The sequence below is a fragment of the Streptacidiphilus alkalitolerans genome (genome assembly GCF_042511045.1).
Taxonomy (GTDB): Bacteria; Actinomycetota; Actinomycetes; order Streptomycetales; family Streptomycetaceae; genus Streptacidiphilus; species Streptacidiphilus alkalitolerans.
On the sequence record NZ_JBHEZX010000003.1, the window covers coordinates 365452 to 422510 of the forward strand.

A 57059-nucleotide genomic window follows, 5' to 3' on the forward strand; every position below is an offset into this window, starting at 1 on the left:
CAGCGGAAGCCGCACCGCGCAGCGGGGCCTGCCGCGCAGCGGAAGCCGCACCGCGCAGCGGGGCCTGCCGCGCAGCGGAAGCCGCACCGCGCAGCGGGGCCTGCCGCGCAGCGGAAGCCGCACCGCGCAGCGGGGCCTGCCGCGCAGCGGGGGTTGCGGGCCGCCGACGCCCGGCGCGGGCTAGGGGCAGCGGACGACCTGGCCGGCGTAGGCCAGGCCGCCGCCGAAGCCGAGGAGGAGGACGGGGGCGCCGGAGCGCAGTTCCCCGCGTTCGACGAGCTTGGAGAGGGCCAGCGGGATGGACGCCGCCGAGGTGTTGCCGGAGTCGACGACGTCGCGGGCGACGACCGCGTTCGGGGCGCCGATCTTCGCGGCGATGGCGTCGATGATGCGCAGGTTGGCCTGGTGCGGGACGAAGCCCTCCAGCTCGGCCGGGGTGATCCCGGCCTTCTCGCAGGCCTGCAGTGCCAGCGGGGCGATCTGCGTGGTGGCCCAGCGGAACACGGACTGGCCCTGCTGGCTGATCGTCGGGTCCCAGCCGTCGATGCGGACGGCGTCGCTCTTGGACGTGTCGGTGCCCCAGACCACCGGGCCGACGCCGGCCTCCTCCGAGGCCTCGACCACGGCCGCGCCCGCGCCATCGCCGAAGATCACGCAGGTGGTGCGGTCGGTCCAGTCGAGGGTGTCGGACATCTTCTCCGCGCCGATGACCAGCGCCCGCGTCGCCGCGCCCGCCCGGATCGCGTGGTCGGCGGTGGCCAGCGCGTAGGAGAAGCCCGAGCAGACCGTGTTGATGTCGTACGCGGCCGGGGTGGCGATCCCCAGCCGGGCCGCGACCTGGGCTGCGGTGTAGGGGCTGCGGTCGATCGCGGAGCAGGTGGCGACGACGACCAGGTCGATCGTGGACGCGTCGAAGCCGCTGGTGGCGAGGGCCTTCTCGGCAGCGCGGAAGGCCAGGTCCGCGACGGTTTCGTCCTCGGCGATGTGCCGCGTGCGGATGCCGACGCGGCTGCGGATCCACTCGTCGTCGGTGTCCACCAGCTTGGCGAGGTCGTCGTTGGTGAGGACCTTCGGCGGCTGGTAGTGGCCGAGCGCGACGATACGGGAACCAGTCATGTCTCCACTCAAGCCGGTTACCAGTGAGTCACCGGAGGCTGCCAGGGACAGTATCCGAGCGGCCTTGCTGTAGGGCTCGGACAACTAACCTGTGGGGACTGGTCCCGGCAGGGCCGGAACCAGTATGGGGATTGCCGGGGCAGCGCAGCGTGCGAGCTGTGTTCCGGCAGGTCAGGCGCGCAGCGAGGCCGCGTCACCCATGACTATGACCGGGTGTTTGGCGGGGTCGAGGTCCTTGAGCAGCGTGGCCATGTTCGCCTTGGCGAGGCTGACGCAGCCGTGCGTCGGACCGCCGTGGTCGACGTGGATCCAGATGCCGCCGCCGCGCGAGGCGCCCATCGGGCGGTCGGTCGAGAGCGGGCTGGTACCGGGGTCGTGGTTGTAGTTGATGGCGATGACGTAGTCGAAGGCGTCGGCCAGCGACTCGCCCTCGAAGCCGGTTCCCGGCGCCTTGAACTCGGAGGAGTGCAGGTAGGGGAGCTTGGTGCCGGGGTTGGGGTCGAGCCCGCCGGCGTCGGTGAGGCTGAACACGCCGATCGGGCTGTGCAGGTCACCGGCCATGTGGTCGTCGGTCCAGCCGTCCTTGGCGTTGTGCGCGGCCCAGGCCGTGCCCGGCAGCCAACTGCCGTCGGCGGTACGGGTGTAGAGGACGGCGGTCGAGGTGTTGGCGTTCTTGCCGCTGCCGGTGACCAGGAACACCTGCTGGGCGTTGGCCGGGATCTTGGCCAGGAAGGACGTGCCCAGGCCCGGCAGCTGCTTCAGCGCGGTGGTCGGGGTGGGCCGGGTGACCGAGCGCGAGGCGTCGGCGGGGGCGCTGCTGCTGCGTCCGGTGTCGACGCTGGGGGCCGCGGCCGCGGTGGCGCCGGTCCTGGCCGCCTCCGGGTGCAGGAAGCCGGCCACGGCGATGACCGCGACGGCGGCGACCGAGCCGACGCCGAGGAAGCCGTTGCGCACCCGGCGCTTGCGGCGGGCACGGGCCTTGGCGGCAGCCCGGATCTGGGTCCTGGTGCCGGTACGGGACGCGGCGCGGGAGCCGGTACGGGGGGCCGCGCCACGGCCGGGCTCGGCGGACGCCGGGACCGGGGCGACGGCGTAGACGGACTCCGGGCGGACGGCTTCCGGCTCGTACGGGCGGTACTGCCCGTACTGGCCGTACTGCTCCGGCTGCCCCGGCTGCTCCTGCTGCGCGAATCCGGCCTGCTCGGCGTACCCGGGGTCGGGGACCGGGGCCGCGTAGCCGTAGCCGGTGCTGGTGCCGGTGTCGTAGCCGCCGACGGGGCCGCCGTACACCTGTTCCTCGGGGCCCTGGTACGCCTGGTGGTCCGGGTACGGCGCGCCGTACACCTCGCCGCTCGGGTAGCCGGACTGCGGGTAGCCGCCCCGGCCGTACTCCGCCTGCTGCCCGTACTCCGCCTGCCCGTAGTCCGCGCGCCCGTAGTCCCCCTGGTCGTACCCCGTCTGTCCGTAGCTCCCCCGCCCGTGCCCGTAGCCGCCCGCGCCGGAGTCGTATCCGTCGGTGGGGGCGGGTTGGTGGCCGGGGTGGGCGTGACTCGACATGTACGGTTCGATCCTCGCGGAGTGGGTGCGCGTCCGGGCGGGGCCCTGGGGGCCGGAAATCAGGGGCGGTGGCGTTCCGGTTACTCCTCGTCACAGGTCCGGTCACCCCAGTCGGCGCAACCGTTTCCCGCGTCACGGTACCCCCATCGGGTGACCCGACACAGGAACCGGAGCGCCGTCATCACCATGCCCTCACACTCCCGAGAAGCCCGTCCGCGCCGCCCCTCACCCCGTCCGACTGGCGATCATCAACGGTCAGCCGGGCGGAACACGGGTGCGGCGATCGGGGCGGACCCGTCCTCGCCTGCCGAAAGCCCTGTGGGCAAGGTCACATGCAACCTCATGCCCACACACAGCGTCAGCGGATCGCAGTCCACCACGGCCGTCATCATCCGGGGCCCCTCGGCGAGGTCGACCACCGCCGCGACGTAGGGCAGCCGGTCCCGGAACGGCGGCAGGTCATTGACGCGCACCACGGACCAGGTATAGAGGACGGCCTCCCCCGACGCCTGCTCCCAGCGCACGTCCTCGCTCCAGCAGTACGGGCAGAACTCGCGCGGGTAGTGGTGGGCCCGTCCGCAGGCGCCGCAGCGGCGCAGCAGCAGCCGGCCCTCGGCGGCGGCCTCCCAGTAGGGGCGGGTGAAGGCGTCCGGCTCGGGACGGTCGGCGACAGTCGGAGGAGGCTCAGCCCCAGACAGCGACGCGGGCCCAGGGCCGACCCCAGCCCCAGACACCGACTCAGCCCCAGCCCCAGCCCCAGCCCCAGGCACGTTCGTGGTCATGGCCGGCCCTCCCTCACGCGCCGAAGAGGTGGAAGGCCGCGTCCAGCGACCAGGACTGCCAGCTCATCGCCAGCAGCGCGACCAGCGAGATCAGCGCCATCATCAGGTTCTGCCCCTGCTCGGCCCAGTCGTGGATCATCAGCACCAGGTAGAGCAGGTTCAGCAGCAGCCCGGCCACCAGGGCGACCGGGGTGAGCAGTCCGACGGTCAGGCCGAGGCCGAGGGCGAGTTCGGCGAAGACGACCACGTACGCCATGGCCTTCGGCCGGGGGGCGACCACGCGGTCGAAGGAGCGGCCGACGAAGGGCCAGCGGTGGCCGGCCGCGACGCCCTTGGCCCAGTCGATGCCGGTGCCGCGCTGCAGCCAGCCCTTCTTGTCCTTGTGCCGCCAGCTCTCCAGCCACCACAGGCCGAGGCCGATGCGCAGCAGGGCGAGCCAGTGGGCGGCGCTGAGCCCGTAGGTGTGGACGACCTGCATGGACGGTCTCCCTGGTGGCGAGGGGTGTTTTGCTGACGCTCCGTCAGTTCATCGCATCCGCCGAGCCGCGCGCAAGGGGCGGGACCGACTCCGCCCTCTTCCAGCGCACGCTTCCGGACAGTAATCTGATGGAACGTCAGATTTGAATGAAGGAGGCTCGCCATGCTGGACGCGGGGGACGAGACCGATGTCAGCGGACGTCCGGTGCACGGCCGTCCGGTGGACCTCGATGCCTTCTTCCGCCCGGCGACCGTGGCGGTGATCGGTGCCTCCGACACCCCGGGGCGGCCGAACACCGGGATCACCCGCCAGCTGGCCGCCTGGGCGGCCAGGGTCGGGGCGCGGATGTATCCGGTGAACCCCGGCCGCGCCGAGGTGGACGGGGAGCCCTGCTACCCCGACCTGGCCTCGGTGCCGGTCCCCGGCGGGGAGCCGATCGACCTCGCGGTGATCCTGCTCGGCGACCCCGAGCCGGTGGTCCCGCAACTGATCGAGGCCAAGGTGAAGTTCGCCGTGGCCTTCGCCTCCGGCTTCGCCGAGACCGGCGCCGAGGGCGCGGCGGCGCAGCAGCGGCTGGCCCGGCTGATCGCCGAGGCGCCGACCGGGCTGCGGCTGCTCGGCCCCAATACCAACCTCAACGCCTTCGAGCGCTTCCGCGAGGACCTGACCGGCCCCGCCATCGCCCTGATCACCCAGAGCGGCCACCAGGGCCGCCCGCTGTTCTCGCTGCAGCAGATCGGCATCAGGCTCAGCCACTGGGCCCCCACCGGCAACGAGGCGGACCTGGAGGTCGCCGACTTCGTGCACTGGTTCGCCGACCAGCCCGAGGTGGGAGCCATCGCCGCCTACATCGAGGGCCTCAAGGACGGCCGGGCCTTTCTGCTGGCCGCCGACCACGCCGCCCGGCGCGGCGTCCCGGTGGTCGCGGTGAAGGTCGGCCGGACCCAGGCCGGGGCCCGGATGGCCGCCTCCCACACCGGCAAGCTGACCGGCGCGGACGACGTGGTGGACGCGGCCTTCCGGCAGTTCGGGGTGATCCGGGTGGACGGCCTGGACGAACTCCAGGACACCGCCGCCCTGCTGGCCCGGGCCAAGCCGCCGCAGGCGGACGGGGTGGCGGTCTACTCCATCTCCGGCGGCACCGGCGCCCACCTCGCCGACCTGGCCTCGGCGGCCGGTCTGACGATGCCTCAACTCTCGGAGTCCAAGCAGGCCGAGCTGCACCAGTGGATCCCCGACTACCTCAGCGTCGCCAACCCGATCGACAACGGCGGACACCCGGTCGGCGACTGGCGCGGCCGGAAGATCCTGGACGCGATCCTCGCCGACCCGTCCGTGGGTGTGCTGATCTGCCCGATCACCGGGCCCTTCCCGCCGATGAGCGACAAGCTGGCGCAGGACCTGGTGGAGGTCGCGGAGACCACCGACAAGCTGGTCTGCGTGGTCTGGGGCTCGCCGGTCGGCACCGAGGCCGCGTACCGGGAGACCCTGCTCGGGTCGTCCCGGGTGGCCACCTTCCGTACCTTCGGCAACTGCGTCGGGGCGGTGGCCGCGTACCTGGAGCACCACCGCTTCACCGCCTCCTACCGCAGCCCGTTCGAACAGGCGGCGCAGGTGCCCTGTGCGGGCAGGGCCAAGGCGCAGCGGGTGCTGCGCCCCGGGCAGCAGCTCAGCGAGGTGGCGGCGAAGCAGCTGCTGCGCGCCTACGGGCTGCGGGTGCCGCGCGAGCAGCTGGTGACCAGCGCGGCCGGCGCGGTGCGGGCGGCCGGGGTGGTCGGCTACCCGGTGGTGCTGAAGGGCTCGGCGCCGGAGGTGGCCCACAAGACCGACCTCGGCCTGGTCCAGGTCGGACTGACCTCGGCGAGCCAGGTCAGGGAGGCGTTCCGGCTGCTGACCGACAACGCCCGGGCGGCCGGGATCCCCCGGCTCGAAGGGGTGCTGGTGTGCCAGATGGTCGAGGCGGGCGTGGAGATGGTGCTGGGCGTGAACCAGGATCCGACCTTCGGCCCGACCGTGACGGTCGGCATGGGCGGGGTCTTCGTGGAGGTGCTGGCGGACACCGCCGTCCGGGTCCCGCCGTTCTCCTGTACGGACGTCAGGACCATGCTCAAGGAGCTGCGCTGCTGGCCGCTGCTGGAGGGCGTCAGGGGCGGGCCGCCGATGGATGTGGACGCGCTGGTGGAGGCGGTGATGCGGGTCCAGCGGATGGCGATGGAGCTGGGCGGCGACCTGGCCGAGCTGGACATCAACCCGCTGATGGTGCTGGAGCGGGGCAAGGGCGTGGTGGCCCTGGACGCCCTGGCGGTGTGCCGGTGAGCGCCCCGCTGCTGGTCGAACGGGACGGCGGCGGCGCGGTGCTGCGGCTGACCCTCAACCGGCCGGAGGCCCTGAACGCGGTGACCGGCGAGATGCGGGAGCAGCTCATCGGCGCGCTGGACAGCGCCTCCGCCGACCCCGGGATCCGGGCGGTGCTGCTGACCGGCGCGGGCCGGGGCTTCTGCTCCGGCGCGGACCTGCGCTCGCCCGGCGGGACGGCCCCCGGTCCGCGGATCCCCGGCGATGTGGCGCGGGTGCTGCGGCAGGGGGTGCAGCGGATGATCGCGGCGGTGCTGGACTGCGAGAAGCCGGTGCTGGCGGCGGTCAACGGCACCGCGGCCGGGGTGGGCGTGCACCTGGCGCTGGCCTGCGACCTGGTGCTGGCGGCCGAGGGCGCGAGCTTCATCGAGGCGTTCGTCCGCCGCGGCCTGGTCCCGGACGGCGGCGGAGCGTATCTGCTGCCGCGGCTGGTCGGGCCGCAGCGGGCCAAGCAGCTGCTGTTCTTCGGCGACGCGCTGCCGGCGGCGGAGGCGGAACGGCTGGGGCTGGTCAACCGGGTGGTCCCGGCCGAGGAGTTGCAGAAGACCGCGCTGGAGTGGGCCGAACGTCTGGCCGCCGGGCCGACCCGGGCCCTGGCCATGACGAAGCAGCTGGTCAACGCCTCGCTGGAATCCGATCGGGCCACGGCGTTCGCGGCCGAGGCGACCGCGCAGGAGATCAATATGACCACCGCGGACGCCCCCGAGGGGGTCCGCGCCTTCGTCGAACGCCGACCGCCGGCGTTCGAGGGCCGCTAGCTTTCCGGACCCGGGCGTGGCTCAGCCTTCGAGGATCTCGACGGCGCCGATGTAGCCGGCGTACTCGGGGGACCGCTCCAGCACCACTTCCGGGTCACGGCGGCGGTACTCGGCCGCGCCGGCCCGGAGCACCGCGCCGTAGGGGTTCGACTCCAGGTCCATCACGGTGGCCTGCCAGCCGTGGCCGAGCTCGGTGTCGGCGTCGACCCTGAGCACGATCTGCGGCCGGGTGCCCGGCAGCGGTTCCCACAGCCCGGCGGTGGTCGGCTCACCCGCCCTGGCCAGGGTGAAAACGCCGTCCGACGCGAACGCGATGACTCCGCCCGGTGCGTCCCAGTCGCCCAGGATCTCGGCGGAGATGCCGTCCCGTTCGGGCTTCGGCGCCCGGTCGCGCAGGATCCAGCCGCCCGCGGCCATGGCCAGGGCGGTCCGGTTGGCCAGGTCGAAGAAGCCGAAGATCAAGGCGGTGCTGCCCTCGATCGCGCCGTCGAAGTAGAACCAGTTGCCGAGGAACACCGCCAGGCTCAGCAGCAGCCCGGCGACGATGATCCGGAACCGTCCGCGCAGCAGAAGACGGCTGATCAGCAGGGTCAGCACCAGCAGGCCGAGGATCACCGCGGCCTGTATCGCGGGCCAGAGCAGGCTCTCGGCGAGACCCTCCCAGAGGCTCGGTCCCGACCGCCCGGAGCCGGAGAACAACCGGGTGATCTGCCAGTCCTGGTAGAGGGTCCAGAAGCTCGTCAGGACAAGGGTTCCCGCTACCGCGCCCGCCGCCTGGATCCAGCGCTTGACCTGCCGGTTCATAGTTCCCCATCCCCCGGCTCTCCCCAGAGCCGTCCGGTCAGGGTACGCAAGCAACGATCATCCGCGTCAAGGGGCATTTCATCCCACTTCCGATCTGACGACCCGTCAGCTTTAATGGACGTACCAGCCCCGAACCCCCTGCGAGGACACGATGGGACACGAAGGCATGGCGGTCGCCGCCGTCCGCTACCTGCGGACCGCGACCCCGGCCGCGCCCGAACCGGCCCCGGTCCCCGCCCCGCTGCGCGCGGTGGGGCCGGACGAGCGGCTGCCGGCCTCGGCGGACCAGCCGCTGCTGCTCAGGGCCGTGCTGGGGCATTTCTGCACCGGGGTCACCGTGATAACCGCCCTGGCCGAGGACGGCAGCCCGGTCGGCTTCGCCTGCCAGTCCTTCTCCTCGCTGTCGCTCGAACCGCCGCTGGTGAGCTTCAACGTCGCCCGGACCTCCGCCTCCTGGCCCCGGATCGCGCACGCCGGCAGCTTCTGCGTCAGCGTGCTGGCCGCCGACCAGGGCGGGCTGTGCCGGACCTTCGCGGTCAGCAGCGCGAGCGGGGCGGACAAGTTCGCCGAGGTGGACTGGACCCCCTCCCCCGGCACCGGCTCGCCCCGCATCGGCGGGGCGCTGGCCTGGATCGACTGCACCATCCACGCCGTCCACACCGGCGGCGACCACCTGATCGTGCTCGGCCGGATCTGCGACCTCGCGGTGCAGCGGGCCGACACCGGACCGCTGCTGTTCTACCGCGGCGCGTTCGGCGAGCTCATGCCGTAGTCGGGGCTCACGCCGTAGCGGTGGCGACTCGGACCGGGAGGTCCTTGGCCGGGGGCTTGGCTCGGAGCAGCAGGGCGCAGCTCGCGGCGATGACGCAGAGCACGCCCGCGCCGTACCAGGCGGCGTCGTAGCTGCCGAGCTGGTCCCGGACCAGGCCCGCGCCGAGGGCGACCACGGCGGCGCCGACCTGGTGGCCGCAGAAGACCCAGCCGAAGACGATCGGGGCGTCCTCGCCGAACCACTCGCGGCAGAGCGCGATGGTCGGCGGCACGGTGGCGACCCAGTCCAGGCCGTAGAAGATGATGAAGATGACCATGCTGGGGTGCACGGTCCTGGCGAACAGCGCGGGCAGGAACAGCAGCGAGGCGCCGCGCAGCAGGTAGTAGACGCCGAGCAGCTTGCGGGAGTCCAGCCGGTCGGTGAGCCAGCCCGAGAAGATGGTGCCGACCACGTCGAACACCCCGACCAGCGCCAGCAGTCCGGCCGCCGTGGTCTCCACCATGCCGTGGTCCCCGGCCGCCGGGATGAAGTGCGTCCCGACCAGGCCGTTGGTGGTGGCGCCGCAGATCGCGAAGGATCCGGCCAGCAGCCAGAACGGCCGGGTCCCGGCCGCGCCGCGGAGCACCCGCAGCGCCCGCAGGCCCTTGCCCCCGGCGGCGGAGGCGGGCGCCGCGGCCGGGACGTCCTGCTCGGTCGCCCCGTACGGGAGCAGGCCCAGGTCGGCGGGCTGCCCACGCATCAGCAGCAGCACGATCGGGACCACCGCGAGCGCGCACAGGCCGACCGTGATCGAGGCGCTGCGCCAGCCGTAGTCGCTGATCAGCCAGGCCAGCACCGGCAGGAAGACCAGGTTCCCGGCCGCGCTCGCGGCGGTGAGCACCCCGGTGACCAGACCGCGCCGGGCCAGGAACCAGCGTCCGGTGACGGTCGCGGTGAAGGCCAGCGCCATCGAGCCGCTGCCGACGCCGACCAGCACGCCCCAGCAGAGCACCATCTCCCAGGACTGGGTCATGAACACCGTGGCGCCGCTGCCGACGGACATCAGCAGCAGCGCCACCGCGGCCACCCGGCGGATGCCGAACCGGTCCATCAGCGCCGCCGCGAAGGGCGCGGTCAGTCCGTTGAGCAGCATGTTCAGCGAGACGGCGGCCGAGATGATGCCGTGCGACCAGCCGAACTCGGTGTTCAGCGGCTCCATCAGCAGGGCCGGGGTGGACCGGAATCCGGCCGCGCCGACCAGCACCAGCAGGCAGACCGCCGCGATGATCCAGGCGTAGTGCAGCCGAGGCCCGCGCGGGACCGCCGGGGCCAACGGCCGGGAGACGGACGCGGGGACGGAGGCGGACGGGCCGGGGCTTGGCGGGCCGGAGGCTGCTGCGGTCTGCTGTTCGGTCACCCCCTGATTCTTACGTCGGGCCTACATCCTGCCGAGTGGCCGGAAGGACAGCTTGCGCAAGGATCGGGCCACGGCGCACAGTGGAGGCATGTCCGAGCAGCCCCGTCCGCACCGTGTCGCGATCCTCGCCCTGCCCGATGTGATCGCCTTCGAACTGGCCACGCCGTCCCGGATCCTGGAGTCGGCCCAGCTCCCCGGCGGCCCTCCGCTCTACCAGGTGCGGACCTGCACCCTGGACGGCGGCCCGGTCCGGACCAGCACCGACTTCCGGATCAGCGTCGACCACGGCCCGGAGCTGCTGGCGGACGCGGACACCGTGGTCGTCCCGGCCAGCCGCAACCTGGTGCCGGCCCTGGCCGAGGGCCGGCTCCCGGCGGAGATCGCCGACGCGCTGGCGCTGGTCCGCCCCGGCACCCGGCTGGTCTCCATCTGCACCGGCGCCTTCGTGCTCGCCGCCGCCGGACTGCTGGACGGCCGCCCGGCGACCACCCACTGGAGCTACACCGACCAGTTCCGCCGACTGTTCCCCAAGGTCCGGCTCGACCCCGATGTGCTGTTCGTCGACGACGGCGACGTGCTGACCTCGGGCGGGGTCGCCGCCGGGGTGGACCTCTGCATGCACCTGGTGCGGCGGGACCACGGCTCCGGCGTCGCCAACCTGGTCGCCCGCCGCTGCATCGTCCCGCCCTGGCGCGAGGGCGGCCAGGCCCAGTACATCGACCTGCCGGTCCCGGTCACCGGCGACGAGGGCACCGCCCCCACCCGTGCCTGGGCCCTGCGGCGCCTGGGCGAGCCGCTGGCGCTGCGCGACCTCGCCGAGCACGCGGGGATGAGCGTGCGCACCTTCACCCGCCGCTTCCGCGACGAGACCGGGCTCAGTCCCGGCCAGTGGCTGGTCCGCCAGCGGGCCCAGGAGGCCCGCCGACTGCTGGAGGGCAGCGACCTGACGGTGGACCGGATCGCCCGCGAGGTCGGCTTCGGCACGGCGGCGTCGATGCGGCAGCATCTGCACGAGGCCCTGGGGGTCGCCCCGAGCACCTACCGCCGCACCTTCCGCGCCACCGGCTGACGCCACCCGCACCGCCTATGACGCTGCATCAGAAGGTCAGCACCGCCCGGGCGATACCGCCGCCGTGGGTGGCCTCGGCCGCCGCGTGGAACTCCTCGACCGGGTAGACCGCGGTGACCAGCTCGTCCAGCAGCAGCCGCCCACTGCGGTAGAGCTCGGCGTAGAGCGCGATGTCCACCTGGGGACAGGAGGAGCCGTAGCGGCAGCCGAGGATGGACTTGTCGAGGAACATCTCGGCCGGACGGAAGGACGCCTCCGCGTCCGGCCGGGTCATCCCCAGCAGCACCGCCTGGCCGTGCCGGTTGAGCAGGTCGACGGCCTGGCGCACCAGCGCCGTCGCGCCGACGCACTCGAAGGCGTGGTCCACGCCCTCGGGGAGCAGCGCCCGCACCGCCTCCACCGTGGAGTCCACGGCGCGGGCGTCCACGAAGTCGGTGGCGCCGAACTGCCGGGCCACCGCCTCCTTCCCGGCCACCGCGTCCACCGCGACGATCCGGGAGGCCCCGGCCAGCCGGGCGCCCTGGATCACATTGAGGCCGATGCCGCCGCAGCCGATCACCGCGACGGTGTCGCCGAGGCCGACCCTGGCCCGGTTCAGCACCGCGCCGACCCCGGTCAGCACCCCGCAGCCGATCAGCGCGGCCGAGGTGAAGGGGATGGCCGGGTCGATCCGGACCGCCTGGACCGCCTTCACCACCGTGCGCTCGGCGAAGACCGAGGTGGAGGCGAAGTTGTAGAGCGGGACCTCCGGCTGCGAGCCGCGGGTGAAGGGCTTGCCGGGACGGCCGATGGCCTTGCGGCACATGGTCGGCCGGCCGCGCCCGCACTCGGCGCAGGTGCCGCAGTTGGCGAGGGTGGACAGGGCCACGTGGTCGCCGGGGTGCACATGGGTGACCCCGGGCCCGACCGCCTCCACCGTGCCGGCGCCCTCGTGGCCGAGGACCACCGGGACCGGGAAGGGGATGGTGCCGTCGATCACGGACAGGTCGCTGTGGCAGAGACCGGCCGCCGCGATCCGGACCAGGATCTCGCCGACGTCCGGGTCCCGTACCTCCAGGTCGTCGACGACCTGGGCTTCCTTGCCGTCGAAGATGACGCCTTTCATGACTGCTTCCTTCTGACGCTGACGATTGAGCTGACGGAGGATCAGGACTGCCAGACCAGGGACTGGAGTTCGCTGTACGCGCTCAGGCCGTACGAGCCGCCGTCCCGGCCCACCCCGCTCTGCTTGAAGCCGCCGAAGGGGGTCTCCGGGTGCCGCTGCGCGGTGTTGATACCGACGTTGCCGGTGCGCAGCCGGGCGGCCAGGGCGTAGGCGCGGGCGGTGTCGGCCGAGAAGACGTAGTCGTAGAGGCCGAAGTCGGTGGCGTTGGCGATGGCGACCGCCTCCTCCTCGTCCCGGAACGGGATCACCACCACGACCGGGCCGAAGACCTCCTCGCGGGCGACGGCCATGCCCGGGGTGACCTCGGCGAGCAGGGTCGGCGCGACATAGAAGCCGGTGCCGGGCAGGGCCGGGCTGTCGGCGGTGTGCTCCTTCCTGGTCCCGCCGGCGACCAGCCGGGCCCCCTCGGCGGCCGCGCCCGCGATGTACGACTCGATCCGGTCCCGGTGCAGCGCGGTGATCACCGGGCCGACCACGGTGGACGGGGAGAGCGGGTCGCCGACCGCCAGCGCGGCGGCGTAGCGGGCCAGTCCGGCGACGACCTCCTCGTAGCGGGACTCGTGCACCAGCGCGCGGGTGGGGGCGGTGCAGATCTGGCCGGAGTGGAAGGCCCAGGCCGAGCCGATGGCGGGCACGGCGGTGCGCAGGTCGGCGTCCTCCAGGACGATGCCGGCGCCCTTGCCGCCCAGCTCCAGCAGCATCCGCTTCATGGTGTGGCCGCCGTCGGCGGCGATCCGGCGGCCGACCGCGGTGGAGCCGGTGAAGCTGATCATGTCGACCTCGGCCGAGGCCACCAGGGCCGCCCCGGTCGCGGCCCCGGATCCGGTGACCACGTTGAAGATCCCGGGCGGTGCGCCGGCGTCCTCGAAGACCTCGCCGAGCTTGAGGCAGCCCAGCGGGTCCTGCGGCGCCGGCTTGGCGACCACGGTGTTGCCCATCGCCAGCGCGGGCGCGAGCTTCCCGGCCAGGTTGACGATGGGGAAGTTGTAGGAGGTGATGCAGCCCACCACCCCGACCGGCCGCCGCACCGCCACCGCGCTGGTCAGCCCGCCGGCGGCCAGCGGCGTGGCCGCGACCGGGTAGGGGGCGAGCGGGGTGACCGCGGCTTCCAGCGCGCCGCGGGCGTAGCGGCGGAAGCGCTCGGCGGCGACCGGCACCTGCATGGACGAGGCCACCCGGATCGTCGCCCCGGTCTCGGCCTGCAGCAGCGGGACGAACTCGTCGTTGCGGGCGAGCAGCGCGTCGGCGACCCGGTTCAGCACCGCGGCCCGCTCCGCCGCACCGGTGCGGGACCAGCTGTCGAACGCCTCCCTGGCGGCGGCGACGGCCGCCTCCACATCGGCCGCCGAGGCCTCGGGGGCGTGCCCCACCACCTGCTCGGTGGACGGGTTGACGACGGGGTAGCTGCCGTCGCCGCCTTCGCGCCACCCGCCGTTGACGAACAGCCGGTGGGTGGCGGGCGGGGACGGCACGGGGTCGGTGGTCATGATCCTGCTCTCTGCTCGCGGGGCAGGCCGAGGACGCGCTCGGCGATGAGGTTGCGCTGGATCTGGTCGCTGCCGCCGTAGATGGTGTCGGCGCGGGAGAAGAGCATCCGGTGCTGGGCCGGGAGCAGCGGATAGCCGTCCGGGTCGTGCCCGCCGCCACCGCCCAGCGCCCCGGCCGGTCCGAGCACCTGCACGGCGAGTTCGCCGAGCCGCTGGTGCCAGCCGCCCCACACCAGCTTCGCCACGGCGGCGGTGCCGGGCTCGGCCGTGCCCAGGGTGCGCAGCGCGTTGCAGCGCATCACGTGCAGTTCGGCCCACTGCCGGGTCAGCCGTTCGCGGAGCACCGGATCCCGGTCCGCGCCCGAGGCGGCGGCGGAGGCCAGGACCGCGTCCAACTCCCGGGCGTAGCCGATCTGCCGGCCCAGCATGCCGACGCCGCGCTCGAAGGACAGCAGGTCCATGGCCACCCGCCAGCCGTTGCCGACCCCGCCGAGGACGTCCGCGGCATCGGCCCGGGCGGCGTCGAAGAAGACCTCGCTGAACTCCGACTCCCCGTCCAGCTGCCGGATCGGGCGGACCTCGATCCGTCCGGGCTGGTCCATCGGCAGCAGCAGCAGGCTGAGGCCGTGGTGCCGCCGCGAGCCGGGCTCGGTGCGGGCCAGGACGAAGCACCAGTCGGCCCACTGCGAGAGCGAGGTCCAGGTCTTCTGACCGGTGATCAGCCAGCCCTGCCCGTCGGCCGTCGGCTCGGCGCTGGTGCGGACGGCGGCCAGGTCGGAGCCCGCGCCCGGCTCGCTGTAGCCCTGGCACCAGATCACCTCGCCGCCGGCGATGCCCGGCAGGAAGCGCTCGCGCTGCTGGTCGGTGGCGTGCCGCAGCAGGGTCGGGGCGAGCAGGTGCTCGCCGACGATGCCGATCGGGGCCGGGGCGCAGGCCGAGGCGTACTCCTCGGCCCAGACGATCTGGCTGGTCAGGGCGTGGTCGGACCAGCCGAGGCCGATCCAGCCGCCGCTGCCGAGCTCACGCTCCCAGGCCCGGCGGCGGTCCGGGACGAAGCCCTCGGCGGTCCGCAGATCGGCGAAGGGGCCGCCGTCGGCGAGGCGTTCGGCGAGCCAACCACGGGCGCGGGCGCGGAATTCCGCGTCCTCGGTACTGAAGCAGAAGTCCATGGCGGGTGAGCACCGGCCCTTCAGGCGTTCGGGCGCTGTTTGGCGGCGGCTGCCGCCGCCATGGCGTCGAGCTGGGCGAGCATCGGCATCGGGTCGGTGCCGACCGAGCCGGGCAGCACCTCGGCGATCCGCTGCGGGGTCCAGACCGGGCCGCCCGCGCCCGGAACCGGGCTCTCGGCGTGCACGGCGCGCAGTTCGCGGGGCTGGGCCCAGACCGCGATCTTCGGCCCGGCGACGGTGTAGACCTGCCCGGTGATCCCGGCGGCCTGCTCCGAGAGCAGGTAGACCACCAGCGCGGCCACGTCCTCCGGTTCGCCGATCTCGGTCAGCTCCATCGGGACGTTCGCCGACATCCGGGTGCGGGCCACCGGTGCCACGCAGTTGGCGGTGACCCCGTACTTGTGCAGGCCCAGCGCGGCGCTGCGGACCAGCGAGATGATGCCGCCCTTGGCCGCGCTGTAGTTGGGCTGGCTGACACTGCCGGTGTGGTTGCCGCTGGTGAAGCCGATCAGCGTGCCGCCGCCCTGACGCCGCATCAGCGCGGAGGCGGCCCGGAAGACGGTGAAGGTGCCCTTGAGGTGGGTGGCGATGACCGGGTCCCACTCCTCCTCGGTCATGTTGAAGAGCATCCGCTCGCGCAGGATCCCGGCCACGCAGACCACCCCGTCGAGCCGGCCGTAGGTCTCCACCGCCGTGCCGACGATCCGCTCCCCGGCCGCCATGGTCGACACGTCGTCGGCGACGACGACGGCCTCTCCCCCGGCCGCCTGGATCTCCTTGGCCACGGCCTCGGCCACCTCGCTCGCGGGGTCGGCGCCGTCCACACCGACGCCGTAGTCGTTGACCACGACCCTGGCTCCCTCGGCGGCGCAGGCCAGCGCGACGGCCCGGCCGATGCCGCGTCCGGCGCCGGTCACCGCGATCACTTTGCCGTGCAGGAACTCGCCCACGTCGCAGCCCTCCTCAAGAATCTGACGGACCGTTAGATTCTAGGTACGAGACAGGGACAGCAACAGACCTGAGTGACCGTCAGATACTAATCACACCCGCAACGGAGGCCGCCCGTGCCCGCACTCACCGACTTCGACGAGTTCCGCGACATCGCCAAGCGCGTCAACAACTGGGGACGCTGGGGCGCCGCCGACGAGATCGGCACGCTCAACCTGATCACCCCTGAGGTGGTCAGGGCCGCCGTCGCGACCGTCCGCACCGGCCGCCGCTTCACCCTGGCGCTGCCGCTGCAGCAGCAGGGGGTGCAGACCGGGCTGATCCCGGGCCGGGTCAACCCGCTGCACACCATGACCGCGCTGAACTGGGAGATGTTCGGCCCCGGCGCCATCGCCACCAGCGACGACGTGGTGACCATGGGGCTGCAGGCGGCGACGCACTGGGACGGCCTCGGCCATGTCAGCCACGGCGGCCGGATCTGGAACAACCGCCCCGCCGCCTCGATCACCCCGCACGAGGGCGCGGCCTTCAGCGGGGTGGAGAAGGCCCCGCCGCTGGTCAGCCGGGGCGTGCTGCTGGACGTCGCCAGGGCCCGCGGAGCGACCCGGCTGGCCGGGGACCACGCGGTGACCCCGGAGGACCTGGAGGCGGCCCAGGAGCTGGCCGGGACGGCCGTACGGGCCGGGGACGTGGTGCTGGTGCGCACCGGGCAGATCCAGTACTACCTGGGCGGCGACCGGGAGGCGTACTCCTTCCCGTCCCCCGGCCTGTCGCTGCGGACGCCGGAGTGGTTCCACGCCAGGGATGTGGCGGCCGTGGCCAATGACACCCTGACCTTTGAGATCTTCCCGCCCGAGGTGGACGGGCTGTACCTCCCGGTACACGCCCTGGACCTGGTGGAGATGGGGATGATGCAGGGGCAGAACTGGAACCTGGAGGCCCTGGCGGCGGACTGCGCCGAGGACGGGGTCTACGAGTTCCTGCTGTCGGCCCCGCCGGAGCCGTTCACCGGCGGGGTCGGCGCCCCGGTGGTGCCGGTCGCGGTGAAGTAGCTCGGATTAGGTCGAAGTAGGTCGCTGCGACGCAGGTTTGAAGTCGGGTCATCGCCAACCGGTCTGGACAACAACGGAGTTCGTCATCACACCGTCACGCCGGGCGGTCCGCACCGGCCTCGGCAGGAAGACCTGGTGGCGGGACGCCGTGTTCGCCTCGAGCTCGACACGGAGACCCGCCACCCGGCCTCGACGCATGGGCCCTGACCAGCGTCGATGCGATCCGCACTCGCCAAGGACCAGCAGGCATGGCTAGGCCCGCACCTGCCCTCGACGTCCCCTCGCAACGAATCGCTGCGTCCAAGCGTGATCAGGCGGACACGTCACGTCAATGGGTTGCCCGGAATTCGGATTGGTTGCGTACGCTTTCAGACGGAAGATCGACAGCGATATGGCGCGATCCCGACGCCTCGCCCGGAGCCGCCCCGGCGCCCCGTCCGGACCGTCGAACCCGCTCGCCCCGTTGCCGCCGGCACGGTGGGGCGGGGTGCGGCCGGATCGGTTACCCGCCGGTTCAAAAAGCCCGATCCGCGCAGCATCCTCGCAGGTCAGCGGGTTTCCATTGGGCCTTTGCAGGATATCCACGGCTTCTGCGGCCGTCCCACGCATCCGCACTCCCCCGCGACCCGCTCCGGGCCCGCGGACGCGGCGCCGGAAGGCCGCCGACCTGCCCTCGGCGCGGTCGGGGATCCGGCCGGGAAGCACCCTCGGAGCAGGGCCGCCGTGACCGAATTGTGGCCGGGGTTTCCGTTGTCGTGGTGCGAACGCGCGTTCACCAAGAGCATGCCAATTGTCCGTTTTTATAGGCTTTTTGGGGGTGATGTAAGCAGTCTGGAATCGCCGCCCCCGCTGCGCCGCCGACACCCTGGCCTGCGATCATCTCTCTCGACAGTCGTCTCCAGAACTGCCCGAGGATCACATGTCGAACCGCCGTCGTTCCAAGCCTCGCCGCCGCTACGGCCTGGTCTCCCTCGTCGCCGTGGTCGTCCTCGGCGGTGGGGCCGCCGCGGCCGTGGCGGCGACCTCGGGCGGCAGCGGGTCCGGCGACAGCCGACTGGTGGTCAGCGACGCGACACCGGCGGCGGACGGTGTGTCAGGGGCCGCCCCGGCCACGGCCTCCGCGAGCGGAAGCGGGACGGCGACAGCGACGGCCAGTACCAAGTCATCGGCGTCGGCCAAGGCTTCGACCTCGGCCTCCAGCAGTGCCGGTGCCAGTGCTGGGGCGACGTCGAAGGCCGCGACCGCCACAACGCCGGTCAAGAGCGTGCCGCTGCCCGCCCGTGCGCCGGCCGTGTTCACCGGCCGGGCCTTCGACGCCTGCTCCGCGCCCACGCTCGCCACCATGACCGCCTGGCGCAAGAGCTCCCCGTACGGCGCGGCGGCCGTCTACGTCGGCGGGCGGAACCGCGGCTGCTCGCAGCCCCAGCTCACCAACTCCTGGGTGCACTCGGTCAGCTCCGCCGGGTGGAAGCTGATCCCGCTCTACGTGGGGGCGCAGCCGCCGTGCCAGACCGGCGGCAACCCGGAGCGGATCAGCGCCGCCAACGCCGTGTCGCTCGGCAGCACCGACGGGGCCGACGCCGCGGCCAAGGCCTCCGCCCTGGGGATGCGCGCCGGAAGCGCGGTCTACCTGGACATGGAGTCCTACGACATCAGCAACAAGCCCTGTGTGGCGGCGGTGCTGGACTACCTCAAGTCCTGGGACCGGGCCGTGCACAGCAAGGGCTACTGGGCCGGGTTCTACGGCTTCAGCCAGTCCAGCGCCGCCGCCGTGGCGACCGCCAAGAGCGCGGGCACGGCCGACCTGCCGGACGCCTTCTGGTACGCCCGCTACGACGGCAACGCCGACACCACCACCGGCTTCCCCTTCGCGGGCGGCCTGTGGACCGGGCACCGCCGGGGCCACCAGTACGCGGTCAACTTCAAGGAGACCTACGGCGGGGCGAGCGTCACCGTGGACCACGACGCCTGGGACGGCCCGGTCGCGATCGTCGGCTAGCGGCGGGTGTCCCGACGCGGCGTCAACCCACCAGCAGTTGCTGGAGGGTGCGCTCGGTCTCCGCGTCCAGCAGCGGCGCGGCGGCCTCCCGCGGCTCCCGCTCGATCTCGCACCAGACCCGCTTGCCGCCGCCGTCGGGGTACCAGCCCCAGCGCTCGCAGAGGTTCTCCACCAGTTCCAGGCCGCGGCCGTTGGTCGCCTCGCCGGGCGCGTGCCTCGGCCGCGGCGGCCGGTCGCTGGCGTCGGCGACCTCGACCCGGACCGGGTACCGCTCCGCGTCCGGGCCGACCGGGAACTGCAGTCTCAGCACCGCGCCGTGGCCCGTGTGCACCACCGCGTTGGTGACCAGCTCGGAGACCACGAGGACCAGCGCGTCGGACAACGAGGCCTCCGGGTCGTAACCACAGCCGGCCAGACGGGACCTGGCCCACCTGCGGGCCCGCCCGACCTCGGCCGGGTCCGCCTCGACGGCGATCTGCAACTGAAGCACCTGCACCGCTCACACCACCCGTACTTGCGGGATCAGCTGCGCCTTCGGGACTGTCCGACATCGCGGACAGCGCAGAGAGCGCACCCATGCGCATCTGTTCCAGGATGTTTCGTCCGCACCGATTTCAGCAAGCGCTTCAGGCATATTCCAACACCGGGACCACCCGACGGTGCATACTGCCCCGGCCGTCTGCCCTGCTGTCCGATGCATGCGCACCCGGCGAGCGTAACCGAACCGTGGCCGGATCACGGGAACCCTGCGGACGCCCCGCCAGAACCACCCTTACGACAGATGTCCGACGTACGTTTCTGCCATGCCGTTGAGCAGCCCGGACGCCAGTTTTTCGGCGCATTCGGCGTGACCTGCGAACATACGCTCCAGCAGCCAGGCGCGTTTGAGCAGCAGATGGACATCGGCCTCCCAGGTGAACCCCATCCCGCCGTGCACCTGCAGGCAGTCCCGGGCCCCGCGCACCGCGGCCTCGTCCGCCAGCAGCTTCGCCCCGGCCACCTCGACGGGGTCGGGCGGCCCGCCCGGACCGACGCCGGACAGCGCCGCCGCGCGGACGGCGGCCCTGGCCGGCTCCACCCGCGCCAGCATCTCCGCGCACAGCTGCTGCACCGCCTGGAAGGCCCCGATCGGACGGCCGAACTGCTCGCGCTGCTTGGCGTAGCCGACCGCCGTCTCCACCGCCCGGGTGGCCAGCCCGACCTGGAGCGCCGCGGTCAGCAGCGTCCCCTCGGTCCACAGCAGCTCCGGGTCGGCGGCGGACAGCAACTCCCCGCGCGGGAGCGGGGCGGTGAGCTCCCAGAGCGGGGTGAGCGGGTCCAGCGAACGAACCTGGCGGGCCGTCAGCCGGGCCGGGTCCAAGGTGCGCACCTCCCCCGCGCCGGTGTCCAGCACCAGCAGCAGGCTCAGCGAGGGCAGCCGCTCCACCAGCAGCGGTCCGCGGTCGGAGCGCGGGGTACGGACCACCCCGGCCAGACCGGCGCCCCCGTCCGCACCGTGGCCTGACGCGCCGTGGCCTGACGCACTGTGGGCTGCCGCGAGTTCGGTGGCCACCAGCGGGCCCGGCACCAGGGCCCGGCCCGCCTCCTCGAAGGCGAGCACCGCCTCGGCCAGGCCGAGGCCGAGGCCGTCCTGCCGCACCGGCCGCCGCAGCGCGAACAGCCCGGCCCCGGTGAGCGCGTCCAGGATCCCGTCGGGCCCGGCCCGGCCGTCGACGGCCGCCCGCAGCTGCTCCGGGCCGAACCGGCCCGCCAGCAGGGCGCGCAGCCCGTCCCGCAGCTCCCGCTGATCCGGTGTCAGCCGAAAGTCCATCAGCCGGCCGCCCTTTCCGACTTCGGCAGCCCCAGCACCCGCTGCGCCACGATGTTCCGCTGGATCTGCGAGGTCCCGGCCGCGATGGTGTAGGAGAGGCCCTGCAGCCGCTGCGCGGTCCAGTCCTCGGCGCCGGAGCCCTGCTGGTCCAGCACGAGTGCCCCCGCGCCCAGCACCTCGGCCGCCAGGTCGTACAACTCCTGCCGGGCCTCGGAGAAGCGGAGCTTGAACACCGAGGCGCCCGGCCCGGGCACCCCGCCGCCCTGCGCCTCCGAGACATTCCACTGCACCAGCCGCCACAGCGCCCCGAACCTGGCCGCCAGCAGCCCCATGCCCCGGCGCACCCCCGGCTCGTCCCAGGCGCCGTTGCGCTGGGCCAGCCGGGCCAGCGCCGCCAGCGAGCGGCGGCAGGCCACCACCTCGCCGGCGAAGGCCGTGCCGCGCTCGAAGGAGAGGGTCACCATGGTCACCCGCCAGCCGTCGTTCTCCGCGCCGACCCGGTTGGCGACCGGGATCCGCACCTCGTCCAGGAACAGTTCGGCGAACTCCGCCGTCCCGGTCAGCGTGCGCAGCGGACGGACCGTCACCCCGGGCGCGTCCATCGGCAGCACCAGCCAGCTGATGCCCCGGTGCCTTGGCGCCTCCGGGTCGGTGCGGACCAGCAGTTCGCACCAGTCGGCGACCTCGGCGTGCGAGGTCCACAGCTTGCTGCCGCTGACCACGTACGCGTCCCCGTCCCGGACCGCCCGGGTCCGCAGCGCGGCCAGGTCGGAGCCGGCCCCCGGCTCGCTGAAGCCCTGGCACCAGACCTCCGCGCCACTGAGGATCGGCGGCAGCCAGCGCCGCCGCTGCTCCGGGGTGCCCTCGGCGGCGATGGTCGGCCCGGCGTGCAGCAGCCCGACGAAGTTCGCGCCCACGTACGGGGCCCCGGCCCGCTCGGTCTCCTCCAGGAAGATCAGGTGCTCGACCGGGCCGGCGCCCTGGCCGCCGGCCTCGCGCGGCCAGTGCACCCCGGCGTACCCGGCGTCGGACAGCCGCCGCTGCCAGCCGGTGTCGTAGGCCCGGCGCCCCGGCCAGTCCCCGGGGTCGGGGGGCGGTGGGAGCTCCGGCAGGGTCTTGCCGAGCCACTCGCGCAGCCCGTGCCGGAAGGCCGCCTCGGCGGGGGTGTCGGTGAGGTCCATCAGGGGCGCCCACGGTCCAGGTCGAGGCCCAGCATCCGGATGGCGTTGCCGCGCATGATCTTGTAGACCACGTCCAGCGGCAGTCCGGCCACATGGTCCAGGGCCACCGCCTTGGTCTCCGGCCAGGTCGAGTCGACATGCGGGTAGTCGGTCTCGAAGGTGACATTGTCGACACCGACCTGGTCCAGCGAGGCCACCCCGTGCTTGTCGCGGAAGAAGCAGGCGAAGATCTGGCGGTAGTAGTACGTGGACGGCGGCTCCGGGACGATGTCGCGCACCCCGCCCCAGGCCCGGTGCTCGCGCCAGACGTCGTCGGCCCGCTCCAGCGCGTAGGGGATCCAGCCCATCTGGCCCTCGCTGTAGGCGAGTTTCAGGGTCGGGAACTTCACCAGCACACCGGAGAAGAGGAAGTCCGTCATCGACGCCATCGCGTTGTTGAAGCTCAGCGTCGCCTGCACCGCGGGCGGCGCGTCCGGGGACGCGGCCGGCATCTGCGAGGACGAGCCGATGTGCATGCAGACCACGGTGCCGGTCTCCGCGCAGGCGGCGAAGAAGGGGTCCCAGTACCCGCTGTGGATCGACGGCAGCCCGAGGTAGGTGGGGATCTCGCTGAAGCAGACCGCCCGGACGCCCCGGGCCGCGTTCCGCCGGATCTCGGCCACGGCCAGCCCGACGTCCCAGAGCGGGATCAGGCAGAGCGGGATCAGCCGGCCCCGGCTGTCGCCGCACCACTCCTCCACCATCCAGTCGTTGTAGGCGCGGACGCAGGCCAGGGCCACCTCCTTGTCGTGCGCCTCGGCGAAGGTCTGGCCGCAGAAGCGGGGGAAGGTGGGGAAGCAGAGCGAGGCCTCGACGTGGTTGTTGTCCATGTCGTCGAGCCGGGCCTTCGGGTCCCAGCAGCCCCGGCGCATCTCCTCGCGGGTGATGCCCTCCAGGGTCATCTCGTCCCGGTCGAAGCCGACCGCGGCGATGTTGCGCTTGTACGGGAACTGCAGGTCCTCGTAGATCCACCAGTCGGTCGGCGGCCCCTCCGGATCCATGGTGATCCGGTACTTCCCGGCGACGTAGGCGAGTTCGCCGATGCCGGCCCGGAGCGGCTTCGGGCCCCGGTCGCGGTACTTGGCGGGCAGCCAGGTCTCGAAGAGGTGGGCCGGTTCGATCACGTGGTCGTCGACGCTGACGACCAGGGGGAGGTTCTCCGCTGTGACCGGCTCGGGGTTGTCCATAGGTCTCCCTCCGAGGTCCGGCTGCCCGAACCCTTTACCTGACGATCCGTCAGATTCAGACTAGTGAGGCTTACGTTGGGCGGCAAGCGCCCGGAGGAGCCGGACGGAGGGCGCGCCATGGCGACGGACGCGGAGACACGGGCCGAGGCACGGCTGGACGCACTGCTCGACCCCGCGCACACCGCGCTGGTCACCTGCGAGTGCCAGAACGGGGTGCTGGGCCCGGACGCCGTCTTCCCCGAACTCGCCGCCGCGGCACGGAAGACGGACCTGGTCGGGCAGATCCGCGGGCTCTCGGCGGCGGCCCGGCGGGCGGGCGTACCGGTGCTGCACTGCACCGCGCTGCGGCGCCCGGACGGACGCGGGGCGAACACCAACGCCCGGCTGTTCGCCGCCGCGGCCAGGGTCGCCGCCGCGAAGCCGGGGGCCGCGCTCGCGCCCGGTTCCGAGGCGGCCGGGCTGCACCCGGGCATCGGCGCGGACCCGGCCGTGGACCTGGTGCTGCCCCGGCTGCACGGGCTCGGCCCGTTCCAGGACACCGGGCTGGCCCCGGTGCTGCGCAACCTGGGCGCCCGCACCCTGGTCTGCGTCGGGGTCTCGCTGAATGTCGCCCTGCTGGAGCTGGCCTTCGGCGCGGTGGACGCCGGCTTCCAGGTGGTGCTGCCCAGGGACGCCGTGGCCGGCACCCCGCCCGACTACGCGGAGGCGGTGCTGACGCATACCCTGGCGCTGGTGGCGACGGTGACGGTGGCCGAGCGGGTGGTCCGGCGCTGGTCCGGCTCCGGCTCTTGAGCCGGACCGTCCCGGTGGGTAGCCTCGTCCCAGATCTGACGGCTAGTCAGATATCAGGGAGGCCGCCATGAGCAGCAGCACCGTCGCCGACGCGCGCACCTTCTGGGAGCTGCTGGAGCGCCGGGTCGCCGAGACCCCGGACGCGCCGATGCTGATCCAGGAGGTCGACGCCGCGCGCGGGCAGGACCGGGTGCTGAGCTTCCGCGAGGTCCGCGACCGCGCCCTGCGCACCGCCGCCGGACTGCACCGGCGGTACGGCGTCGGCGAGGGCACCAGGGTCGCCTGGCAGCTCCCGACCCGGGTCGAGACCGTGGTCGCCTCGCTGGCGCTGGCCCGGCTGGGCGCGGTGCAGACACCGGTGATCGCCATCTACCGGGGGGCCGAGGTGGCCCAGATCCTGCGCGAGGCCCGCCCCGAGCTCTACCTCGTCCCCGGCGAGTGGCGCGGCTTCGACTACCTCTCCTTCGCCCGGAAGCTGGCCGCCGAACTGCCGGAACCGCCCCGGGTGCTGGTCGCCTACGCCGAGGACGACCTGCCGCAGGGCGACCGGGACGCGGTGGCCGCGCTGCCCGCGCCGCCGCGGACCGACCTGTCCGACAAGCGGGCGCCGATCCGCTGGGTCTACTACACCTCGGGCAGCACCGGTGCCGCCAAGGGGGCGCTGCACACCGACCGGACCCTGATAGCCGGCGGCGTGGGCCTGGCCGACGCGCTGGGCATGGGCCCGCAGGACGTCGGCTCGATCGCCTTCCCCTACGCCCACATCGGCGGGCCCGACTACCTGGTCACCATGCTGGTGCACGGCTTCCCCGCGCTGCTGGTGGAGGTGTTCGCGCTGCCGGACGCGCTGCCCGCGTACACCAGGCAGCGGGTCACCATGGCCGGCGGCAGCACCGCCTTCTACGCCGCCTTCCTGGCCGAGCAGCGGACCCGGCCGCCCGGCGAGCGGCTGCTGCCCAGCCTCCGGGTGATCTCCGGCGGCGGCGCGCCCCGACCGCCGGAGATGTACCGGGAGGTGCGGGACGAACTGGGCTGCGTGCTGGCGCACGGGTACGGGATGACCGAGGTCCCGGCCATCTGCATGGGCTCGCCCGACGACACCCCGGACCAGCTGGCCCACACCGAGGGCCATCCGGTCACCGGCGTCGAGGTGCGGATCGTCCGCACCGCCGACGGGGCGGAGGCGGCGGACGGTGAGGACGGCGAGGTGTGGCTGCGCGGTCCGATGGTCTGCCGGGGCTACACCGACCCCGAACTCACCCGGGAGTGCTTCTCGGTCGACGCCGACTCGGCCGGGCTGCTGCCCTGGCTGCACACCGGCGACCTCGGCCACCTCCGCGAGGACGGCCATCTGGTGCTCACCGGGCGGCTCAAGGACATCATCATCCGCAAGGGCGAGAACATCTCCGCCAAGGAGATCGAGGACCTGCTCTACCAGGACCCCCGGGTCGGCGCGGTCGCGGTGATCGGGCTGCCGGACCCGGTGCGCGGCGAACGGGTCTGCGCGGTGGTCGAGCGGCGGCCCGGGGTCGAGCCGCCGACGCTGGCCGAGGTCGCCGTGCTGCTGCGGGCGGCCGGGCTGATGGCGCAGAAGATCCCGGAGCAGTTGGAGGTGGTGGACGCGCTGCCCCGCAACGACACCCTGCACAAGGTGCTGAAGCACGAGCTGCGCGCCCTCTTCGCGGTGCTGCCCTGGCAGGACCCGGCCCTGGCAGGCCCCGGCCCGGGGTTGACACAGGGCTGAGATCGCCCCCGCCGGACGGCCGGAGGGTGTTCATCCATGGGTATGAGGCCCCGGGAAAGGCCGCAGGTAGGCTCAGAGTGAAGCCGTCACCCGGGGCTTCTCCACCCAAAGGTCAGCAATGAGTCTCACAGGCACGCCCTTTTTTGTCCTCACCATCGCCCTGGTCGTGCTCACCGTGGCGGCGCTGGTGCTGGTCTGGAACCGGATACCCGGGCCGACCCCGGCGCGGATCGCCGCGCGGGTCGGCCTGACCGTCTTCAGCCAGGTCGCGGCGGTGGTGATGGTCCTGGTGTACGTCAACAACAGCATGGGGCCCTTCTACGACACCTGGGGCTCGCTCTTCGGCGCCAACGCCGAGGTGCAGCTCCCCTCGGCCGAGGGCCGTCCGGTGGGTGCGGACGGCAACGCGACCGGCACGGCCGCCCAGAAGCTGGTCTTCACCAAGTACAGCTCCGACGTGCTGCGCACCACCGCCGTCGGCCCGGACTCCAGGATCAAGGGCGAGCTCTTCGTCTGGCTGCCGCCGCAGTACAACGACCCGGCCTACGCGCACACCAGGTTCCCGGTGCTGGAGCTGCTGCCCGGCACCCCGGGGGTGCCGCAGACCTGGTTCGGCACCATGCGGGCCGACCGGGCCATGGCGCGGCTGATGGCGGAGGGCAAGGTCAAGCCGATGATCCTGGTCTCCGCCCGGATGAACATGTTCGGCGGCTCCAGGGACTCCGGCTGCGCCGACCTGCCCGGCAGCTACCGCACCGCGACCTGGCTGGGACGGGACGTCCCCGCGCTGGTCAAGAAGCACTTCAGGGCCGCGGACGACGGCCGCAAGTGGGCCATCATGGGCTACTCGGCCGGCGGCTACTGCGCCGCCAATGTCGCGCTGCACTACCCGAAGACCTTCCACGCCGCGGTCAGCATGTCCGGCTACAACGCCCCGCTCGCCTCGGTGGTGGCCCGGGACCCGCAGCTGGCCGCCGCGAACAACCCGCTGCTGCAGCTGCGGAACCAGGCCGTGCAGCCGGACCTGGTGCTGCTGGCGATGGGGTCCCGGCAGGACCCCGGCACCGTGGGCGACGCGACCGCGCTGGTCCGGGCGCTGCACCAGCCGCGGACCAGCCAGGTGCTGACACTGGCCAAGGGCCAGCACGACACCGGGACCTTCATCGCCGAGATGACCCCGGGGCTGGTCTGGGTGTCCCAGCAGATCGCCCGCTGAGGCTCCGCGGGCGGCTGCTAGTCCTGTTGGACCGGGAAGACCGCGCGGACCACGCGTTCGGCCGCGCCGCCGTCGTCCCAGGGGCAGAAGCGCTCGCGGAAGGCCGCCCGCAGCTTCACCGAGTCCGCCGTCTCCGGCGCGGCCAGCAGCGCCGTCAGCTCCGCCTCGGTGCTCGCCACCGATCCCGGCGGCTGCTCCATCAGGTCGAAGTAGACGCCGCGGAACCGCTGGTACTCCTCCCAGTCCGGGGTGAACAGCACGATCGGCCGGTCCAGCACCGCGTAGTCGAACATCAGTGAGGAGTAGTCGGTGACCAGGACGTCGGCGGCCAGGCACAGTTCCTCGACCGAGGGGTACTCGGAGACGTCCAGGACCTGGCCCGCGCCCAACCCGGCCGGGCGGGCGGCGGTGTAGTAGTAGTGGGCCCGCACCAGCAGGGTGACCCCGGGGCCGAGCGCGGTGGCGAGGGCCTCCAGGTCCAGCGCGGGGACGTAGCCCGCGTGCTGCTCGCGCCGGGTGGGCGCGTAGAGCACGGTCCTGCGCCCCTCGGGGATGCCCAGCCGCTCCCGGATCTCCCGGGCCTCCCCCGCCGTGCCATTGGCCAGGCGGTCGTTGCGCGGGTAGCCGGTCTCCAGCACCCGGTAGCCGCCCGGGTAGGCGGAATTGAAGGCCGCGGTGGTGTGCGGGTTGGACGACACCAGGTAGTCCCAGCGGGCCACGCGTTCGAGCAGCCGCTCGAAGTCCATCTCGTCCGCGCCGCGGGGGTGGCCCCGCATATCCATGCCCATCAGCTTCACCGGGGTGCCGTGCTGGGTCTGCAGGTGCACCGATCCGGGCCGCTTGGTCATATTGCCGGGGAAGTTGACATTGTTGACCAGGTACTTCGCGGTGGCCATCAGCTTGAGGTAGGCGGGCGTATTGGCGATCACATACGGCACGTCCGGCGGCAGCGCGGCGGCCTTGGCGGCGTCCGCGACCACCCACACCCCCCGTACCTCCGGGGCGAGTTCGCGTGCCTTGCGGTAGATCGCGGCCGGGTTGCAGGCGTAGCCCCGGTACCAGTAGGCCGCGTACACGGCCAGCTTGTCGTCCAGCGGGAGCTGCTGGTAGGCGGCGTAGAGCCCGCGCCTGGCGGTGCCGCGCACGGCCCGGCGGGCCAGCGGGACGCTGCGCCGGGCGGTGGTCCTGACCGCCCCCTTCACCGTGCGCGGAAGCGCCTGCAGCGGGCGCAGCCGCTGGTACGCGCCCCAGGAGTCCCGCTCGACCAGCCGGTACTGAACGCCGCGCAGCCCGCCCGGGTGCCGGTGCCCGGCCGGGCGGTGCCGGCGGACGTGGTCGGCGGCCCGGGAGAAGAACTCCCGGCGCAGCTCGGCCGGGACCAGGCCGGGGGTGTCCAGCACGGTCACCGCCTGCCGCAGGGTGCGGTCGAAGACCAGGCCGCGCAGCTCCGCCGGGATGTCCGGGCGGCTGTCCAGGAAGGCGAAGATCGCGTCGTACTCGGCGAAGACGTCCAGGTGCTTGGGCGAGGGGGTGGTGGTGATCGCCCCCGGGCGCAGCCGGCGGTAGTGGTAGACGTCCAGGTCCAGGAAGCTGATCCGGGCCGCGCCGAGCAGCATCGGGTAGGCGACCGCGATGTCCTCGTAGTGGCTGGGGCCGAAGCGCACGCCCTGCGCGCGCAGCTGCTCCAGGTAGGCGCGGCGGGTGACCTTGTTCCAGACCGCCAGGATCATGCTCAGCGCCCCGGGCCACTCGGCCAGGGTGAAGCTCTCCGGCGCCCCGGTCATCAGCCCGCGCCAGGTGTCGGCCTCCACCCCGCCGTCCGGGTAGGACCGGACGAAGCCGGTGACCAGCACGTCCGGGCGCTCGGCGGCCGGGAAGCCGGACAGCCGGGCGGCCACCGCCTCGAGCGCGCCCTCGGCCAGCCAGTCGTCCGGGTCGACGAACCAGATGTAGTCGCCGGTGGCCAGGTCGAGCCCGGCCGCGCGGGCGCCGCCCTGGCCGAGGTTCTCCGGCAGGTGCAGCACGGTGAGCCGGGGGTCGCGGGCGGCGTACTCGTCCAGGATCGCGCCGGAGGCGTCCGGGGAGCGGTCGTCCACGGCGATCACCTGCAGGCCGGGCAGCCGGTCGGGCCCGCCGGCCAGGACCGAGTCCAGACAGCGGGGGAGGTACTCGGCGACCCCGTGCACGGGCAGGACGAGGGAGAGGGTCACGGCGGGGTTCACGGGGGTCTTCTCCAAGGGCCGGGGAGCGCGCAGCCCCGAGCCTACTTGGCGCCCGGCGGCGCCCCGACCGGCAGGGGCGACCGGATCGGACCGGAGTCGGCACTCGGCCTGACCGGCTGCTTGCCACGGTTTCACCAAATCTGCGCGTATCCCTCCCCGGGAGCGATACGTTTGAACGACCGGGAAAGTACGGTGCCTGAAGGAAGGGTGGTGACCATGGCCACGCCGGCCCCCATCCGTTGGGACCGTCAGATCCAACGCCGCCTGGCCCGCGGCGAGGAGTCCGCGCTCAGCGAGCTGTACGACCAGTTCGCGCCGCTGGTGCACGGCCTGGCCGGCCGGATCGTCCCCGACGCCGAACTCGCCGAGCAGATCACCCGCGAGGTGTTCGCCCATGTCTGGGAGCACCCCGAGGAGTTCGACCCCTCGCACGGCTCGATGCGCTCCTGGATCGGCACCCTCACCCACCGCCGTGCCGTCGAACGCCTGCGCCAGGACGAGGCCGCGACGGACGACCCGGACGGCTACCCGGTGCCGCTGGAGTCCTCCAGCGTCGAGGAGCAGGTGCTCGCCGAGGCCACCGCCGCCCGGGTGCAGTACGTCGTCACCTCACTCCCGCAGGCCCTTCGGGACACCCTGGTCCTCACCTACTTCGGCGGCCGGACGTACCAGCAGGCCGCCAAGGAACTGGGGATCAGCGCGGCCACCGCGAAGCACCGGATGCGGCTCGGCCTCCAACTGCTCGCCACCGCCCTCTCCACGGAGCACACTCCATGACCGGTCCCCTGCGCCCGGGCATCTCCGGGGAAGCCCAGCCCTCCGGGGAGGCCCAGCCCGACCACGACACCCTGCGCGGCCTGCTCGGCGCCTGGGCCCTGAACGCCTGCCCGCTGGGCGAGGCCGAGTGGGTGGAGAAGCACCTGGCCGGGTGCCCCTCCTGCGCCGACGAGGCGGCCCGGCTGCGGGACGCGGCGGGCTGGCTCTCCGCCGACGAGCCGCTGGACCCCGCGCCGACGCTGCGTACCCAGGTGCTGGCCCGGGCGCTGGCGGTGCGCCCGGCCGAGATCAGGATCCCCGACTACGCCTCGGCCTTCGTCGCCGAGACCGCCCGGCTGGACGCGCTGCTGCGCGACCTGGGCGAGTCGGACTGGGTGCAGCGCGCCGAACTGCCGTGGCACGGCGGCGTCGAGCAGTGGCGCCCGGCCGAGGTGCTGTGCCATCTCACCGCGGTGGACGGGGTGCTGTCGCGGGCGCTCGGGCTGCCCGACCCGGTGCCGCCGAGCCCGGCGGACGCCGCGGCGCCCGGCATCGACCTGGTGCGGCGCACCGCCCGGCTGATGCACGCCCAGCGCCGCCGCGGCCCGGAGGCGGTGCGCTCGTTCTGGCGCGAGCAGACCCGGGCCCTGGTGGAGACTGCCGCCCTGGCCGCCGGGCGGGACGACGGCGCCGGCGACGTCCTGGTCGACTACGGGGCGTTCCGACTGCCGGTCAGGGACGCCTTCGTGGACCGCGCCTTCGAGTGCTGGATCCACGCCGACGACGTGGCCGAGGCCATCGGCTGGCCCTACGGCCCGCCGCGCGGGGTGCACATCCGGATGATGGTCGACCTGGCCACCCGGATGCTGCCGCACGCGATGGCCGCGCTGCGGGCCCAGGGCATGGCCTCGCTCACCGCCTGGCACAGCCCGTCCTACGGCGACCCGCGCGGGATCAGGGCGGTGAAGCTGATCATCGAGGGGCGCGGCGAGAGCGAGTGGCTGGTCCCGCTGGAACCCCTGCCCGAGGGCTCGGGCCCGCTGCCGCACGACATCGAGCCGGTGGCCACCCTCGCCATCGACGGGGTGGAGTTCTGCTTCCTCTGCGCGGCGCACCGGGACGCGGACCGGACCCCGTGCGGGATCACCGGGGACCGCGCCGCGGCCCGGGACCTGCTGCACGCCGCCCGGCTGCTGTCCCGCCCCTGACCCCGGTCGGGGTCCGTCAGGTGAAGACGACGGTGCGGCTGCCGTTGAGCAGCACCCGGTGCTCGGCGTGCCACTTCACCGCGCGCGCCAGCGCCTGGCACTCGGCGTCCCGGCCCAGCGCCACCAGCTGCTCCGGGTTCACGTCGTGGCTGACCCGGACCACCTCCTGCTCGATGATCGGGCCCTCGTCCAGCTGCGCCGTGACGTAGTGCGCGGTCGCGCCGATCAGCTTCACGCCGCGGGCGTGCGCCTGGTGGTAGGGCTTGGCGCCCTTGAAGCTCGGCAGGAAGCTGTGGTGGATGTTGATCGCCCGGCCGGCCAGGGCCTTGCAGAGGTCGTCCGAGAGCACCTGCATGTAGCGGGCCAGCACCACCAGGTCCACCTGCTCGGTCCGCACCAGATCCAGCAGCTGCGCCTCGGCCTCCGCCTTGGTGTCGGCGGTCACCGGGATGTGGTGGAACGGGACGCCGTAGGAGCCGGCCAGCTCCTGGAAGTCGGTGTGGTTGGACACCACCCCGACCACGTCCACCGGCAGCGCGCCGCTGCCGGCCCGGAACAGCAGGTCGTTGAGGCAGTGGCCGAACTTGCTGACCAGCAGCAGCATCCTGGTCCGCTCGGCGGAGGGGTGCAGCTGCCAGTCCATCCGGAAGGCGTCGCCGGTGGCGGCGAAGCTGGCCCGCAGCTTCTCCAGGGTGACCGGGGGCTCGGCCGAGAAGTGCACCCGCATGAAGTACAGGCCGCTGCTGGCGTCGCCGAACTGCTGGCTGTCGACGATGTTGCAGCCGGTCAGGAAGAGGTAGCTGGACACGGCGTGCACGATGCCCTGCTTGTCCGGGCAGGAGAGGGTCAGTACGTACTGGCCCGTGCCGGGCTGCTGCTGTGCCACCTGTGCCACCGGGGGTCCCTTCGCGCGATCTGCTGGGAGCCCAGGGTGCCACAGCCGGCCGGTCGGGGGGCCGACCGTCTCAGGCTCCGACCCTCGTGAGGATGCCCAGCACCTCCAGCGAGCGCGGCGCCGGGTCCGGATCCTCGCCGTCGTTGAGGGACAGCCGGATGTGCGCGTCGCGGCAGGCGCGGACCGCCTCGGGCCAGGCGTGGTGCTGCAGATAGGCGGCGGACGGCGCGTCCGGGCCGACCTGGTGCAGGATCCGCAGCACCCGGAGCACCGCGGTGTCGACCAGCGACGCCTCGGCCGAGTCGCGGAACAGCGTGCCGACGTACTTCTCGGCGGACCAGCGGTCCAGCCAGGTGTCCTCGACCAGGCGGTACACGGCGTCGGTGACGTCGCCGTAGCCCTCCCGGCCGGCCACCCAGCACTCCTGCTGGAAGGCGGGGTCTCCGAGCATGTGCAGCGCCGAACGGACCCGGGCCCGCCAGCGCCACCAGGGGATGTCTGTGAGCGGCATAGCGCCCATGGTGCTGGAGCGAGTGGCCGTTCGGGAAGACTTCACCGAATTGTGCTGTGAACCCTGCATGAGAATCGATCCTACGTTCCCCTCCTCGCCCGCTGTTCCCCCTGCGTTGGTCCGCCGTTACCGGACTGTCGGCCCTCCCGTCCGGCGTGCCGTCGAGGCTTTCCCCGGCAACTGGCCACGGGGGCACATGAGCGTGAGGAGCACCACAGCAATGGGTTCCAGCACGAGGTTCGTACGGTGCACCACCGCCGCCGTCGGCGCGGCGCTGCTGGCCGGTGCACTCGCCGGCTGCGGCGGCAATGCCGACGCGTCCGAGGGATCCACTGTCAGAGTGATGACCTGGGCCCCCGAGGACAGTTCGGTGGGCGGACAGCCCGGGGTGACCGCCCTGGCCGCGGCGATCGAGAAGCAGATCAACGGCTCCGGCGGGCTGGGCGGGCGCCAGCTGCAGGTGCTGACCTGCGACGAGCACGGCACCGTCGCCGGGGTCACCGACTGCGTCAACCAGGCCGTCAGCGCCGGGGTGGTCGCGGTGGTCGGCTCGTACAGCGAGAACGGGGACACCTTCATGCCCCTGCTGGAGGCCGCCGGGATCCCCTACATCGGCGGGTTCGGGCTCTCCTCGGCCGAGTTCACCTCCCCGTACTCCTACCCGGTCAACGGGGGCTACCAGGCCCTGCTCGCGGGGAGCGGCGAGCAGCTGGTGCAGTCCGGCTGCCGCCGGGTGGCCGTGGTCGGCCCGGACACCGCGTCCGCCGCCAGCATGCTCAACTTCCTCGACGTGGGCCTGGCCACCGGGCACATCAACGCCGTGTCGATCGCCGTCACCCCCGGCCGCACCGACTACACCACCGAGGCGGCCAGGGCGATCGGGGCCGACCGGGCGCACTCCTGCGTCACCACCACCCTCGACCCGGCGTCCACCGCCACCTTCTTCGACGACTACCGGCGGCTGGAGCCCAAGCACACCCAGCTCTCCTCGGTGATCGGCAGCTTCCAGCAGTCGCTGGTCGACTCCACCGGCGGTGACGCGGGCCCGCTCCGGGCCGCCCTCGCCACCAGCTGGTACCCCCCGGACGACAGCCCGGTGTGGGACGGACTGCACGCCGCGGTCAAGAAGTACGCCTTCACCGACAACCGCATCAACACCGCGGACCCGGGCGAGCAGACCACCTGGATCGCCTACGAGGTGCTGCGCCGGGCCGCCGCCGGGATCAACGGCCGGATCACCGGGAGCACGCTGCGCGGCTTCCTGAACTACTGCGACCCGATCACCACCGGACAGACCCCGCCGCTGGCCTGGCGGGCCGGCGACATGCTGCCGCTGGCCTCGGCGCCCCGGCTGGTGAACACCCAGGTGCAGTTCCTCCAGGTGCGCAAGGGCCAGCTGGCCGAGGCCGGGACCGGCCCGGTGGACGTCCGCAAGCTGCTGGTGCAGACCCCCGGCGCCTGAGCGCGGCGCCGGTTCAGAGCTGGATGCTCGACCGCTTGGGCAGGCCGGTCGGCGAAGCGATGGCGTCCCAGAGCCGGGACGCCTTCTGCTTCGCCACGGTGGCGGTCGAGCTGGCACTGTCGCCGGCCCGCTTCTCGCCCCCGGCGGCGGGCTTGTGCTTGTGGTCGCAGCTGCTCTTGGACTGCTTCGCCCAGGCCGCGTAGTGGGTGTCGGCGTTCTTGGAGGCGTTCCAGCCCTCCTTCAGCGCGGTCACCAGCTCGGTGCCGTCGGGGAGCTTGTCGGTCTGCAGGCCCTCCAGCTGCTGGACCAGCTGGCCCCGGGACGTGGCCGCGGCGCTGAGGTCCTGCGCCGCCCCGTCCAGGTTCTGGCAGTGCTCGATGTCGCCCACCGCGGCGACCACCGCCGAACGGCTGTTCGCGGCCCCCTTGAGCAGGTCCGACAGCGCCTGGGCCTGGGCCTGGTCGGCCGGGGCCCCGGCCGCCGCGGACGACGCCGAGGCGCTGCTGGAGGCGCTCGCGCCGCTGCCGGCCGTACCGGTGCCGCTGCCGCCGCCGCTCACCGCGGCGGCGACGCCGATGCCGAGCACGGCGCAGCCTGCCACCACGGCGATGCCGATCACCATCGGGCTGAACCGGCGCGGGGCCCGCCCGGCCGGCCCGGGGGGCGCGGCCTGCGGGGGCACCGGCGGCTGGTAGCCGCGGCCGTAGTCCTGCTGCGGCGGATAACCGCCGTAGGACTGCTGCGGCGCGGCCGGGAAGGGCGGCATGAACTGGGTCGACGCCTCTTCGGCCGGCGGCTGGACCTGCTGGTACGGCGCCTGCGGCTGCGGTTCGCCGTAGTACTCGGGCTGCTGCGGCTGCGGGCTGTTCCAGGGCATCTCGCTCGACCGGACCACCTCGCCGGGAATCGTGGTGCCCTGCGCGGGTTCGGGTCTGAACAGGTCCTCGGGCGTCAGCTCGTCATGGCTCGGTCGGCGGTGGTTCAACGCGATTCCTCTGTCAGAACAGAAAGGCTCGGAGGCCACGCTACCGGTTCACTCGGGCGGGTGGCCACAAACCCTCCCCGTTGACGCCCGTTGGGACCCGCGGCCGGGGCCGCGCGGTCAGGCGGCCACCTCCGCCAGCGTCCTGGCCTGGAACTCCCTCACCGCGCGCTGCTCCCGGTACGGTTCCAGCCTGCGCCGGAAGTCGTCCAGGTACTCCGCGCCGCGGGCCGAGCGCAGCCCGGAGAGCAACTCGACCGCGCGGGCCCCGGTTTCGCACGCCTGCTCGACGTCCCGCAGCTGCAACTGGGCGGTGGCCAGCAGCACCAGGTCCACCGCGCGGCGGCGGACCCGGGTCTCCGGGTGGCCGTGCAGCGCCCGTTCGGCCTGCCGGGCGGACTGCTTGGGCTGGTCCAGATCCCGGTGGCAGTGCGCGAGTTCGTCGGCCAGGTAGGCCGCGTCGAAGTGGCTGATCCACTCCGGGTCGTCCTCGGGGCGGCTGTGCTCCATCGCCTCGACCGCGCGTCCGGCCACCGCCTCGCAGGAGCGCGCGTCGCCGAGCAGGGCGTGCCCGCGGGCCTCGGCCACGTAGAACATCGCCATCGCGGTGGGGGTGGCCTCGGCCCGGGCTCCCTCCTGTGCGGCGCGGGCGAGTTGGGCGATCTCCCGGGGGTTGCCCAGGGCGGCGGCCAGATGGCTCATCGAGGCGGCCAGGACATAGCCCCCGTAGGCGCGGTCCCCCGCCGCCTGGGCCAGCCGCAGCGCCTGGATGTAGTACCGCTGGGCCAGGCCCGGTTGGCCGGTGTCGATGGCCATGTACCCGGCCAGCTCGGTGAGCCGGGCCACCGCGGCGAACAGCTCCCGCCCGGTGTCCTCCCGGTAGGAGCCGGAGAGCAGCCCGGAGACCACGCTGTTGAGGTAGTGCACCACCACCGGGCGGACGTGCCCGCTGCCGAAGCGGTGGTCGAGGTCGACCAGCATGTCGGTGGTGGCCCGTACCGCCGCCACGTCCGCGTGGCCGACCCTGGCGCCCCCGGCCCTGGCCACCTGGGCGTCCGGGCGGGTGATCAGCCAGTCCCGGCTGGGCTCCACCAGCGCCGAGGCGGCGACCGTGGCGCCGGTCAGGAAGTCGCGGCGGCCGACGTCGCTGCGCCACAGCTCGCACGCCTGCTCGACCGCGCCGGAGAGGCTCGGTGAGAAGTGCAGCCCGATGCCGGAGGACAGGTTCTTGGCGTCCGCCATGCCGATCTCCTCGACGGTGACCGGGCGGCCGAGCTTGCGCCCGATCGCCTCCGCGATCACCGCCGGGGCCTGGCCCCGGGGTTGCTGGCCGCGCAGCCAGCGGGCCACCGAGGTCTTGTCGTAGCGGAGGTCGAGCGCGTGCTCGGCGCCGCACAGGTTGACCCGGCGGGCCAGGCCGGCGTTGGAGCAGCCGGCCTCCTGGATCAGCGACTGGAGCCGTTCGTTGGGCTGTCGTGCGACCAGTGGTCTGGCGGCCATGGACGTGCCTCCCCCTCGAGCGTGGTGGTCACCCCGACAGGTCCCCAGCATTCCCCGGAGCGAGGCCCTTGAAGCCTGAGCAGGCGTGAATCTATCGCCGCGTCAGTGACTTGTCGCAGCATGGCAATTGAGACAATCCGTCCAGGGTAGCGAGCGGACTCCCCGGAGAGATACCCACTACTCGCTCCGGAACCTCGCATGCGCCCCGTCAGTGCACCGACGCGCCCCCTTTCCGCAGACCACGCCCCCGCGCCGAGGCGCCCTTTCGAGGCAACGCCCGTAACCCGCTCCGCCCCTGCGAGTTGTGCACGGCGTGGAAGACACCCTCGGAGCCACCCTGTCGGCCTCCGTCCCCCAGGACAGCGCCCGCGACCTGCTGATCGACTCAGCCGTCCGTTATGCGGAGGAACGCCATTGGGAGGTGGCGCCCGGCACCTGGCTGGTCGAGGACGACGGGCCGCTGCGCTGCTCCTGCGGCGACCCCGCCTGCGCCGCCCCCGGCGCGCACCCCGCCGGACGCGACTGGGCCCGCAAGGCCAGCGCCGGCCCCGGCGTGGTCCGGCGCTGGTGGAGCGAGAACCCGCTGGCCTCGGTCCTGCTGCCGACCGGACGCGCCTTCGACGCCATCGACGTCCCGGAGATCGCGGGCTGCCTGGCGCTGGCCCGGATGGAGCGGATGGGCGTGCAGCTGGGCCCGGTGCTGGCCGTCCCCGGCGCCGGGGGCCCCGGCGCGGGACGCGGGCGGCGGCTGGTGTTCCTGGTGCTGCCGGGATCGCTGCCCAAGCTGCCCGAGCTGCTGCGGAAGCTCGGCTGGGGCCCCGGCCGGCTCGACCTGGTCGGCCACGGCGAGGGCGACTGGGTGGTCGCCCCGCCCACCCGGGTGGGCGCCTACGGCTTCGCCCAGTGGGCCAGGGAGCCCACCACGCTGAACCGCTGGCTGCCCGAGGCCACCGAGCTGATCAACCCCATCGCCTACGCCTGCGGTCGCGAGGCGCCGCTGCCCGTGGCCGTCTCCTGAACGCGGCACAAAACCCCACTTTCGAGTGACAGCGCTCAAGGATTGCCGAGTTCTGCCGAGGGGAGGAATGGGGTCGTAAGGCTCCACAGGGTGCGGCACAGGGACGGAGGCGGCCACAGCGACACCGGGGGCGGGGCCCGGAGGGGAAGCCGGGCAGGGGGGACCACAGGGTGGGGACGCAGGGGGAACGCGGAAGGACCCGGCGCTCGGGGAAAAGAGCCGGGTCCTTCTGCTGCGCGTCAAGCGGGAGTACGGGTCAGGCGCGGGCGACGAACACGTGCGCCGCGATCTCCTTGTCCAGTTCGGCGGCCTCGCCGCCACTGCTGACCAGCACCCCGCCGGGGGCCTCGGTCACACTGACCACCGCGCCCGGCTGTACCCCGGCCCGGCGCAGCGTGTACATCAGCTGGGCGTCCGTCTGGATCGGCTCGCCGATCCGGCGGATCACCACGCTCTTGCCCTCCAGCCCGGGGGCCAGCAGGTCAAGCGTGATCAGCGTCTCCGCCTCGCCCTCGTCCGCCGAGGGCAGCTCGCCCAGTTCCTCCAGGCCCGGGATCGGGTTGCCGTACGGGGACTGGGTGGGATGGCGCAGCAGTTCCAGCACCCGCCGCTCCACCGCCTCGCTCATCACGTGCTCCCAGCGGCAGGCCTCGGCGTGGACCTGCTCCCACTCCAGGCCGATGACGTCGACCAGCAGGCATTCGGCGATGCGGTGCTTGCGCATCACCCGGGTGGCCAGCTTGCGGCCGCCCTCGGTGAGTTCCAGATGGCGGTCGTCGGCGACCTCCAGCAGGCCGTCACGCTCCATCCGGGCCACGGTCTGGCTGACCGTGGGGCCGCTCTGCTCAAGGCGCTCGGCGATTCGGGCGCGCATGGGTACCACGCCCTCCTCCTCCAATTCGAAGATCGTGCGCAAATACATTTCCGTCGTGTCGATCAGGTGCCCTGACATCGGCCGCGGGCTCCGTTCCTCGTGGGCTGTCGTGGTCGCTGAACCAATTCTGACGCATCCCGCCGACAAACCCGTCAGTTCGGGGCCAGGGCCCTGTTGACAGCGGCCCGGCCCAGGCACCAGCGTGCCTGCGGATAGAGCAGAACCCGAGCGAAAGCGAGCGCATTCCCGATGAGCGATCTGGCCGGGCAGTACTTCGACGCCGCGATCTCCCTGCTCCAGCGGGTCCGCACGGAGGAGGCCGAGGGCATCGACCGCGCGGCGGAGGCACTGGCGCAGACCGTGCGCAGCGGCGGGCGGGTCTTCGCCTTCGGCGCCGGGCACTCCTCGCTGGCCGCGATGGACGTGGTGTACCGGGCCGGCGGCCTGGTGCTGATGAATCTGCTGGCGGTGCCGGGGGTGACCGGCATCGACGTCATCCCGGCCCATCTGGGCAGCTCACTGGAACGGGTGTCCGGTCTGGCCACGGCGACGCTGGACGCCAGTCCGGCCCGGGCGGGCGACCTGCTGTTCGTGATCTCGCTGTCCGGACGGCAGGTGATGCCGGTGGAGCTGGCGATGCACGCCCGCGAGCGCGGGATGACCGTGATCGGACTCACCTCGCTGGCCTACCCGGCGGCGGTCTCCTCGCGGCACCCCTCGGGCACCTACCTCAAGGACCAGTGCGACGTGGTGCTGGACAACAAGATCGCGGTCGGGGACGGGGAGCTCAGCGCGGAGGGCGCGGACACCACCTTCGGGCCGGTCTCCAGCATCACCACCATCGCGCTGATGCAGGCCGTGGTGGCCACCGCGGTCGGCCTGCTGGCGGCGCAGGGGCCGACCCCGCCGCTGTTCCGCTCCGGCAACGTGGACGGCGGGATGGACTGGAACGCCAAGCTGATGGCCGAGCACAGGGACCGCGTCTTCTACACCTTCTGAGCTGCTACGCCTTCCGAGCCAGGTCCACGGCGGCGGCGACCCGGGCCGCGATGTCCTCGGCGTAGGCGATGTCGGCCCGGTCGAACCGCGGCCGGGTGCTGCCGCGCAGGAAGGTGAGCACGCCCACGGTACGGCCGCGGCTGCGCAGCGCCGTGCACAGCCCGTGCACGGTGCCGCTGGGCCAGTGCCGCAGCAGGGCCCAGTCCGGCCTCGGCGCGGCCGGGCCCGCGGCGGGGACGGCGGCCGGCACCGCGGCGGCCGGGACGTCCGAGACGCAGACCGTCCCGGCCCGCTCCAGGGCCCGTACCGCCGGGTGCACCTCGCCGTAGCGGGCGGGGATGCCGGAGGGCTCCAGGGCGGCCTCCTGCCCGGTCGAGCCGACCGGGGACACCGCCGCGCGCAGCAGCCCCGCGTCGGGCGCGTCGGCGTCCGCCCCGGGGGCGCCCTGCACCACGTCAAGCAGCGCGTAGTCGGCGAAACCGGCCAGCACGAAGTCCAGGTAGCCGACCGCGCCCTCCATCGGGTCCTCGCACTCCGCCGCCGCCTGCGCGGCCCGCCGCAGCTGGGTGGCCCGGAACCGCAGCACGGTCCCCTCCTGCTCGGACTGCTCGTGCAGGGTGACGTCCTCGAAGAACCAGGCCACGCCCAGCGGGACCGGCTCCTCCCCCAGCGGGGAGCCGAGCCGGACGAACTCGCTGCGCCAGCAGCGGCGGCGGCCCGGGTCGGCCCGCAGGGCGGCCCACAGCTTGACGCCGCTGAGCGCCTTCCCGGTGGCCAGGACGTGCTGCAGGGCGGCCTCCAGCTCCTGGACGCCGTCGCCGAGCACCTCCCCCAGCGGGTGGCCGAGCAGGGCGCCGCGGTCGCAGTCCAGCCAGCGGGCGGCGGAGTCGCCGACGGCGGCCGGGCGCAGGTCGGCGTCCACCAGCACCACCCCGGTCGGGGCCTCGTCCATCATCGCCTCGGCCAGGGCCAGCGAGCGTTCCAGCTCCACCTGGGCGCCGGCCTCGGAGAAGGCGAAGTACAGCCCGAGCGGACGGCCGTCGGGGGCGGTGACCTGGTGTGCCTGGGCCCGGACCAGTACCCGGCGGCCGTCCCTGGTGAGCAGCGCGAACTCATGCACCCGGGGCGGCGCGCCGGCGCTCGCGCCGAGCAGCTGGCTGCGCACCGCGACCGCGTCGGCCGGGCGCAGCGCCCAGCCCTCCAGGCCGTTCCGGCCCACCGACTCCTCGGCGGTCCAGCCGAGCATCCGGGTCGCCTCGCGGTTCCAGTGGGTCAGCACGCCGTCGCGGTCCATCGCCGCGAGCCCGACCTCCATGCCGTCCAGCAGGGCGGCCAGCAGCCGCGCGTCGGCGTCGGTCTGCCGCACTGCTGCGCCCCGCGTCGCGGGTCCTTGGGCGTTCACCTGCTGGCACCTCCCAACCGGGTCCTGCCCATTCAACTCGCCCGTCCCGCCGGCTACACCGGTTTCCGCCAAATGTCCCCCGACCGGGATGATTCACGCTATCGAGGACAGCCCCGCGAAAAGCCGTTGCCCACCCTCCAGTGGTCTGCTTACAGTGGCCGCACACTGAAAGGAGGTGATCCGAAAGTATGAGTACTTCCGGGACTCGTGAGGTGGCTGCTTCCTAGCAGCCCTTACCCGCTGAGCGTGTAAGGGCAGCGGGGCAATCCAGAGCAGTCACCCGGCCCCTGGGCCCGCCGGCCGTCCTCCGGCGCCCGTCCCCCCTTCGGGACGGGAGCAGGCCCAGGGGCCGTTCCCTTTCCCTCGTCCCCCTCCTCGCCCCCCTCGCGCAAAAGTTCGGCGCATACGTGTGCTGTGCAGCGGGGCTGGGCAGCGTCAGACTGACGCAGTCCGGCCGTTCCGGGCGACACAAGGGGGATGTCGATGATCCACAAGGACCCGCCCGGGCATCGTGAGCGAGATCTGCTCCCGGAGCCCTTCTGGACAGCCGACGATGCGTCACTTCAGGGGCAGGAACGGTCGATCCGGTGGTACCGGGGCCAGATCCTGATGCTGGTCCTGGCCGCGCTGGCCGGGACCGCGAACGTCAGGTCCGACCATCTGAACTGGCTGCAGGCCGTCTCCGCGGTGCTGTTCGCCGGGGCCGGCTACTTCTGGTGGCGGCTGGGCCGCGACAAGCCGCAGGCCCGCTGGTACGAGGGCCGCGCGGCGGCGGAGTCGGTGAAGACCCTGGCCTGGAAGTACGTGGTCCGGGCCTGGCCCTTCGCCGGCGAGCCCGACTCCCCGGTCGCCGACGAGGCCTTCCTGAAGCAGATGGACGAGGTCTTCGTCGCCTTCGAGGAGAGCGAGGTGATCCCGGTCGGCACCCGGCCCGCGATCACCGCCGAGATGCGCACCCTGCGGCAGCTCCCGCTGGCGCTGCGCCGCGACCTCTACCTGCAGGAGCGGATCAGGCCCCAGCGGACCTGGTACCACTCCCGGGCCGACCGCTGCGAGAGCGCGACCGCGACCTGGCAGCTGATCTCGACCGCCACGATCATCATCGCCGCCGCGGTCGCCGTGGCCCAGTTCCTCGGCCTGTTCGACCTGCACCTGCTCGGGGTGTGCACCACCGTCGTGGCCGCGGTCACCGCCTGGACCCAGCTCAAGCAGTTCCGTCCGCTGGCCTCCGCCTACCGGCTGGCGGCCTCCGAACTCGGGCTGATCGAGAACCAGTTGACCCACTTCGACCTGCAGGGACCGATGGCCGAGGAACTGTGGTCGCGGCTCTCCAGCGACGCCGAGGACGCGGTCTCGCGGGAGCACACCATCTGGCGTGCCCGCCGCGATCGACGGATCTGATGGCACCGCGCCAGGACCCGCCCCGCCGCCGTGAGGCCGACCTGCTGCCCGACCCGTTCTGGGCCGCCGACCGGGCCTCCCTGCGCGGCCAGGACTACGCGCTGCACTGGTACCGCTGGCAGCTCGGGCTGACCCTGCTGGCCGCGCTCTTCGGGGTGTTCCCCGCGCACAAGGTGGGCGGGTTCAACATCGTCCCGCTGCTCTCCGTCGCCTGCTTCCTCGGCGCCGGCGGCTTCGCCCTGGCGCTGCACCGCCGCGCACCGCAGGAGCAGTGGTACCAGGGGCGTTCGGCCGCCGAGTCGCTGAAGACCCTCACCTGGAAGTACGTGGTGCGGGCCCGCCCCTTCGAGGGCGCCGCCGAGGCGCCCCTGGCCGACAAGCGCTTCCTGGACGCGGTACGGGACATCCCGCACCCCGCCCCGGACGGCGCCGAGCCGGAGATCACCCGGAAGATGCGGGACGAGCGGCGCAAGCCGCTGCGCCAGCGCCACGAGCTGTACCTGACCGAGCGGGTGTACGCGCAGCGGACCTGGTACCTGTCGCGCGCCGACGAGTGCGACCACAAGTCCCATGTCTGGGGCCTGTGGATCGCGGTGATGTTCCTGGTCGGCATCGTGGTCGCGGTGCTGGAGGCCAGGTACTACCCGTCGCTGCGGGCCCTCGGGCTGTTCTCGGCGGGCGCGGCCACGGTGACCGCGTGGACCCAGCTCAAGCAGTTCCGGCCGCTGGCCTCCGCCTACCGGCTGGCCGCGGGCGAGCTCGACCGCACCGCCACCCGGCTGACCCGGCTCGACCTGACCGGAACGGACGCCGAGGAGTCCTGGTCCCGCCTGGCCGGGGAGGCCGAGGACGCCATCTCCCGCGAGCACATCGTCTGGCGCGCCCGCAGCCAGCACCGGGGCTGACGGGCCGTCACACCGGTTGCAGCTCGAGGTCGATGCCGCTGCGCCGCCAGCCTCGGACGTTCCGGGTCAGCGGGTGCTCGTCGCCGAGCTGCCGGGTCAGCTCCTCCACCACCCGGGCGCGCAGCGCCACGGCCTCTTCCCTGCGCCCGAGGTCGCGCAGGGTGACCGCCAGGCTGGCCTCGCAGACCAGGGCGTCCGGGTGCTGCGCACCGTAGCGCCCGACCAGCCCGGCCAGCGCCTCCCGCCCCAGCTCCTCGGCCCGGACCAGGTCCCCGCCGTCGGCGTGGCAGTCGGCCAGGTTGACCGTGGCCGCCAGGGTGAACGGGTGCTCGGGCCCGAGCACCCGCCGCATCGAGACCAGGGTGGCCTCCCCGAGCACCGTCGCCTCGGCGGTCGCCCCGCAGACGCGCTGGTAGAGCCCCAGGTTGTTGGCACAGGCCAGGGCGAAGGGGTGGGTGTCGCCCAGGGAGTCCCGGAAGCCCTGGTACACCTCCGAGGCCAACTCCCGGGCGGCTTGCGGGTCCCCGGTCGCCGAGCAGTCGGCGGCGAGGTTGAGGGCGCAGGCCAGGCTGTCCGGGGCGAGGGCGCCGTAGCGCTCCGCACAACGCTCGTAGGTGCTCGTGCTGAGCTGCCTGGCCTCGGCCGACCGCCCGACCCTCCGCAGGACCACCGCGCGGCTCTTGGCGTACCGGAGCAGGGGCAGGTCGGTCACCGGGGAGGCGGAGTAGTCCGCACTGACCTGGTCCAGAAGCTGCATGGAGGCACGGTAGTCACCGAGCGCCCACAGGTCCTCGGCCAGGGCCGCCATACTGGCGAGCGTGTCCGGGTGCTGCGGCCCGAGCACCGCTACCCGCTTGTCCAGAGTCTCCCGGTCGAGTTCCGCCGCTGCTTCGTAGTCGCCGTTGAGGCGGTGGTCGAGAGCCAGGCCGTGGGCCGCGAACATGGCCTGCGGGTATTCCTCCCCGAACAGGTCCCTGATGGTGGCGCAGGTCTGCCGGTCCAGCTCCAGGGCCTCCCGGAAACGGCCCAGCGCGCGTAGGTCGGTGCCGAGGCCGATCCCGGTCATCAGCGTGTACGGGTGCTCGGGTCCGTGCAGGGCCCGCTGCCGCTCCAGGGTGTCCAGGTCCAGGGCCATGGCCTCCTCGAACTGCCCCTGGCTGCGCACCACATTGGCGAGCTGGCAGCGCAGGAGAAGCGTCTGCCGGTCGTCACTCCCCCGCCTGTCGGTCCAGTCCCGGTCGAGTTGCCGGCCGAGGTCCTCGGCTGCCGGCAGCTCCCCCCGTCTCCAGAGGTAGCGCACTCGGTCGACCAGCAGTTGCCGGACCTCCGCCTCCTCGCAGTCCTGTGCCCGCGAGGCACGCAGGTGGGGCCAGATATTCTCGAACTCGGGCCAGTTCGACCAGTCGTCGACATCGCCGGGCGGGCGGGCTCCGGCGAGGACCAGGTGCACGTCGTGCATGGCCCGTTCCTGCTCCTCCGCCGTCATCTCCGCCTGGACCGCGGCCTGCACCATCCGGTGGACCTGGAAGGTCCCGGTAGTGGAGTCGACCTTCGCCAGGCCGTAACGGGTGATCGCACGGACCTCCCGGCCCAGCAGTGCGCGCTCCTGCAGGTCCTGGTCGAATTCCATCAGGCAGCGGGCCATCTGCTCGCCGTAGACCAGATCCAGCGAGATCGGTTCGGCCGAGAAGTAGGCGCACAGTCGGAGCAGCCGGTGGGCGGCCGGCGACTGCTCGCGGAGTCGGGCGATGGAGACGTTCCAGGTGGCACCGAACCGCAACGGGTATTCCGGCGTTTCCTGAGCGGCCGACAGCGCCTTGACCGCCTGCAGTCGAAGCTCGGCGACATAGCTGGCCACCGGAGTTCCGGTGGTCTCCAGCCAGGCCGCCGCGATCTCCACCGCCAGCGGCAGGTCTCCGACAGCCTCGGCGACCCTGTCGGCATCCACCGGGCTCAGGCCGGTGCGCCGGCGCCGCAGGTGGTCGATGCTCTCGCGGCGGGTGAAGACATCGACCGACAGCGGGTCGGCCCGGTCCGACCACGCCTGGTTGCGCGAGGTGATGAGCACATGGCCCGGACCGTCCGGTAGGAAGCGGGCTACCTCGTCGGCCCTGTCGGCGTTGTCGAAGACCAGTAGCCAGCGGCCGGTCCCCAGGTCCTTTCGCAGTGCTTCCCGGGCGGTCTCCGCCGCCTCGGCGACATTGTCGCCGAGGCGGCGGTCCAGTCTGTGGGCGAGCTCGGCAAGCGACTGCGCCACCTGCTCGGGCTTGCTCGCCTCGATCCACCAGACCAGGTCGTAGTCGGCCATGAAACGGTGCACGTACTCCAGTGCCAGCTGGGTCTTGCCGACCCCTCCGAGACCGTACAGCGCGGCGATGCCGCTCTCGCGGAGCCCGTCCCGCATGGCTCCCAGCATCGCCGACCGGCCGGTGAACGCGGGGTTCCTGAGCCTGACGTTCCAGATCTGCGGCCGGTTGCCGGGGTAGCGCGGCCCGTCCACTACCGGCCTCCGCTCCGCGTCCGGCCGTCGCAGGGCGCGCAGCAGTGCCTCCGCTGCCTGTTCCTCGGTCAGCCGGCGGAGGTCGACCGCACCGCTGAACTGCGCGGGGAGCCGGACCTCGCCGACCCGGACCGGGAGCAGCTCGCGTCGGGTGCCGCCCGGGTCGGTGCCGCCCGCGAACCCCCGCACTTCCGCCTCCGGGCTGCGGACATACGCCGCCGAGAGCAGCACCAGCGTGCGCGCCGCCCGCTCAGGACCGTCCTCGAGCCCCCTGCCCACCTCCTGCGGGAACACCCGGAGTCCGGCCCGTTCCAGCAGTGAGGTGATCCAGTCGGCCCACATCAGGTCCTCCGGTACGAAGGACAGTACGACGTCCTCGCGGACGACGGGCCGCCGCCGGGTGAAGGAGCCGGCGAAGTGCAGCCGCCGGTCCTCGGGCATCGGCGGCAGGCCGACCACCCGGCCGTCGGTCAGCGCCTCGGTCAGCCGCTCGAAGGAGGAGAGCAGGGACGTCGGCGTCCCCGGCTGGTCTCCGAAGGGGGCGAGCACCTCCTCGTAGGCGTAGTAGGCCCGGTAGGGGATCTCCACCGCCCCCCAGTACCGGGCGAGCCGCGCCTCGTCGAAGCCCTGCGGGAAGCCGTCGAAGCGCTGCCTGGCCAGCGCCCGGCCGGCGTCCGCCTTCTCCTTCTCGCCGTCGTCGACGCGCATCGGTACCGGCAGGATCCGAATGCCGCGGCCGGGGTAGTGCTCGCTGATGGTCCGGGCGATCTCGGACGCGCCCTCGATGCTCTGGTCACTGAGGGTGAAGCAGACCACGAGGTCGTCGGGCATCTCCACGGTGCAGATGTCGGCGATGTCGGAGAGGCCGGTGCGGCTGTCGATCAGGACGTAGTCGTAGTGCCTGCGCATGTCGGCGCGCAGCGCGGCGAAGAACCGGCCGCCGTCCAACCGCTCGTAGAAGTGGTCCCAGTTGATGGCGGCGACGGTGGCCGCGTAGTCGCTTCTGACCTGGCCGGCCGACAGGAAGTCCAGCGTGCCGTCGGCCGGGAAGTGCGGCCAGGCCAGGGACAGGGCGTGCTGCCGGACCCTGGTGAACTCCCGGTGCCAGCCGTCCGCGCGGGGCAGGTCGCGCAGCGCCTCGTCGCGGTAGTCCATGATCAGGTCGATCACGCCGGTGGTTCCGGCCAGCGCGTCCGGGTCGAGGAAGGGCCGGAAGAAGTGGCCCAGACCCGGCGCCTCCAGGTCCCAGTCGGCGGCGAGCACGCGGTAGCCGTTGGCGGCCAGGATCCAGGCGGTGTTGGCCAGCGCCATGGTGCGCCCGGTGCCGCCCTTGTAGGAGTAGAAGGTGATGATGCGGCCGTCCCGGCCCTCGGCCTGGCGCTCGGTCACAAGGGCCCCTCCAGTACGGACTGACGCACCGTCATAAAGTCCTCGAAGGACAGCGCCCGCAGCTTCCCGGAACCACCCTCCACTGCAGTGAACGTACAGGAGTCGGACCAGAGTTGGGGCGGCATACAGCAGTTGTGGAGCCTGCGCCTGACGCCGTGGGCCGGCCCGCTCATCCGGTCCGCGAGGTAGCGCTCCATCACCCAGCGCCGGGCCGCCGCGACCGCGGGGACGAGGGGGACCAGGTAGCAGTCCGCCGCTCCGACCCGCCCCTCGCCGAACGGGACCTCGCTGCGGACCCGCTCCCCCATCTCCTGGAAGTGGCTGTCGTCCAGGTCGACGGCGTCGAAGAGCTTCCAGCAGCGCAGCCGGTCCTTGGTGGAGACCAGGGCGGCGTGCATCCGCACCGGCGGGTTCGGCGGGTAGTACTCGGCGAGGTGGTACGGGGTGAACCGCCAACTGTCCACCCCGAGCAGCAGGCCCTGTGCCTGCAGCTCGTAGAGCCGGCCCACCGGGGAGTCCTCGCCGAGGTGGCACTCCAGCCGGTGGTCGGCGGTGATCTCCTCCGCCCTGGGGCCTATCGCCACGAAGGAGGTCTGCGGATGCGCGCTGCGCCGGGCCCCGGGGGTGGTCCTGACCGCTTCCGAGATCATCCCCACCGTCCGCCGCGAGCTGGGGGAACGGTCGATGTCGAAGGGCTGCATGGCGGCCCGGTAGGCGATCCTGAGGCTCCGTCGCCCCATGGCCGCGGTGTCCGCCAGGTACGCCGGCGAGCTGAGCGAGTTCTCCGGGGTGGCCGTGTAGACCACGAGCGTGCCCTGCGGTCCGAGGACCTCGCGGAGCGCCGCGACGACGGTCCGCGCGCCCCCGCGGACCTGGCCGATACTGCGGAGCGAGGACTGCGCAAAGAGCACCCCGCCCCGGCGGATGCCGATGCGACCGAGGTCGTCGACCAGTTGCTGCCTGCCTATCACCGTACGAAGGGCGTGCCCGGCGAAACGGTGTTCGAAACTACGGGGTCGAGCCAGGGCTCCACGGTGGCCGCCATCCCTTCGACGAAGCGGGTGCCGAGCCGGGTCAGCGAACCCGATCCGGCCAGGGTCGCGACCGCCCGGTCGGTGTGGTCCCGCCAGCGGGCGAACTCCGCCTCCGCGTGGTCCGCCGGGCGGCCGTCCTGCCGCAGCGACCGGCCCCGGGCCCGCCAGTACTCGGTGACCGCGACATGGGCGTAGGTGCCCTGGAACAGGCCCTCCAGCGGACGGAGGTCCTCCCGCCAGGGCGCGTGGAACAGGCGCTCGTCCGCCGGGTCGAAGAGGTCGTCGCGATCCAGCACCGCGCCCAGCTTCACATGCTGGAACTCATGGACGAGCAGCAGCGCCAGGGTGTCCGAGGCGTCCGGCCGGGCGATGCCGACGGCCCCGAAGGCGCTGCGCGCCGAGGAGCTGAGGCCGCGCCCCTCGGCGGGGCGGCGGAGCGGGGTGATCACCGAGAGCCCGGTGGCGATGCCTGCCGCGTAACCGGGCAGCAGGCGCTTGACCAGGTCCCAGGCCTCGGTCAGACCGCGGTCCCAGCAGGCCAGTTCGGCATCGCCCAGCCGCTCCGCCACCGGGTGCCCATGGGCGTCCCGGTACGGGTCGGTGTCCTCGAGCCGTACGGTCCAGTCGGGGCCGGCGGCCACCTCGCGCACCGGCTGCCAGCGCGGGTCCTGCCCGGTCCAGCGGATCCGGACCACCGCTCCGGCGTCGGTCACGGCGGTGAAGCCGTCCTCGGCCGCCCGGATCGCCACGGCCGTCGTCCCCGGCTCGACCAGCAGCCGGCCGATCCCCGGCAGCCGTACCGCGCCGTCCCGCACCGGGACCCGGACCGCGGGGTCGGCCCCGGCCCGCAGCGCCACCGCCGCCGCGAACTCGGCCAGGCCGCCGCCCTCGGGCTCCGGCCGGGCCGCCCAGGTCCGGGTGTACGGATGGGCCAGCACCTGGTCGAACGCCTCGGCCTCCGCGGCGTCGAAAGCTTCCAGGAGCTGCCCCAGCGCCGAGGCGCCGGAAGACAGTTCGGACTCGGCGGCACGGGCCAGCAGCAGCCGGTCGAGTTCCAGCTGCTGCCCGGCCAGCACCCGTACCGCCTCGGCGCCGCCGTAACCGGCCGCCAGCTCGCCGAGCTGGCGGTCCGCCAGGGCCGGGCCGACCTCCTCGCGGTCGGCGACCATGGTGATGAACTCCTTGAGGTCGCCGCAGAACACCGAGGGGTTGTCGAAGCCGGTGTCCGCCCGGTAGCGGTGGGCGAAGAGCCCGCCCCCGCAGGAGCTGACCACCGGGCAGGCCTGGCAGGTGGCGCTCAGACCGGCCAGGCCGAGCTGACGGTCGATCATGCCGGGGTGCCGGGCCGCCCGGTCGAAGTCGTCGTCGAAGACGTTGAAGCCGGTGCCGGCCGCACCGTCGAAGGCGGTGCGCAGCGAGTCGGCCTGCTCCAGGGTGCCGTCGGTCTCGATCACCACCAGGTCCGCGGGGTCCAGGCCGAGGTTCTCGGTCAGGCTGCTCTGCCCGCGCAGGGTCCTCAGCACCGAGTCGAAGGTGCGCACCGGGACCGGGCGCCCCTCGGCGTCCCAGCGCTCGTAGATGGCCCCGAGCCAGCGGGCGTACGGGGTGCTCCCGGGGCCGTCGGGCCGCAGCGGCGGGTACTCCCAGGTCGCGTGCGGGAGCAGGAAGTCCAGCCGCGGGGGGTCCAGCTCCATCAGCGCCCGGTACACCGCGAGCGGGTCGTTGCGCACGTCGATGGTGCAGAGCAGCCCGGCGTAGAGCCGCCGGTACTCGGGCTGCCGCAGCAGGGCGACGGCCTCGATGACCTTGTCGTAGCTGCTGCGCCCGTCGCCGTAGCGCCGGTGCAGGTCGTTCGCGGCCCTGTCCCCGTCCAGGGAGATGCCGACCTTGATGTCATGGGCCAGGAAGAGGTCGCAGAACTGCCGGTCGAGCAGCACGCCGTTGGTGTGGATCCGCAGATCGAGGGCGCAGGAGTCGGGCAGCCGGGATTCCAGCTGCCGCGCGGCGAACTCGATCGTCTTCGGGCCGGCGAGCAGCGGCTCCCCGCCGTGCAGCACCACGTGGACGGCGCCCAGGTGATGCGCCTCGGCGTGCTCGGCGATCCGCTCGGCGGTCCGCGCCAGTACCTCCTCGGGGGTGGCGCGCGGGCGTCCGCGCCACTGCGTGTCCCGGTGCTCGTAGATGTAGCAGTGGTCGCAGGCGAGGTCGCAGCGACTGTGGAGCTTGACGACGAACTGCCGGAAGGGCACCAACACGACATCCCTGGGATGGCGGAGAGTCAGGTCTGCACACCCATGATTGGCGATTCGGTCGGAACCCGCCAGGGGCCGAACACCCGGGGAGTGCTACTTCGGCCAAAGATGACGAAGACGGTCGAGCAGGTTTCGCCGCCCGACGACTCGTGTCCATACTGGAAGAACGGCCTCACAGTCGCTCGGGAGGGCCCGGTGACAGAGTATGCGACAAACCCAGTGCAGTGGGGCTCATGTGACGTATCATCACGTCCACGTCGCTAGTGCGACCCAGGGGGCTGGGGGCCGGCATGACATGCTGCCACATCGCACGGGCGTGCCCTCCTTGATCCAATCGGATGAACGAGGAGGGGGCGGGCTCGTGTTTCTGGGGTTAGTGCTGCAGTCTGACGACATGATGGGTGAACTCATGCGCCACGGGCACGGCCTCTGTGGCGTCCAGGAGGTCTGCGCCTGATGCCGCAGGACCTCGCGGAGACGCCGACCGCCGTCGCCGCCCACCCCGCCGCACCACCGGCACCGTCCGCACCACCCCCCACCCCGCCCGACGACGTCACCATGGTCAGCACCAGGGACGGCCGTCGGCTCAGCGTCAGCGAGTGGGGCAAGCGGGACGGCACCGCCGTCTTCGTGCTGCACGGCACCCCGGGCAGCAGGGTCGGTGTGGCGCCGCGGCCCAGCGTCCTCTACCGGCAGGGCATCCGGTTGGTGGCCTATGACCGCCCGGGGTACGGCTGGTCCGACCCGGTGCCGAAACGGCAGGTGGTCGACGCCGCCCAGGACGTGGAGGACATCGCCAAGGCCCTGGACATCGGCCGCTTCGCGGTGGTCGGCCGCTCCGGCGGCGGACCGCACGCGCTCGCCTGCGCCGCGGCCCTCGGCGACCGGGTCACCCGTGCCGCCGCGCTGGTGAGCCTGGCCCCCCGGATCGGCAGCGACGGCATGCAGGACGAGTGGTACACCGGCATGGGCCAGGGCAATACGGACGAGTACCGCCGCGCCGAACAGGGGTACGAGACTCTGGCCGAGAGCCTGCGGGACCGGGCGACGCAGATCCACCTGGATCCCGGCAAGCTGCTCGACCAACTGCTGTCCGAGGTCCAGGACTCGGACCTGCAGGTGATCGCCGACGCCGGAATCCGCCGGATACTCAAGGACAACTACAAGGAAGCGCTGCAGCAGCAGGGCGCCGGGTGGATCGACGACGCCTACTCCTTCGCCCACGACTGGGGCTTCCGGCTCGCCGAGGTCACCACCAAGGTCCTGCTCTGGCACGGCAGCGAGGACGTCTTCTCCCCCATCAGCCACTCGCTGTGGCTGCGGAAGATGCTCCCCGACTCCGAACTGCGAACGGAGTCGGGGGCGGCCCACTTCGACGCCATCGCACGCCTCCCCAACGTGCTGAGCTGGCTCACCAGGCCTGAAGCTCCAGAATGTGACTGATCCGGTCCCACCCCTCGGCACTGAGCGTGTCGGGGTGGGTGTCACCGAAGTTGCGGTCGTGGGCGAAGGCCTCGACCGCTTCGTCGTGCAGGCGCTGCGCCTCCCTGGTGCTGCCCCGGGCCTTGAGGGTCACCGCCAGGTTGGACCGGCAGGCGAGGGTGTCCGGGTGGTCGTCGCCCAGCTGCCGGCTCAGCCGGGCCAGGCAGGAGCGCTCACTGTTCTCGGCCGCCTCCAGTTCCTCCAGCTCGGCCCGGGCGTTGGCCCAGTTCACCTCGGCGCACAGGGTGAACGGATGGGCCTCGCCCAGTAGCGCGGCCAGCCGGGTGGTGGCGTTCTGGCCGAGCGCGGCGGCCCGCCTGCGGTCCTGCCGGCTGGCGTCCGGCGTCCGCAGGTAGACGGACACATTGTCGCTGCAGGCCAGCGAGTTGGGGTGGTCCTCGCCGAGCAGGTCCCGGTACCGGCGCCAGACGTCCTGGGTGCGCCGCAGCGCCTCCTCGGTACGGCCGAGGCTCCAGTCGTCGGCCGCCTTGTTGAGGGCGCACTGCCAGGTGTCGGGGCTCTCCTTGCCGTAGCGCTCCTCCAGCCGGGCCAGGGTGTCGTCGGTGAGCACCGCCGCCCGCTCGTACTGACCCAGCACCCGCAGGGAGACCGCGAGGCTCTTGGCGGCGCGCAGGGTGTCCGGGGCGTTGTCGCCCTGCAGCCGCCGGAACGCCTCGTGCAGCCGCTCCAGGTCCGCTGCCGCGTCCCGCAGTTCGCCGCCGTCCCGCTTGTCCCGGGCCAGGTAGAGCTGGGAGGCCAGGGTGCGGGCGTGGTCGGGGCCGAGGCCCTGCCGGCGCAGCCGCTCGGTGCGCTCGTCGTACTGCTGGGCGATCTTGGCCTCTCCCAGCAGGCGGTAGTCGATGGCCAGGTTGTGGGTGAGGTTGACCACCGCGCGGTCCTCCTCCAGGAACTGCTCGACCAGGCTGGCGTGGGTGAGCAGGTCGCGGTCCCTCGCCTCCTTGTAGCGGCCCAGCGCCCGGAGGTCGCCGGCCAGGCCGCGGGCGGTGGCCAGGGTGCTGAGGTCGTCCTCCCCGAAGAGCTCGGACTGCGTCTCCCAGGTCCGCTGGTCCAGCTCCAGCGCCTCCCGGTAGCGGCCGAGGTCGCGGAGGATGTTGGCCCTGATCGTGCGCAGGGCCAGGGTCTGCCGGTCGTCGTCGCCCAGGGTCGCGGTCCACAGCGCGTCCAGCCGCTCGCCCTCGGTCCTGGCCAGCAGGTAGTCGCCGTTGCGCCAGTGCAGCCGGACCAGGTCGATCATCAGCTGCCGGACCTCGGGGGAATCGGAGGTCTCGGCCCCGCTGGCCACCAGGTGCGGCCGGATGAGCTCGAAGTTCGGCCGGTTCTCCGGGTCCTCCACCTCCCCGTCCATCGGCCGGTACTCCGCCAGGACCAGCTGGACCTCCCGCTGGATCTCCTTCTGCTCCTCCTCGCTCATCTGCGCCCGCAGCAGCGCCTGGAGCACCCGGTGCACCTGCACCGTTCCGCGCCTGCCGTCCACCTTGGCCAGCGACAGGCTTCGGATGGCCCGGCTGATGCCGCCGAGGACCGACGCCCCGCCCTTGCGCACCCGGGGGTCCACCTTCGAGAGCGCGGCAAGCATGGACGGGTTGCGGTGCAGCAGCTTCTGCGAGAACGGCTCGGGGCCGAGGAAGACCGACATCTGCATCAGCCGCACCGCGGCCGGCCACTCGGACTCCAGGTTGTTCAGGGACACCGCGAAAGTGGTCTTGATCGGGGTCGGGTAGTCCGCGGTGAGCGGTACCTGGTCGAACATGTCGGCCGGGTGCTGCTGCAGCAGTTCCATGTAGGTGTCCACCGGCATCCCGCTGCGTCCCAGGTAGGCCGCGGCCTGCTCGACCGCGAGCGGCAGGTCGCCCAGCGCCTCGGCCAGCTGCCCGGCCTCGGCGTCGGTCATGCCGCGCACCCGGTGCTCCAGGTGGGAGATGCTCTCCTGCCGGGTGAAGACGTCCACCTCCAGCTCGGAGGCCTCCTGGGCCCAGACCTGGTTGCGGGAGGTGATGATGACGTGGCCCTCACCGCCCGGCAGGAACTCCCGCAGGGTCTCCGGGTCCTCGGCGTTGTCGAAGATCAGCAGCCAGCGGGAGACCAGCGTGCCGGCCGAGAGCCGCTCCTTGACCAGCTGCGCCGCGTCGGCCTCACCGAGGGTCCCGCGGATGTCGAGCCGTTCCGCGATCGCGGCCAGTTCGGTGGTGATCGAGGCGCTCTGCTCCGACGGCACCAGCCAGACCAGGTCGTAGTCCGCCATGAAGCGGTAGGCGTACTCGCGGGCGAGCTGGGACTTCCCCACCCCGCCGAGGCCGTGCAGCGCCTGGGTGCCGCTGGTCGGCTCGTGGGCGGACCGGCCGACCAGCGTCCGGCGCAGCTCGGCCAGTTCCTTGGACCGGCCGGTGAAGTCGAGGTTGCGGCTCTGCAGGGTGACGTACTCGGGACGGATGCCCGGGAAGCGGGGGGCGTCCGGCGCGTCCAGCGCCGACTTGGCCGCCTGGACCACGACGTCGTCGCCGTTGAAGTACTTGATCAGCTGCTCCGCCGCGGTGGCCGCGGTCAGCGCGGGGGAGGTCAGGTCGAGCGGGAAGCTGTGCCCGCTCGGGGCGCCCGGCGGGACCGTGCCCAGGCGGAGGCCGAGGGTGCGCGGCCGGGGCAGCGCCAGGTCGCTGGTGGACACCGGTCCCCAGATCTCACTGGCCCTGGCCGCCTGGATGAAACGGGTGGTGAGCAGCGGCACGTGGATCGAGGCCGCCGTGGTCTCGCCGTTCGCCGCCTCCCGGTCCGCGGGCGGGGCGTCGGCGTCGATCCTGGAGGCCTCGAAGCGGTAGCCGGCGGCCCGCAGCAGATAGCTGATCCACTCCATCCACATCTGGTCCTCGATGACGTACCAGAGCCGCAGCCGGACGTCCTCCTGGCCGCCGGCCGGCTTGCGGTCGAACTTGGCCACCGTGGCCAGCCGAAGCGGCTCGGCCATCGCCGGGAGCGTGGAGACGTCGCCCCGGGTCAGCTCGCGGGTGAGCCGCTCGCAGGCGCCGAGCACGGTGTTGGGGATGCCGGTCTGGTCCCCGAAGGTGGCCAGGATCTCCTCGTAGGCGTAGAACGGCCGGTAGGGGATCTCGATGGAGCCCCAGTACTGGTCGTCCTGGACCGTGTAGAGCTCCTTGGGCAGCCCCTCGAACTTGGTGCGCGCCTCCGTCCGGCCGCGCTCGGCCCGCTCCTTCTCGCCCTCGTCGATGCGCATGGGCACCGGCAGGATCCTGATCGGCTCCTTGTTGTGGCCGACCACCCCCCTGGCCTGGATGTGCCGCGCCACCCCGGCCGCGCCGCTGATGCTCTGGTCGCTCAGGGTGAAGCAGACCACCACGTCGTCGGGGAGCTGCTGGGTGCAGATGCTGGAGGTGTCGCTGAGCCCGGTGCGGCTGTCGATGAAGGTGTAGTCGTAGCTCCTGACCATCTCCTCGCGCAGGGCGTCGAGGAACACCCCGCCCTCGTAGCGCAGGTAGAACTGGTCCCAGTTGAGGCCGCCGAGAATGGTCGAGTAGTCCTGGTTCTGCCGGCCGGCCGAGATGAAGTCGATCTGGCCGCCGTTGGGGAAGTCCCAGTTCAGCTTGATCGCCTGCTGGCGCACCGCGGCATGGCCGCTCTGCCGGGCCTCGGCCGCCGAGGTGCCGTCCAGGGAGCGTTCCAGGTAGTCGTTCACCATGTTGACCACGCCGCCGGTCTTGGCCAGCACCTTCTCGCTGAGGAAGGGGTGGAAGAACCGGGACAGGCCCGGCGCCTCCAGGTCCCAGTCCACGGTGAGCACCCTCTTGCCGTTGGCGGCGAGGATCCAGGCGACATTGGCCATGGTCATGGTCCGGCCGGTGCCGCCCTTGTAGGAGTAGAAGGTGACCACCCGGCCCCGTCGGTCCTCCGACGCGCTCCCTGGACTACCGACGTTCATTGCTGACCTTTCGACTGGGGCGTGCGGAGGGCGTGGAGCTGGATGAAGGCGTTGCGCGCCTGGCGCAGGGCGATGGGCAGCAGTGCGGCGAAGGTGGCCGCGTCGGGGATGCCCCCGCGCAGGTGTTCGTAACCCGGAGTCGGCTGCCCCAGTGCGACATTGAGGGTGTCCCAGGTGAGCAGCCGGAGCTGCTCGATGTCCTGCTGCTCCCGGCGGGGGATCCCCTCCGGGCGGGGCACCCAGGGCACCATCACCGCCATCGGCCGGAGCCGCTGCCGGTTGTAGCCCAGCAGGCTGCGCAACCGCAGGTCGTTCCGCAGCGCCCAGCGGTCCAGCAGCAGCAGTTGCGGCACCAGCTCCGCGTCCTGGGAGGTGCCGGCGACCCTCCTGCTGGCCCGTTCGAAGTCCTCGACCGAGCGCACATGCACATTGCTGTCCCTGGCCACCGTGGCGGCGAGCTCGGCCAGCGGCCGGGCGCCCTCCTCCCGGTAGGGCTGCCAGAGTTCGGGGAGCTCGCTGTAGTCCTCCGGGTCGCAGCCCGGCGGCAGCGCCTCGTCGGTGGTCCTGGCCAGCACCAGGATGCGCAGGCTGCGCACGGCCGGATGGTCGGGCCAGGGCTGCGGTTCGCGCGACAGCGCGGACTCGGCGCCCGGGGCGAGGTCGATCTTCTCGACCGCGTGCGCTATCGCCTCGGCCACGCTCCGCACGCCGTCGTGGTACTGGGCCCGGCGCTGGGCCAGTTGGTGCCGCAGCCCGTTCTCGCCGAACTGCAGCCGTAGGTCCTGCTCGTCGATCGAGACCTCGTCCGGTGTGCCGGCCCAGAGCCGCTCCCACAGCACCGCGACCACGGCGGCGTCCGAACTCCCCTCCGGGGAGAGGCGTTTGTGGAAGGCGGTCCACTCGTTGTGGCACTCCGCGTCCAGGAAGTACTCCGGGGAGCAGAGCACCACCAGGCTCTTGCTGCGGGCCAGCGCCTCGGCCCGGCGGGCCCGGCGCACCGGCTCGCTCTCACCGGGCTCGTCCAGGTATCCCGCCGTCAGTCCACCGGACTTGGCCGGGCGTTCGCCCAGGGCCGCGTTGAGGTCGGCGTGGAACTCGGCCACCCAGGGGTCCGCCTGCGGGGCGCCCCGTGGATACGAGTAACTGAGGAAGTAGCTCGGGTACCCCCGCTCCCCCGCCAGTTCGGTCATCTCACCGACCTTCCCTCCGTCAGGCCTGGCCCGGCCCCGCCGCATGGGGCTGCTTGCTCCAGAAGGTGACACCGCTCCAGTCGGGATGGCGTGGGTGGAAGGCGCTCGGGGCGCTCTCCAGGTTCACCATTCTGCCGGGTTCCACCGTCGTGTGCACCAGTAGGTCGCTGACCCGCCGGGCGATCCTGTTGACCACCTGGTGGTACGAATCCCGCTTCCCCGCCTGCCTGCTGAGGGCGAGCAGGCCCTCCT

Annotated in this window: 44 protein-coding genes and 1 pseudogene (1 of these 45 running past the window's edge); 18 read left to right on the forward strand and 27 right to left on the reverse strand. The window is 72.8% G+C overall.

The annotated features are described in order from the left end of the window. Nucleotides 1–184: pseudogene (locus ACEZDG_RS08450) on the forward strand (hypothetical protein); the annotation flags it as partial. On the opposite strand, the gene ACEZDG_RS08455 reads toward ACEZDG_RS08450, so the two are convergent. The 4 genes from ACEZDG_RS08455 to ACEZDG_RS08470 form a co-directional block, all read right to left on the reverse strand. Then, nucleotides 181–1116 carry a beta-ketoacyl-ACP synthase III gene (locus ACEZDG_RS08455; RefSeq protein ID WP_380504769.1) on the reverse strand — a complete coding sequence of 312 codons (936 nt, stop codon included), beginning with the start codon at nucleotides 1114–1116 and terminating at the stop codon, nucleotides 181–183. The pseudogene ACEZDG_RS08450 and the gene ACEZDG_RS08455 sit on opposite strands and share 4 nt — an antisense overlap. 171 nt (nucleotides 1117–1287) lie before the next feature. After that, a complete protein-coding gene (locus ACEZDG_RS08460; protein ID WP_380504772.1) occupies nucleotides 1288–2673 on the reverse strand; it encodes a L,D-transpeptidase family protein in 1386 nt (461 codons plus the stop codon). A gap of 248 nt (nucleotides 2674–2921) precedes the next feature. Further along, nucleotides 2922–3407, reverse strand: a complete 486-nt coding sequence (locus ACEZDG_RS08465) for a Zn-ribbon domain-containing OB-fold protein (protein ID WP_380504775.1) — start codon at nucleotides 3405–3407, stop codon at nucleotides 2922–2924. A 61-nt stretch (nucleotides 3408–3468) separates the two neighbouring features. After that, nucleotides 3469–3933, reverse strand: a complete 465-nt coding sequence (locus ACEZDG_RS08470) for a DoxX family protein (protein WP_380504778.1) — start codon at nucleotides 3931–3933, stop codon at nucleotides 3469–3471. A gap of 162 nt (nucleotides 3934–4095) precedes the next feature. On the opposite strand from ACEZDG_RS08470, the gene ACEZDG_RS08475 reads away from it, so the two are divergent. Together ACEZDG_RS08475 and ACEZDG_RS08480 are read left to right on the forward strand one after the other, a co-directional pair. Beyond that, on the forward strand, nucleotides 4096–6249 hold the full coding sequence (locus ACEZDG_RS08475; protein WP_380504781.1) for an acetate--CoA ligase family protein: 2154 nt from the start codon (nucleotides 4096–4098) through the stop codon (nucleotides 6247–6249). After that, complete coding sequence (locus tag ACEZDG_RS08480) at nucleotides 6240–7046, forward strand: enoyl-CoA hydratase/isomerase family protein (RefSeq protein WP_380504784.1); 807 nt, start codon at nucleotides 6240–6242, stop codon at nucleotides 7044–7046. Before ACEZDG_RS08475 ends, ACEZDG_RS08480 begins: the two co-directional genes overlap by 10 nt. Nucleotides 7047–7067: 21 nt before the next feature. Here the strand turns inward: ACEZDG_RS08480 and ACEZDG_RS08485 are convergent, their stop codons facing one another. Further along, entirely contained in the window at nucleotides 7068–7850 is a 783-nt protein-coding gene (locus ACEZDG_RS08485) for a hypothetical protein (protein ID WP_380504787.1), read from the reverse strand. 151 nt (nucleotides 7851–8001) lie between these two features. Between ACEZDG_RS08485 and ACEZDG_RS08490 the strand changes: the two genes are divergently transcribed. After that, entirely contained in the window at nucleotides 8002–8622 is a 621-nt protein-coding gene (locus ACEZDG_RS08490) for a flavin reductase family protein (protein WP_380504790.1), read from the forward strand. Between the two features lie 7 nt (nucleotides 8623–8629). Here ACEZDG_RS08490 and ACEZDG_RS08495 read toward each other — a convergent pair whose 3' ends face one another. After that, nucleotides 8630–10018 carry an MFS transporter gene (locus tag ACEZDG_RS08495; RefSeq protein WP_380504794.1) on the reverse strand — a complete coding sequence of 463 codons (1389 nt, stop codon included), beginning with the start codon at nucleotides 10016–10018 and terminating at the stop codon, nucleotides 8630–8632. A gap of 88 nt (nucleotides 10019–10106) precedes the next feature. Here ACEZDG_RS08495 and ACEZDG_RS08500 point away from each other — a divergent pair, with 88 nt between their 5' ends. After that, nucleotides 10107–11087, forward strand: a complete 981-nt coding sequence (locus tag ACEZDG_RS08500) for a GlxA family transcriptional regulator (RefSeq protein ID WP_380504797.1) — start codon at nucleotides 10107–10109, stop codon at nucleotides 11085–11087. Between the two features lie 28 nt (nucleotides 11088–11115). Here ACEZDG_RS08500 and ACEZDG_RS08505 read toward each other — a convergent pair whose 3' ends face one another. Genes ACEZDG_RS08505 through ACEZDG_RS08520 form a run of 4 tightly spaced genes read right to left on the reverse strand, consistent with a single transcriptional unit; the run spans nucleotide 11116 to nucleotide 15858 of the window. Further along, nucleotides 11116–12192: a Zn-dependent alcohol dehydrogenase gene (locus tag ACEZDG_RS08505; RefSeq protein WP_380504800.1), complete on the reverse strand. Its 1077-nt coding sequence runs from the start codon at nucleotides 12190–12192 to the stop codon at nucleotides 11116–11118. Nucleotides 12193–12233: 41 nt separating this feature from the next. Further along, nucleotides 12234–13739, reverse strand: a complete 1506-nt coding sequence (locus tag ACEZDG_RS08510) for an aldehyde dehydrogenase family protein (RefSeq protein ID WP_380504803.1) — start codon at nucleotides 13737–13739, stop codon at nucleotides 12234–12236. Beyond that, a complete protein-coding gene (locus tag ACEZDG_RS08515) occupies nucleotides 13736–14908 on the reverse strand; it encodes an acyl-CoA dehydrogenase family protein (protein ID WP_380504806.1) in 1173 nt (390 codons plus the stop codon). Before ACEZDG_RS08515 ends, ACEZDG_RS08510 begins: the two co-directional genes overlap by 4 nt. Before the next feature lie 20 nt (nucleotides 14909–14928). Beyond that, nucleotides 14929–15858 carry an SDR family oxidoreductase gene (locus ACEZDG_RS08520; protein ID WP_380504809.1) on the reverse strand — a complete coding sequence of 310 codons (930 nt, stop codon included), beginning with the start codon at nucleotides 15856–15858 and terminating at the stop codon, nucleotides 14929–14931. Nucleotides 15859–15972: 114 nt separating this feature from the next. Here ACEZDG_RS08520 and ACEZDG_RS08525 point away from each other — a divergent pair, with 114 nt between their 5' ends. Together ACEZDG_RS08525 and ACEZDG_RS08530 are read left to right on the forward strand one after the other, a co-directional pair. Further along, nucleotides 15973–16908 carry a cyclase family protein gene (locus ACEZDG_RS08525; protein WP_380504812.1) on the forward strand — a complete coding sequence of 312 codons (936 nt, stop codon included), beginning with the start codon at nucleotides 15973–15975 and terminating at the stop codon, nucleotides 16906–16908. 919 nt (nucleotides 16909–17827) lie between these two features. Then, nucleotides 17828–18907 (forward strand): glycoside hydrolase domain-containing protein, encoded by a 1080-nt coding sequence (locus ACEZDG_RS08530; protein WP_380504815.1) that lies wholly within the window; start codon nucleotides 17828–17830, stop codon nucleotides 18905–18907. Nucleotides 18908–18929: 22 nt separating this feature from the next. On the opposite strand, the gene ACEZDG_RS08535 is transcribed toward ACEZDG_RS08530, so the two are convergent. The 4 genes from ACEZDG_RS08535 to ACEZDG_RS08550 all read right to left on the reverse strand — a co-directional run bounded on the left by ACEZDG_RS08535 (nucleotide 18930) and on the right by ACEZDG_RS08550 (nucleotide 23124). After that, entirely contained in the window at nucleotides 18930–19403 is a 474-nt protein-coding gene (locus ACEZDG_RS08535) for an ATP-binding protein (protein ID WP_380504818.1), read from the reverse strand. Between the two features lie 276 nt (nucleotides 19404–19679). Further along, complete coding sequence (locus ACEZDG_RS08540; RefSeq protein ID WP_380504821.1) at nucleotides 19680–20717, reverse strand: acyl-CoA dehydrogenase family protein; 1038 nt, start codon at nucleotides 20715–20717, stop codon at nucleotides 19680–19682. Next, nucleotides 20717–21898, reverse strand: a complete 1182-nt coding sequence (locus tag ACEZDG_RS08545) for an acyl-CoA dehydrogenase family protein (protein WP_380504824.1) — start codon at nucleotides 21896–21898, stop codon at nucleotides 20717–20719. The genes ACEZDG_RS08540 and ACEZDG_RS08545 overlap by 1 nt, the downstream gene beginning before the upstream one ends. Beyond that, nucleotides 21898–23124 (reverse strand): amidohydrolase family protein, encoded by a 1227-nt coding sequence (locus ACEZDG_RS08550; RefSeq protein WP_380504827.1) that lies wholly within the window; start codon nucleotides 23122–23124, stop codon nucleotides 21898–21900. The genes ACEZDG_RS08545 and ACEZDG_RS08550 overlap by 1 nt, the downstream gene beginning before the upstream one ends. Before the next feature lie 117 nt (nucleotides 23125–23241). Between ACEZDG_RS08550 and ACEZDG_RS08555 the strand changes: the two genes are divergently transcribed. The 3 genes from ACEZDG_RS08555 (at nucleotide 23242) to ACEZDG_RS08565 (ending at nucleotide 26876) form a co-directional block, all read left to right on the forward strand. Then, nucleotides 23242–23916, forward strand: a complete 675-nt coding sequence (locus ACEZDG_RS08555; protein ID WP_380504830.1) for a cysteine hydrolase family protein — start codon at nucleotides 23242–23244, stop codon at nucleotides 23914–23916. 67 nt (nucleotides 23917–23983) lie between these two features. Continuing rightward, nucleotides 23984–25660 carry a class I adenylate-forming enzyme family protein gene (locus ACEZDG_RS08560; protein ID WP_380504833.1) on the forward strand — a complete coding sequence of 559 codons (1677 nt, stop codon included), beginning with the start codon at nucleotides 23984–23986 and terminating at the stop codon, nucleotides 25658–25660. A 118-nt stretch (nucleotides 25661–25778) separates the two neighbouring features. Then, on the forward strand, nucleotides 25779–26876 hold the full coding sequence (locus ACEZDG_RS08565) for an alpha/beta hydrolase (RefSeq protein WP_380504835.1): 1098 nt from the start codon (nucleotides 25779–25781) through the stop codon (nucleotides 26874–26876). Nucleotides 26877–26893: 17 nt separating this feature from the next. Here ACEZDG_RS08565 and ACEZDG_RS08570 read toward each other — a convergent pair whose 3' ends face one another. Then, a complete protein-coding gene (locus ACEZDG_RS08570) occupies nucleotides 26894–29098 on the reverse strand; it encodes a bifunctional glycosyltransferase/CDP-glycerol:glycerophosphate glycerophosphotransferase (RefSeq protein ID WP_380504838.1) in 2205 nt (734 codons plus the stop codon). Nucleotides 29099–29314: 216 nt separating this feature from the next. Here ACEZDG_RS08570 and ACEZDG_RS08575 point away from each other — a divergent pair, with 216 nt between their 5' ends. Continuing rightward, a complete protein-coding gene (locus ACEZDG_RS08575) occupies nucleotides 29315–29875 on the forward strand; it encodes a sigma-70 family RNA polymerase sigma factor (protein ID WP_380504841.1) in 561 nt (186 codons plus the stop codon). Continuing rightward, entirely contained in the window at nucleotides 29872–31062 is a 1191-nt protein-coding gene (locus ACEZDG_RS08580) for a maleylpyruvate isomerase N-terminal domain-containing protein (RefSeq protein WP_380504844.1), read from the forward strand. Before ACEZDG_RS08575 ends, ACEZDG_RS08580 begins: the two co-directional genes overlap by 4 nt. Before the next feature lie 16 nt (nucleotides 31063–31078). Here ACEZDG_RS08580 and purU read toward each other — a convergent pair whose 3' ends face one another. Together purU and ACEZDG_RS08590 are read right to left on the reverse strand one after the other, a co-directional pair. Then, nucleotides 31079–31957, reverse strand: coding sequence for a formyltetrahydrofolate deformylase (gene purU / locus ACEZDG_RS08585; RefSeq protein WP_380504847.1), 879 nt, complete (start codon nucleotides 31955–31957; stop codon nucleotides 31079–31081). Nucleotides 31958–32027: 70 nt separating this feature from the next. Then, nucleotides 32028–32537, reverse strand: a complete 510-nt coding sequence (locus ACEZDG_RS08590; RefSeq protein WP_380504850.1) for an SCO4402 family protein — start codon at nucleotides 32535–32537, stop codon at nucleotides 32028–32030. A 151-nt stretch (nucleotides 32538–32688) separates the two neighbouring features. Between ACEZDG_RS08590 and ACEZDG_RS08595 the strand changes: the two genes are divergently transcribed. Further along, the gene (locus ACEZDG_RS08595) at nucleotides 32689–33930 is read left to right on the forward strand and encodes an ABC transporter substrate-binding protein (protein ID WP_380504853.1); all 1242 of its coding nucleotides are present in this window, start codon (nucleotides 32689–32691) and stop codon (nucleotides 33928–33930) included. Between the two features lie 13 nt (nucleotides 33931–33943). Here ACEZDG_RS08595 and ACEZDG_RS08600 read toward each other — a convergent pair whose 3' ends face one another. Further along, nucleotides 33944–34915 (reverse strand): hypothetical protein, encoded by a 972-nt coding sequence (locus ACEZDG_RS08600; RefSeq protein WP_380504856.1) that lies wholly within the window; start codon nucleotides 34913–34915, stop codon nucleotides 33944–33946. Nucleotides 34916–35032: 117 nt separating this feature from the next. Beyond that, nucleotides 35033–36412, reverse strand: coding sequence for a transcriptional regulator (locus ACEZDG_RS08605; RefSeq protein WP_380504859.1), 1380 nt, complete (start codon nucleotides 36410–36412; stop codon nucleotides 35033–35035). A 304-nt stretch (nucleotides 36413–36716) separates the two neighbouring features. Between ACEZDG_RS08605 and ACEZDG_RS08610 the strand changes: the two genes are divergently transcribed. Further along, a complete protein-coding gene (locus ACEZDG_RS08610; RefSeq protein WP_380504862.1) occupies nucleotides 36717–37430 on the forward strand; it encodes a bifunctional DNA primase/polymerase in 714 nt (237 codons plus the stop codon). 256 nt (nucleotides 37431–37686) lie between these two features. On the opposite strand, the gene ACEZDG_RS08615 is transcribed toward ACEZDG_RS08610, so the two are convergent. Next, on the reverse strand, nucleotides 37687–38382 hold the full coding sequence (locus ACEZDG_RS08615; protein ID WP_380504865.1) for a metal-dependent transcriptional regulator: 696 nt from the start codon (nucleotides 38380–38382) through the stop codon (nucleotides 37687–37689). A 171-nt stretch (nucleotides 38383–38553) separates the two neighbouring features. On the opposite strand from ACEZDG_RS08615, the gene ACEZDG_RS08620 reads away from it, so the two are divergent. Then, nucleotides 38554–39303, forward strand: a complete 750-nt coding sequence (locus ACEZDG_RS08620) for an SIS domain-containing protein (RefSeq protein WP_380504868.1) — start codon at nucleotides 38554–38556, stop codon at nucleotides 39301–39303. 4 nt (nucleotides 39304–39307) lie between these two features. Here the strand turns inward: ACEZDG_RS08620 and ACEZDG_RS08625 are convergent, their stop codons facing one another. Further along, a complete protein-coding gene (locus ACEZDG_RS08625; protein WP_380504871.1) occupies nucleotides 39308–40705 on the reverse strand; it encodes a PAS domain-containing protein in 1398 nt (465 codons plus the stop codon). Between the two features lie 483 nt (nucleotides 40706–41188). Between ACEZDG_RS08625 and ACEZDG_RS08630 the strand changes: the two genes are divergently transcribed. Together ACEZDG_RS08630 and ACEZDG_RS08635 are read left to right on the forward strand one after the other, a co-directional pair. Further along, complete coding sequence (locus tag ACEZDG_RS08630; RefSeq protein ID WP_380504874.1) at nucleotides 41189–42106, forward strand: DUF4231 domain-containing protein; 918 nt, start codon at nucleotides 41189–41191, stop codon at nucleotides 42104–42106. Continuing rightward, nucleotides 42106–43011: a DUF4231 domain-containing protein gene (locus tag ACEZDG_RS08635; protein WP_380504877.1), complete on the forward strand. Its 906-nt coding sequence runs from the start codon at nucleotides 42106–42108 to the stop codon at nucleotides 43009–43011. The genes ACEZDG_RS08630 and ACEZDG_RS08635 overlap by 1 nt, the downstream gene beginning before the upstream one ends. Before the next feature lie 7 nt (nucleotides 43012–43018). Here ACEZDG_RS08635 and fxsT (ACEZDG_RS08640) read toward each other — a convergent pair whose 3' ends face one another. Genes fxsT (ACEZDG_RS08640) through ACEZDG_RS08650 form a run of 3 tightly spaced genes read right to left on the reverse strand, consistent with a single transcriptional unit; the run spans nucleotide 43019 to nucleotide 50183 of the window. Then, a complete protein-coding gene (gene fxsT, locus ACEZDG_RS08640) occupies nucleotides 43019–46900 on the reverse strand; it encodes an FxSxx-COOH system tetratricopeptide repeat protein (RefSeq protein ID WP_380504880.1) in 3882 nt (1293 codons plus the stop codon). Further along, complete coding sequence (locus ACEZDG_RS08645; RefSeq protein WP_380504883.1) at nucleotides 46897–47871, reverse strand: aminoglycoside N(3)-acetyltransferase; 975 nt, start codon at nucleotides 47869–47871, stop codon at nucleotides 46897–46899. Before ACEZDG_RS08645 ends, fxsT (ACEZDG_RS08640) begins: the two co-directional genes overlap by 4 nt. After that, entirely contained in the window at nucleotides 47868–50183 is a 2316-nt protein-coding gene (locus ACEZDG_RS08650) for an FxsB family cyclophane-forming radical SAM/SPASM peptide maturase (RefSeq protein WP_380504886.1), read from the reverse strand. Before ACEZDG_RS08650 ends, ACEZDG_RS08645 begins: the two co-directional genes overlap by 4 nt. A gap of 459 nt (nucleotides 50184–50642) precedes the next feature. On the opposite strand from ACEZDG_RS08650, the gene ACEZDG_RS08655 reads away from it, so the two are divergent. Further along, complete coding sequence (locus ACEZDG_RS08655) at nucleotides 50643–51629, forward strand: alpha/beta fold hydrolase (RefSeq protein ID WP_380504889.1); 987 nt, start codon at nucleotides 50643–50645, stop codon at nucleotides 51627–51629. Here the strand turns inward: ACEZDG_RS08655 and fxsT (ACEZDG_RS08660) are convergent. The 3 genes in view from fxsT (ACEZDG_RS08660) to ACEZDG_RS08670 are tightly spaced (at most 19 nt apart) and all read right to left on the reverse strand, a layout consistent with a single transcriptional unit that may run on beyond the window. Next, nucleotides 51598–55617 carry an FxSxx-COOH system tetratricopeptide repeat protein gene (gene fxsT, locus ACEZDG_RS08660; RefSeq protein ID WP_380504892.1) on the reverse strand — a complete coding sequence of 1340 codons (4020 nt, stop codon included), beginning with the start codon at nucleotides 55615–55617 and terminating at the stop codon, nucleotides 51598–51600. The genes ACEZDG_RS08655 and fxsT (ACEZDG_RS08660) overlap by 32 nt on opposite strands. Further along, nucleotides 55614–56807, reverse strand: a complete 1194-nt coding sequence (fsxC, locus tag ACEZDG_RS08665; protein WP_380504895.1) for an FxsC protein — start codon at nucleotides 56805–56807, stop codon at nucleotides 55614–55616. The genes fxsT (ACEZDG_RS08660) and fsxC overlap by 4 nt, the downstream gene beginning before the upstream one ends. Nucleotides 56808–56826: 19 nt before the next feature. Next, on the reverse strand, nucleotides 56827–57059 hold the end of the coding sequence (locus ACEZDG_RS08670) for a TIR-like protein FxsC (protein WP_380504898.1). 481 nt of this gene lie beyond the right edge of the window; only the last 233 of its 714 coding nucleotides appear in the window; its start codon lies off the right edge, out of view; its stop codon occupies nucleotides 56827–56829.

Excerpts from the sequence above, each read along its gene's own strand:
- ACEZDG_RS08455 (WP_380504769.1), bottom strand. The coding sequence starts at position 1,116 with ATGACTGGTTCCCGTATCGTCGCGCTCGGCCACTACCAGCCGCCGAAG.
- ACEZDG_RS08460 (WP_380504772.1), bottom strand. The coding sequence starts at position 2,673 with ATGTCGAGTCACGCCCACCCCGGCCACCAACCCGCCCCCACCGACGGA.
- ACEZDG_RS08470 (WP_380504778.1), bottom strand. The coding sequence starts at position 3,933 with ATGCAGGTCGTCCACACCTACGGGCTCAGCGCCGCCCACTGGCTCGCC.
- ACEZDG_RS08475 (WP_380504781.1), top strand. The coding sequence starts at position 4,096 with ATGCTGGACGCGGGGGACGAGACCGATGTCAGCGGACGTCCGGTGCAC.
- ACEZDG_RS08485 (WP_380504787.1), bottom strand. The coding sequence starts at position 7,850 with ATGAACCGGCAGGTCAAGCGCTGGATCCAGGCGGCGGGCGCGGTAGCG.
- ACEZDG_RS08490 (WP_380504790.1), top strand. The coding sequence starts at position 8,002 with ATGGGACACGAAGGCATGGCGGTCGCCGCCGTCCGCTACCTGCGGACC.
- ACEZDG_RS08500 (WP_380504797.1), top strand. The coding sequence starts at position 10,107 with ATGTCCGAGCAGCCCCGTCCGCACCGTGTCGCGATCCTCGCCCTGCCC.
- ACEZDG_RS08505 (WP_380504800.1), bottom strand. The coding sequence starts at position 12,192 with ATGAAAGGCGTCATCTTCGACGGCAAGGAAGCCCAGGTCGTCGACGAC.
- ACEZDG_RS08510 (WP_380504803.1), bottom strand. The coding sequence starts at position 13,739 with ATGACCACCGACCCCGTGCCGTCCCCGCCCGCCACCCACCGGCTGTTC.
- ACEZDG_RS08515 (WP_380504806.1), bottom strand. The coding sequence starts at position 14,908 with ATGGACTTCTGCTTCAGTACCGAGGACGCGGAATTCCGCGCCCGCGCC.
- ACEZDG_RS08530 (WP_380504815.1), top strand. The coding sequence starts at position 17,828 with ATGTCGAACCGCCGTCGTTCCAAGCCTCGCCGCCGCTACGGCCTGGTC.
- ACEZDG_RS08540 (WP_380504821.1), bottom strand. The coding sequence starts at position 20,717 with ATGGACTTTCGGCTGACACCGGATCAGCGGGAGCTGCGGGACGGGCTG.
- ACEZDG_RS08545 (WP_380504824.1), bottom strand. The coding sequence starts at position 21,898 with ATGGACCTCACCGACACCCCCGCCGAGGCGGCCTTCCGGCACGGGCTG.
- ACEZDG_RS08550 (WP_380504827.1), bottom strand. The coding sequence starts at position 23,124 with ATGGACAACCCCGAGCCGGTCACAGCGGAGAACCTCCCCCTGGTCGTC.
- ACEZDG_RS08555 (WP_380504830.1), top strand. The coding sequence starts at position 23,242 with ATGGCGACGGACGCGGAGACACGGGCCGAGGCACGGCTGGACGCACTG.
- ACEZDG_RS08560 (WP_380504833.1), top strand. The coding sequence starts at position 23,984 with ATGAGCAGCAGCACCGTCGCCGACGCGCGCACCTTCTGGGAGCTGCTG.
- ACEZDG_RS08565 (WP_380504835.1), top strand. The coding sequence starts at position 25,779 with ATGAGTCTCACAGGCACGCCCTTTTTTGTCCTCACCATCGCCCTGGTC.
- ACEZDG_RS08575 (WP_380504841.1), top strand. The coding sequence starts at position 29,315 with ATGGCCACGCCGGCCCCCATCCGTTGGGACCGTCAGATCCAACGCCGC.
- ACEZDG_RS08580 (WP_380504844.1), top strand. The coding sequence starts at position 29,872 with ATGACCGGTCCCCTGCGCCCGGGCATCTCCGGGGAAGCCCAGCCCTCC.
- ACEZDG_RS08590 (WP_380504850.1), bottom strand. The coding sequence starts at position 32,537 with ATGCAGGGTTCACAGCACAATTCGGTGAAGTCTTCCCGAACGGCCACT.
- ACEZDG_RS08595 (WP_380504853.1), top strand. The coding sequence starts at position 32,689 with ATGGGTTCCAGCACGAGGTTCGTACGGTGCACCACCGCCGCCGTCGGC.
- ACEZDG_RS08605 (WP_380504859.1), bottom strand. The coding sequence starts at position 36,412 with ATGGCCGCCAGACCACTGGTCGCACGACAGCCCAACGAACGGCTCCAG.
- ACEZDG_RS08615 (WP_380504865.1), bottom strand. The coding sequence starts at position 38,382 with ATGTCAGGGCACCTGATCGACACGACGGAAATGTATTTGCGCACGATC.
- ACEZDG_RS08620 (WP_380504868.1), top strand. The coding sequence starts at position 38,554 with ATGAGCGATCTGGCCGGGCAGTACTTCGACGCCGCGATCTCCCTGCTC.
- ACEZDG_RS08630 (WP_380504874.1), top strand. The coding sequence starts at position 41,189 with ATGATCCACAAGGACCCGCCCGGGCATCGTGAGCGAGATCTGCTCCCG.
- ACEZDG_RS08635 (WP_380504877.1), top strand. The coding sequence starts at position 42,106 with ATGGCACCGCGCCAGGACCCGCCCCGCCGCCGTGAGGCCGACCTGCTG.
- ACEZDG_RS08655 (WP_380504889.1), top strand. The coding sequence starts at position 50,643 with ATGCCGCAGGACCTCGCGGAGACGCCGACCGCCGTCGCCGCCCACCCC.
- fxsT (WP_380504892.1), bottom strand. The coding sequence starts at position 55,617 with ATGAACGTCGGTAGTCCAGGGAGCGCGTCGGAGGACCGACGGGGCCGG.
- fsxC (WP_380504895.1), bottom strand. The coding sequence starts at position 56,807 with ATGACCGAACTGGCGGGGGAGCGGGGGTACCCGAGCTACTTCCTCAGT.